56 protein-coding genes, 3 tRNA genes, 1 rRNA gene and 1 pseudogene (1 of these 61 running past the window's edge) are annotated in these 55388 nt (G+C 69.1%); 42 read left to right on the top strand and 19 right to left on the bottom strand.

Annotated features, from left to right (window positions below; all coding sequences use genetic code 11):
* The 3 genes from RA210_RS20545 to RA210_RS20535 form a co-directional block, all read left to right on the top strand.
* Positions 1 to 1235: the 3' portion of a sigma-54-dependent transcriptional regulator gene (locus RA210_RS20545; RefSeq protein WP_136490842.1), read on the top strand. It extends 115 nt beyond the left edge of the window; the window shows 1235 of its 1350 coding nt (coding positions 116-1350); its start codon lies off the left edge, out of view; its stop codon occupies positions 1233 to 1235.
* 367 nt (positions 1236 to 1602) lie between these two features.
* The gene (gene gdhA / locus RA210_RS20540; protein WP_136490843.1) at positions 1603 to 2940 is read left to right on the top strand and encodes an NADP-specific glutamate dehydrogenase; all 1338 of its coding nucleotides are present in this window, start codon (positions 1603 to 1605) and stop codon (positions 2938 to 2940) included.
* A gap of 177 nt (positions 2941 to 3117) precedes the next feature.
* Positions 3118 to 3975: a helix-turn-helix domain-containing protein gene (locus RA210_RS20535; protein ID WP_201487843.1), complete on the top strand. Its 858-nt coding sequence runs from the start codon at positions 3118 to 3120 to the stop codon at positions 3973 to 3975.
* Here RA210_RS20535 and RA210_RS20530 read toward each other — a convergent pair.
* Complete coding sequence (locus RA210_RS20530; protein WP_201487842.1) at positions 3972 to 4172, bottom strand: heavy-metal-associated domain-containing protein; 201 nt, start codon at positions 4170 to 4172, stop codon at positions 3972 to 3974. The genes RA210_RS20535 and RA210_RS20530 overlap by 4 nt on opposite strands.
* A 162-nt stretch (positions 4173 to 4334) precedes the next feature.
* Between RA210_RS20530 and cueR the strand changes: the two genes are divergently transcribed.
* Together cueR and RA210_RS20520 are read left to right on the top strand one after the other, a co-directional pair.
* On the top strand, positions 4335 to 4742 hold the full coding sequence (cueR, locus tag RA210_RS20525; RefSeq protein WP_136490846.1) for a Cu(I)-responsive transcriptional regulator: 408 nt from the start codon (positions 4335 to 4337) through the stop codon (positions 4740 to 4742).
* A 117-nt stretch (positions 4743 to 4859) separates the two neighbouring features.
* Positions 4860 to 6185 carry a lytic murein transglycosylase gene (locus RA210_RS20520; RefSeq protein WP_201487841.1) on the top strand — a complete coding sequence of 442 codons (1326 nt, stop codon included), beginning with the start codon at positions 4860 to 4862 and terminating at the stop codon, positions 6183 to 6185.
* Positions 6186 to 6245: 60 nt separating this feature from the next.
* Here RA210_RS20520 and hemH read toward each other — a convergent pair whose 3' ends face one another.
* Together hemH and RA210_RS20510 are read right to left on the bottom strand one after the other, a co-directional pair.
* On the bottom strand, positions 6246 to 7271 hold the full coding sequence (hemH, locus tag RA210_RS20515; RefSeq protein ID WP_201487840.1) for a ferrochelatase: 1026 nt from the start codon (positions 7269 to 7271) through the stop codon (positions 6246 to 6248).
* Positions 7272 to 7283: 12 nt separating this feature from the next.
* Entirely contained in the window at positions 7284 to 8186 is a 903-nt protein-coding gene (locus RA210_RS20510; protein WP_201487839.1) for a TIGR01777 family oxidoreductase, read from the bottom strand.
* A 195-nt stretch (positions 8187 to 8381) separates the two neighbouring features.
* Here RA210_RS20510 and RA210_RS20505 point away from each other — a divergent pair, with 195 nt between their 5' ends.
* The 3 genes from RA210_RS20505 (at position 8382) to phrB (ending at position 12105) form a co-directional block, all read left to right on the top strand.
* Positions 8382 to 9371, top strand: coding sequence for an NAD(P)/FAD-dependent oxidoreductase (locus tag RA210_RS20505; protein WP_136490850.1), 990 nt, complete (start codon positions 8382 to 8384; stop codon positions 9369 to 9371).
* Between the two features lie 243 nt (positions 9372 to 9614).
* Positions 9615 to 10580, top strand: coding sequence for a YbgA family protein (locus RA210_RS20500; RefSeq protein WP_136490851.1), 966 nt, complete (start codon positions 9615 to 9617; stop codon positions 10578 to 10580).
* Between the two features lie 88 nt (positions 10581 to 10668).
* Positions 10669 to 12105, top strand: coding sequence for a deoxyribodipyrimidine photo-lyase (phrB, locus tag RA210_RS20495; RefSeq protein WP_136490852.1), 1437 nt, complete (start codon positions 10669 to 10671; stop codon positions 12103 to 12105).
* Positions 12106 to 12138: 33 nt separating this feature from the next.
* Here the strand turns inward: phrB and RA210_RS20490 are convergent, their stop codons facing one another.
* The 6 genes from RA210_RS20490 to hemA all read right to left on the bottom strand — a co-directional run bounded on the left by RA210_RS20490 (position 12139) and on the right by hemA (position 17645).
* Positions 12139 to 12651: an acyloxyacyl hydrolase gene (locus RA210_RS20490; RefSeq protein ID WP_136490853.1), complete on the bottom strand. Its 513-nt coding sequence runs from the start codon at positions 12649 to 12651 to the stop codon at positions 12139 to 12141.
* Positions 12652 to 12785: 134 nt separating this feature from the next.
* Positions 12786 to 13580: a glutamate racemase gene (gene murI / locus RA210_RS20485; protein WP_201487838.1), complete on the bottom strand. Its 795-nt coding sequence runs from the start codon at positions 13578 to 13580 to the stop codon at positions 12786 to 12788.
* Positions 13570 to 14328, bottom strand: coding sequence for a molybdopterin-synthase adenylyltransferase MoeB (gene moeB, locus RA210_RS20480; RefSeq protein WP_201487837.1), 759 nt, complete (start codon positions 14326 to 14328; stop codon positions 13570 to 13572). The genes murI and moeB overlap by 11 nt, the downstream gene beginning before the upstream one ends.
* Positions 14318 to 15163: a peptide chain release factor N(5)-glutamine methyltransferase gene (gene prmC / locus RA210_RS20475; RefSeq protein ID WP_201487836.1), complete on the bottom strand. Its 846-nt coding sequence runs from the start codon at positions 15161 to 15163 to the stop codon at positions 14318 to 14320. Before prmC ends, moeB begins: the two co-directional genes overlap by 11 nt.
* Before the next feature lie 80 nt (positions 15164 to 15243).
* Positions 15244 to 16326 (bottom strand): peptide chain release factor 1, encoded by a 1083-nt coding sequence (gene prfA / locus RA210_RS20470; RefSeq protein ID WP_136490194.1) that lies wholly within the window; start codon positions 16324 to 16326, stop codon positions 15244 to 15246.
* Between the two features lie 53 nt (positions 16327 to 16379).
* Positions 16380 to 17645 (bottom strand): glutamyl-tRNA reductase, encoded by a 1266-nt coding sequence (hemA, locus tag RA210_RS20465; RefSeq protein WP_136490195.1) that lies wholly within the window; start codon positions 17643 to 17645, stop codon positions 16380 to 16382.
* Positions 17646 to 17811: 166 nt separating this feature from the next.
* On the opposite strand from hemA, the gene RA210_RS20460 reads away from it, so the two are divergent.
* The 10 genes and pseudogenes from RA210_RS20460 to RA210_RS20415 all read left to right on the top strand — a co-directional run bounded on the left by RA210_RS20460 (position 17812) and on the right by RA210_RS20415 (position 25772).
* Positions 17812 to 19539 carry a tetratricopeptide repeat protein gene (locus tag RA210_RS20460; protein ID WP_201487835.1) on the top strand — a complete coding sequence of 576 codons (1728 nt, stop codon included), beginning with the start codon at positions 17812 to 17814 and terminating at the stop codon, positions 19537 to 19539.
* Positions 19536 to 20150: a lipoprotein insertase outer membrane protein LolB gene (lolB, locus tag RA210_RS20455; protein WP_201487834.1), complete on the top strand. Its 615-nt coding sequence runs from the start codon at positions 19536 to 19538 to the stop codon at positions 20148 to 20150. The genes RA210_RS20460 and lolB overlap by 4 nt, the downstream gene beginning before the upstream one ends.
* A gap of 22 nt (positions 20151 to 20172) precedes the next feature.
* Complete coding sequence (gene ispE, locus RA210_RS20450; protein WP_201487906.1) at positions 20173 to 21030, top strand: 4-(cytidine 5'-diphospho)-2-C-methyl-D-erythritol kinase; 858 nt, start codon at positions 20173 to 20175, stop codon at positions 21028 to 21030.
* A 26-nt stretch (positions 21031 to 21056) separates the two neighbouring features.
* A tRNA-Gln gene (locus RA210_RS20445) sits at positions 21057 to 21131 on the top strand.
* A 49-nt stretch (positions 21132 to 21180) separates the two neighbouring features.
* A tRNA-Gln gene (locus tag RA210_RS20440) sits at positions 21181 to 21255 on the top strand.
* Between the two features lie 97 nt (positions 21256 to 21352).
* Positions 21353 to 22294, top strand: a complete 942-nt coding sequence (locus RA210_RS20435) for a ribose-phosphate pyrophosphokinase (RefSeq protein ID WP_136490198.1) — start codon at positions 21353 to 21355, stop codon at positions 22292 to 22294.
* Positions 22295 to 22399: 105 nt separating this feature from the next.
* A pseudogene (gene rplY / locus RA210_RS20430) lies at positions 22400 to 22687 on the top strand (50S ribosomal protein L25); the annotation flags it as partial.
* A 38-nt stretch (positions 22688 to 22725) separates the two neighbouring features.
* On the top strand, positions 22726 to 23310 hold the full coding sequence (gene pth / locus RA210_RS20425) for an aminoacyl-tRNA hydrolase (protein ID WP_136490200.1): 585 nt from the start codon (positions 22726 to 22728) through the stop codon (positions 23308 to 23310).
* 43 nt (positions 23311 to 23353) lie between these two features.
* A complete protein-coding gene (gene ychF, locus RA210_RS20420) occupies positions 23354 to 24454 on the top strand; it encodes a redox-regulated ATPase YchF (protein WP_136490201.1) in 1101 nt (366 codons plus the stop codon).
* Positions 24455 to 24725: 271 nt separating this feature from the next.
* Complete coding sequence (locus tag RA210_RS20415; RefSeq protein ID WP_136490202.1) at positions 24726 to 25772, top strand: ornithine cyclodeaminase; 1047 nt, start codon at positions 24726 to 24728, stop codon at positions 25770 to 25772.
* A gap of 157 nt (positions 25773 to 25929) precedes the next feature.
* On the opposite strand, the gene rocF is transcribed toward RA210_RS20415, so the two are convergent.
* On the bottom strand, positions 25930 to 26877 hold the full coding sequence (rocF, locus tag RA210_RS20410) for an arginase (RefSeq protein ID WP_236574827.1): 948 nt from the start codon (positions 26875 to 26877) through the stop codon (positions 25930 to 25932).
* A gap of 159 nt (positions 26878 to 27036) precedes the next feature.
* Here rocF and RA210_RS20405 point away from each other — a divergent pair, with 159 nt between their 5' ends.
* The 24 genes from RA210_RS20405 (at position 27037) to RA210_RS20290 (ending at position 46070) form a co-directional block, all read left to right on the top strand.
* Complete coding sequence (locus tag RA210_RS20405; RefSeq protein WP_136490203.1) at positions 27037 to 27468, top strand: Lrp/AsnC family transcriptional regulator; 432 nt, start codon at positions 27037 to 27039, stop codon at positions 27466 to 27468.
* A gap of 247 nt (positions 27469 to 27715) precedes the next feature.
* Positions 27716 to 28495 carry an ABC transporter substrate-binding protein gene (locus RA210_RS20400; protein WP_201487833.1) on the top strand — a complete coding sequence of 260 codons (780 nt, stop codon included), beginning with the start codon at positions 27716 to 27718 and terminating at the stop codon, positions 28493 to 28495.
* Positions 28496 to 28564: 69 nt separating this feature from the next.
* Complete coding sequence (locus RA210_RS20395; RefSeq protein WP_201487904.1) at positions 28565 to 29293, top strand: ABC transporter permease; 729 nt, start codon at positions 28565 to 28567, stop codon at positions 29291 to 29293.
* On the top strand, positions 29290 to 30003 hold the full coding sequence (locus tag RA210_RS20390) for an ABC transporter permease (RefSeq protein WP_201487832.1): 714 nt from the start codon (positions 29290 to 29292) through the stop codon (positions 30001 to 30003). The genes RA210_RS20395 and RA210_RS20390 overlap by 4 nt, the downstream gene beginning before the upstream one ends.
* Before the next feature lie 99 nt (positions 30004 to 30102).
* Entirely contained in the window at positions 30103 to 30864 is a 762-nt protein-coding gene (locus RA210_RS20385) for an ABC transporter ATP-binding protein (protein WP_201487903.1), read from the top strand.
* 4 nt (positions 30865 to 30868) lie between these two features.
* On the top strand, positions 30869 to 31360 hold the full coding sequence (locus RA210_RS20380; protein ID WP_136490207.1) for an Lrp/AsnC family transcriptional regulator: 492 nt from the start codon (positions 30869 to 30871) through the stop codon (positions 31358 to 31360).
* 139 nt (positions 31361 to 31499) lie between these two features.
* Positions 31500 to 31576: transfer RNA gene (locus RA210_RS20375), tRNA-Met, on the top strand.
* Between the two features lie 166 nt (positions 31577 to 31742).
* Positions 31743 to 32984 carry a tyrosine-type recombinase/integrase gene (locus tag RA210_RS20370; RefSeq protein WP_201487831.1) on the top strand — a complete coding sequence of 414 codons (1242 nt, stop codon included), beginning with the start codon at positions 31743 to 31745 and terminating at the stop codon, positions 32982 to 32984.
* An 885-nt stretch (positions 32985 to 33869) separates the two neighbouring features.
* Positions 33870 to 34637 (top strand): hypothetical protein, encoded by a 768-nt coding sequence (locus tag RA210_RS20365; protein WP_201487830.1) that lies wholly within the window; start codon positions 33870 to 33872, stop codon positions 34635 to 34637.
* A gap of 25 nt (positions 34638 to 34662) precedes the next feature.
* The gene (locus RA210_RS22120) at positions 34663 to 35067 is read left to right on the top strand and encodes a helix-turn-helix domain-containing protein (protein ID WP_328821126.1); all 405 of its coding nucleotides are present in this window, start codon (positions 34663 to 34665) and stop codon (positions 35065 to 35067) included.
* A gap of 95 nt (positions 35068 to 35162) precedes the next feature.
* Positions 35163 to 35429 carry a helix-turn-helix transcriptional regulator gene (locus tag RA210_RS20355; RefSeq protein WP_236574831.1) on the top strand — a complete coding sequence of 89 codons (267 nt, stop codon included), beginning with the start codon at positions 35163 to 35165 and terminating at the stop codon, positions 35427 to 35429.
* The gene (locus RA210_RS20350) at positions 35426 to 36100 is read left to right on the top strand and encodes a hypothetical protein (protein WP_201487828.1); all 675 of its coding nucleotides are present in this window, start codon (positions 35426 to 35428) and stop codon (positions 36098 to 36100) included. Before RA210_RS20355 ends, RA210_RS20350 begins: the two co-directional genes overlap by 4 nt.
* The gene (locus RA210_RS20345) at positions 36100 to 36450 is read left to right on the top strand and encodes a hypothetical protein (protein ID WP_201487901.1); all 351 of its coding nucleotides are present in this window, start codon (positions 36100 to 36102) and stop codon (positions 36448 to 36450) included. Before RA210_RS20350 ends, RA210_RS20345 begins: the two co-directional genes overlap by 1 nt.
* Before the next feature lie 385 nt (positions 36451 to 36835).
* Positions 36836 to 37153 carry a hypothetical protein gene (locus RA210_RS20340; RefSeq protein WP_201487909.1) on the top strand — a complete coding sequence of 106 codons (318 nt, stop codon included), beginning with the start codon at positions 36836 to 36838 and terminating at the stop codon, positions 37151 to 37153.
* On the top strand, positions 37150 to 37380 hold the full coding sequence (locus tag RA210_RS20335; RefSeq protein WP_201487827.1) for a hypothetical protein: 231 nt from the start codon (positions 37150 to 37152) through the stop codon (positions 37378 to 37380). The genes RA210_RS20340 and RA210_RS20335 overlap by 4 nt, the downstream gene beginning before the upstream one ends.
* Positions 37377 to 37643 (top strand): hypothetical protein, encoded by a 267-nt coding sequence (locus tag RA210_RS20330; protein ID WP_201487826.1) that lies wholly within the window; start codon positions 37377 to 37379, stop codon positions 37641 to 37643. The genes RA210_RS20335 and RA210_RS20330 overlap by 4 nt, the downstream gene beginning before the upstream one ends.
* Complete coding sequence (locus RA210_RS20325) at positions 37640 to 37978, top strand: hypothetical protein (protein WP_201487825.1); 339 nt, start codon at positions 37640 to 37642, stop codon at positions 37976 to 37978. Before RA210_RS20330 ends, RA210_RS20325 begins: the two co-directional genes overlap by 4 nt.
* A gap of 3 nt (positions 37979 to 37981) precedes the next feature.
* Entirely contained in the window at positions 37982 to 38227 is a 246-nt protein-coding gene (locus tag RA210_RS20320; protein WP_201487824.1) for a hypothetical protein, read from the top strand.
* Positions 38224 to 38643: a hypothetical protein gene (locus tag RA210_RS20315; protein ID WP_201487823.1), complete on the top strand. Its 420-nt coding sequence runs from the start codon at positions 38224 to 38226 to the stop codon at positions 38641 to 38643. Before RA210_RS20320 ends, RA210_RS20315 begins: the two co-directional genes overlap by 4 nt.
* Positions 38640 to 39149, top strand: a complete 510-nt coding sequence (locus tag RA210_RS20310; protein ID WP_201487822.1) for a hypothetical protein — start codon at positions 38640 to 38642, stop codon at positions 39147 to 39149. The genes RA210_RS20315 and RA210_RS20310 overlap by 4 nt, the downstream gene beginning before the upstream one ends.
* Positions 39146 to 42109 carry a DUF927 domain-containing protein gene (locus RA210_RS20305; RefSeq protein WP_201487821.1) on the top strand — a complete coding sequence of 988 codons (2964 nt, stop codon included), beginning with the start codon at positions 39146 to 39148 and terminating at the stop codon, positions 42107 to 42109. Before RA210_RS20310 ends, RA210_RS20305 begins: the two co-directional genes overlap by 4 nt.
* A gap of 86 nt (positions 42110 to 42195) precedes the next feature.
* Positions 42196 to 42852 carry a hypothetical protein gene (locus RA210_RS20300; RefSeq protein WP_236574825.1) on the top strand — a complete coding sequence of 219 codons (657 nt, stop codon included), beginning with the start codon at positions 42196 to 42198 and terminating at the stop codon, positions 42850 to 42852.
* A 584-nt stretch (positions 42853 to 43436) separates the two neighbouring features.
* Positions 43437 to 43994: a recombinase family protein gene (locus tag RA210_RS20295; protein WP_201487819.1), complete on the top strand. Its 558-nt coding sequence runs from the start codon at positions 43437 to 43439 to the stop codon at positions 43992 to 43994.
* 1596 nt (positions 43995 to 45590) lie between these two features.
* Positions 45591 to 46070: a hypothetical protein gene (locus tag RA210_RS20290; RefSeq protein ID WP_201487818.1), complete on the top strand. Its 480-nt coding sequence runs from the start codon at positions 45591 to 45593 to the stop codon at positions 46068 to 46070.
* Here RA210_RS20290 and RA210_RS20285 read toward each other — a convergent pair.
* The 9 genes from RA210_RS20285 to rrf form a co-directional block, all read right to left on the bottom strand.
* Positions 46052 to 46969, bottom strand: coding sequence for a DMT family transporter (locus tag RA210_RS20285; RefSeq protein WP_201487817.1), 918 nt, complete (start codon positions 46967 to 46969; stop codon positions 46052 to 46054). The genes RA210_RS20290 and RA210_RS20285 overlap by 19 nt on opposite strands.
* A 151-nt stretch (positions 46970 to 47120) precedes the next feature.
* Entirely contained in the window at positions 47121 to 48446 is a 1326-nt protein-coding gene (locus RA210_RS20280; RefSeq protein WP_201487816.1) for a flavin monoamine oxidase family protein, read from the bottom strand.
* 67 nt (positions 48447 to 48513) lie between these two features.
* Positions 48514 to 48966, bottom strand: coding sequence for a ribosomal protein S18-alanine N-acetyltransferase (rimI, locus tag RA210_RS20275; RefSeq protein WP_201487815.1), 453 nt, complete (start codon positions 48964 to 48966; stop codon positions 48514 to 48516).
* Positions 48963 to 49760 (bottom strand): hypothetical protein, encoded by a 798-nt coding sequence (locus tag RA210_RS20270; RefSeq protein ID WP_201487814.1) that lies wholly within the window; start codon positions 49758 to 49760, stop codon positions 48963 to 48965. The genes rimI and RA210_RS20270 overlap by 4 nt, the downstream gene beginning before the upstream one ends.
* Positions 49757 to 51304 (bottom strand): 2-isopropylmalate synthase, encoded by a 1548-nt coding sequence (locus RA210_RS20265; protein ID WP_201487813.1) that lies wholly within the window; start codon positions 51302 to 51304, stop codon positions 49757 to 49759. The genes RA210_RS20270 and RA210_RS20265 overlap by 4 nt, the downstream gene beginning before the upstream one ends.
* A gap of 113 nt (positions 51305 to 51417) precedes the next feature.
* Positions 51418 to 53700 (bottom strand): PqiB family protein, encoded by a 2283-nt coding sequence (locus RA210_RS20260; RefSeq protein ID WP_201487812.1) that lies wholly within the window; start codon positions 53698 to 53700, stop codon positions 51418 to 51420.
* A complete protein-coding gene (locus RA210_RS20255; RefSeq protein WP_201487811.1) occupies positions 53693 to 54313 on the bottom strand; it encodes a paraquat-inducible protein A in 621 nt (206 codons plus the stop codon). The genes RA210_RS20260 and RA210_RS20255 overlap by 8 nt, the downstream gene beginning before the upstream one ends.
* Positions 54300 to 54962, bottom strand: coding sequence for a paraquat-inducible protein A (locus RA210_RS20250; RefSeq protein ID WP_136491688.1), 663 nt, complete (start codon positions 54960 to 54962; stop codon positions 54300 to 54302). The genes RA210_RS20255 and RA210_RS20250 overlap by 14 nt, the downstream gene beginning before the upstream one ends.
* A gap of 119 nt (positions 54963 to 55081) precedes the next feature.
* Positions 55082 to 55197 (bottom strand): 5S ribosomal RNA (gene rrf, locus RA210_RS20245).
* Positions 55198 to 55388: the final 191 nt, after the last annotated feature.

Here is a 55388-nt window from a genome sequence, read left to right as displayed (position 1 = left end):
GCGAGTGGCTGGCGCGCGAGCCGTTCGACCTGTGCCTGACCGACATGCGCCTGCCCGACGGCACCGGCCAGGAACTGGTGCAGCTGATCCAGCAGCGCTACCCGCAGACGCCGGTGGCGATGATCACCGCCTACGGCAGCGTCGATACCGCGATCGACGCGCTCAAGGCCGGCGCCTTCGACTTCCTCACCAAGCCGGTCGACCTCGGCCGCCTGCGCGAGCTGGTGGCCACCGCCCTGCGCCTGCGCGCCCCGCAGTCGGCGGCGGAAGCCGGAGGCTCGGTGGACAGCCGCCTGCTCGGCGACTCGCCGCCGATGCGCGCCCTGCGCAAGCAGATCGCCAAGCTGTCGCGCAGCCAGGCGCCGGTGTACATCAGCGGCGAGTCGGGCAGCGGCAAGGAGCTGGTGGCACGGCTGATCCACGAACTCGGCCCGCGCGCCGACAAGCCGTTCGTGCCGGTCAACTGCGGCGCCATCCCCTCGGAGCTGATGGAGAGCGAGTTCTTCGGCCACCGCAAGGGCAGCTTCACCGGCGCGGTGGAGGACAAGCCCGGCCTGTTCAAGGCCGCCGACGGCGGCACCCTGTTCCTCGACGAGGTGGCCGACCTGCCGCTGCCGATGCAGGTCAAGCTGCTGCGCGCCATCCAGGAGAAGGCCGTGCGCGCGGTCGGCGGCCAGCAGGAGCTGGCGGTGGACGTGCGCATCCTCAGCGCCACCCACAAGGACCTGGCGGCCGAGGTCGCCGCCGGGCGCTTCCGCCAGGATCTCTACTACCGCCTCAACGTCATCGAACTGGGCGTGCCGCCGCTGCGCGAGCGCCGCGAGGACATCCCGCTGCTCGCCGAACGCGCCCTCGCCCGCCTGGCCGCCGACTGTGGCCTGGAACCGGCGCGTCTCTCCGCCGAGGCGCTGGAGAAGCTCAAGAGCTACCGCTTCCCCGGCAACGTGCGCGAGCTGGAGAACATGCTCGAGCGCGCCTACACCCTCTGCGAGGACGACCTGATCCAGGCCAGCGACCTGCGTCTGGGCGACGCCCCCGCCGCCAGCGCCAGCGGCGAAGCCGCCGGCCAGCTGACGCAGATCGACGACCTCGAGGACTTCCTCGAGAACATCGAGCGCCAGGCAATCATGCAGGCGCTCGAGGAAACCCGCTGGAACCGCACCGCCGCCGCCCAGCGCCTCGGCCTGTCGTTCCGCTCGATGCGCTACCGGCTGAAGAAGCTCGGCATCGACTGATCCCCGCCGCGCCCCTCGCCGGGGCGCCGGCTCCCCGCCCGCGCCTCCGCAACCCCGCACGGGGCAGGCCAGCGCCTGCTCGCACCGCGAGCCGATGGCCGCGGCGCCCCGGCGCGAACCCGCCCGCGACCGCCTGCCAGCGGTCCATCGACGCACCATTTTCGAACCCTGAAAGCCCCAATTCCGTGCACATAAGCAGCGCGCAAAACCCTTCAAAATCGGCATATGCAAGGCCGCATTTACATAAAAGCACCAAAAAGTTTCACTCAAGCGTCATTTTGCACTATCACAAAGCACGCCCGGCTGCTAAATTCCCGCCCATCCAACGACTACAGCCGATTTCGAAACAAACTATCGAGGCCTCCCCATGCCCCAGACCCTTGACGCATTCCTGGCGCAGATCAAGCGCCGCGACCCCGACCAGCCGGAATTCCACCAGGCCGTGGAAGAGGTCGTGCGCAGCCTGTGGCCGTTCCTGCAGAGCGAGCCGCGCTACCTGAAGGCCAACATCCTCGAGCGCATCGTCGAGCCCGAGCGCGTGATCATGTTCCGGGTACCGTGGATCGACGACCAGGGCAACGTGCGCGTCAACCGCGGCTTCCGCGTGCAGATGAGCAGCGCCATCGGCCCGTACAAGGGCGGCCTGCGCTTCCACCCGTCGGTGAACCTGGGCGTGCTGAAGTTCCTGGCCTTCGAGCAGGTGTTCAAGAACTCGCTGACCTCCCTGCCCATGGGCGGCGGCAAGGGCGGCTCCGACTTCGATCCGAAGGGCAAGAGCGACAACGAAGTGATGCGCTTCTGCCAGTCGTTCATGAGCGAGCTGTACCGCCACATCGGCGCCGACCTCGACGTGCCGGCCGGCGACATCGGCGTGGGCGCCCGCGAGATCGGCTTCATGTACGGCCAGTACAAGCGCCTGGCCAACGAGTTCACCTCCGTGCTGACCGGCAAGGGCATGAGCTACGGCGGCAGCCTGATCCGTCCGGAAGCCACCGGCTACGGCTGCGTGTACTTCGCCCAGGAAATGCTCAAGAGCCGTCACGAAGGCTTCGACGGCAAGCGCGTGGCCATCTCCGGCTCGGGCAACGTGGCCCAGTACGCCGCGCTGAAGGTCATGGAACTGGGCGGCAAGGTCATCTCCCTGTCCGACTCCGCCGGCACCCTGTACATCGAGGCGGGCCTGAACAAGGAGCAGTTCGACTACCTGATGGACCTGAAGAACGTCCGTCGCGGTCGCATCGAGGAAATGGCGGCCCACTTCGGCCTGCAGTACCTGGAAGGCCAGCGTCCGTGGGGCATCGCGTGCGACATCGCCCTGCCGTGCGCCACCCAGAACGAGCTGGACGCCGAGGACGCGCGCACCCTGATGAAGAACGGCTGCTTCTGCGTCGCCGAAGGCGCCAACATGCCGTCGACCCTGGAAGCGGTGGACCTGTTCATCGAGGCCGGCATCCTCTACGCCCCGGGCAAGGCCTCCAACGCCGGCGGCGTGGCCGTGTCGGGCCTGGAAATGAGCCAGAACGCCATGCGCCTGCTGTGGACCGACGGTGAAGTGGACGCCAAGCTGCACAGCATCATGCAGAACATCCACCACGCCTGCGTCAACTACGGCGAAGAGAACGGCCGCATCAACTACGTCAAGGGCGCCAACATCGCCGGCTTCGTCAAGGTCGCCGACGCCATGCTGGCCCAGGGCGTGGTCTGAGTTCCACCCCGCTCCCGCAGCACCCGAAAAGCCGGCCTCGCGCCGGCTTTTCCTTGTCTGCCGGTTTATTCCGAAAGGCTGGCAGAAGGCCATCAACCTACTTCGATTGGGTCTCATGTCCCGCGCTCGACTGATCTTCACTTGCTAGCAAAGCAAGTCAGCCGAGTAGTCACGGGAATGAGTACCAAGGCCGCGGGCAAGCCCCTTCTCCTCTGGATCGACCTGAGCTGCGACCAGGTCGCCGAGCAGTGCATCGAGCAGTTCGCCGCACAGTGCCGGATCGTCCGCACCGACGGCCTCGACAGCCTGGCGGACGCCGCGGCGCAGACGCACGCGGACATGCTCTGCTTGCAGTTCGACCGCCCCGACGACCACGGCCTGCACCTGCTGCTGGAGATCAAGCGGCGCTTTGCCGCCCTACCGATCACCATGCTCACCCTGCAGCACTCCGAGGAGCTGGCGGTGTGGGCCTTCCGTGCCGGCGTCTGGGACTACCTGGTGCTGCCGCTGTCCAGCGCCGAGCGCCTGCGCTACCTCAAGGCCCTGCATGCCCTGCACGAACTGCGCCTGCAGCCGGCCGGCCCCGCCCCGCGCCAGCGCCTCGCCCGCGTCGAGCGACTGCCCGAGTGCGTGCGCCTCAACCGCGGCGCCGAGGCCCGGCAGCCGCTGCATGCCGCCCTGGCCCACATCGACAGCCACTTCCGCGAGCGCATCGAGGAACGCGAGATGGCCGAACTGTGCCGCATGTCGGTGGTGCGCTTCAGCCGGCTGTTCAAGCAGAGCTGCGGCATCGGCTTCCAGGAATACGTGATGGGCAAGCGCATGCAGGCCGCCGAGGACCTGCTGCTCAACAGCGACACACCGATCGCCGGCATCGCCGGCAAGGTCGGCTTCAAGGATCCGTCCTACTTCGCCCGCGCCTTCCGCCAGCACTTCGGCCACAGCCCGAGCAGTTGCCGGCAGGCCCGCCAGCAGGCCGACCACCTCCCGCCCGCCATCGAGCGGGCCAGCGCCGCGGCCGCGCCGCCGGGCTAGGCCGCCCGGCAGGCCTCGTAGCCTTCCTCGCGCAGCGCCGCCAGCACCTGCTCGGCGCTCAGGCCGCTGTCGACCCGCACCTCGGCGCTCGCCAGGTCGACCTCGACCCGGGCGCTGCCGTCGAGCGCCTGGAGAGCCTGGGTGATGGCTCGGACGCAGTACGCACAGGACATGCCCTGGACCTTGAAAACCTGCATGATGCCTTCCTCGCTTAACAATGGAGGCGACCAGTCTTGACCGCTGCGCCCCGGCCAGGTCAAGCGCCTGCGGCGCTGCGCCGCGCGCGACCTTGACCTTGCCCCCATGGCAAGGTCGATCCTTGACCGCCATCGCCCTTCTCTACTCGCGGGGAGCCCGCCATGAACATCGGCCAAGCCGCCAGCCGCTCCGGCCTCAGCGCCAAGATGATCCGCCACTACGAAAGCATCGGCCTGCTGCAACCGGCCGGACGCGGCGACAACGGCTATCGCCGCTACGGCGAGCAGGACCTGCACCGCCTGACCTTCATCCGCCGCGCCCGCGACCTGGGCTTTTCTCTGGAGGAAATCGGGCGCCTGCTCGAGCTGTGGCAGGACCGCCAGCGCGCCAGCGCCGACGTCAAGGCGCTGGCCCTCGGCCATATCGCCGCCCTCGAGCGCAAGATCGCCGAACTGGCCAGCCTGCGCGACACCCTGAGCGATCTGGTCGAGCACTGCCAGGGCGACCAGCGCCCCGACTGCCCGATCCTGCACAGCCTGGAGTGCGGCACGCCGCCCGCCGGCGACTGAGGTGCGGCCGGCCCGGCGAACCGACGGGCGACCCGCCCTGCGACGACCCGGCGGAGTCAAACCGGGCGGGGGCATGGTAAGGTTGCCGCCTGTTCAGCATTGCCGTGGAAGTCCTCCATGTCCAACCCGACCGCCGGGCGAGCGTTGCGCCGCCGTCTGTTCAGCGGCAGCGCGTTGCTGCTGGCGCTGACCCAGCTCAGCGCCTGTGCCGAGCCTCCCGCCCAGGGCCCCGCCGCCAGCCTGCCGCTGGCCAGCGCAAGCGTGGTGGCGCCCGCCCTGTCCAGCGCCGCAGTGCCCGCCGCCGCGGCGCCGCAGCAGAGCTTTGCCGCCTGGCGCGACGCCTTCCGCCGCGAGGCGCTGGCCGCCGGCATCGCGCCGGCCACCTTCGCGCGCGCCTTCGCCGAGGTCACCGTCGACCCGGCGGTGATCCGCGCCGACCGCAGCCAGCCGGAGTTCAGCCGGCCGATCTGGGAATACCTCGACAGTGCCGTGTCGCCGCAACGCGTGCACCGCGGCCAGCGCCTGCTCGCCGAGCACGCCTCCACCCTGCGCGCCATCGAGCAGCGCTACGGCGTCGAGCGCAACGTGCTGGTGGCGATCTGGGGCATGGAGAGCAACTTCGGCAGCAACACCGGCAACCTGAGCGTGATCCGCTCGCTGGCCACCCTCGCCTACGAGGGCCGCCGGCCGCAGTTCGCCCACGACCAGCTGCTCGCCGCGCTGCAGATCCTCGAGCACGGCGACGTGCAGCCGCAGCGCATGCTGGGCTCCTGGGCCGGGGCCATGGGCCAGACCCAGTTCATCCCCACCACCTACCAGCGCCATGCGGTGGATTTCGACGGCGACGGCCGCCGCGACATCTGGGACTCCACCGCCGATGCGCTGGCCTCCACCGCCAACTACCTGAGCGCCTCGGGCTGGCAGAGCGGCCAGGGCTGGGGCATGGAAGTGCGCCTGCCGGCCGGCTTCGACTACGCCCTGGCCGACCCGGAGCAGCGCAAGCCGCTGGGCGAATGGCTGCGCCTGGGCGTGCGCCCGCAGCATCCCTACAACGTGGTGCGCGACGACAGCCAGCTGGCCAGCCTGGTGCTGCCGGCAGGCTACCGCGGCCCGGCCTTCCTGGTGCAGGACAACTTCCGCGCCATCCTCAAGTACAACAACTCCACCGCCTATGCCCTGGCCATCGGCCTGCTCGGCGAGCGCTTCGCCGGCGGCGGCCAGGTCGTCGCCGCCTGGCCGCGCGGCGAGCGCCCGCTGTCGCGCAGCGAGCGCATCGAACTGCAGGAGCGCCTGGCGCGCAGCGGCTTCGATCCCGGCACGGCCGACGGCATCATCGGCGCCAACACCCGCCGCGCGGTGCGCGCCACCCAGCAGCAGCTCGGCTGGCCGGCCGACGGCCACCCGAACCACCAGTTGCTGGAGCGGCTGCGCCAGCTGCCGTGAAGCGATCCCTGGCAACGCAAAAGGGCGACCCGTGGGTCGCCCTTTTGCGTTGCCGGCGTCCTACAGCGCGACCGGCATGCGCTCGCACAAGCCGACCAGCGCCTCGACCCACTGCGGATGGTCGTTCAGGCAGGGCACCAGCACCAGGTCGTCGCCGCCGGCGGCGCGGAACGCGGTGCGGCCCTCGTCGCCGATCTCCTCGAGGGTCTCGATGCAGTCGGCGACGAACGCCGGGCACATCACCAGCAGCTTCTTCACCCCCTCGCGGGCCAGCCTCTCGAGGGTCGCATCAGTGTAGGGCTCGATCCACTTGGCGCGGCCCAGCCGCGACTGGAAGGACATCGACCACTGCTCCTCGCCCAGGCCGAGCCGGGCGACCAGGCCTTCGCTGGTGCCCAGGCACTGCGCCCGGTAGCAGCTGGCCAGTACCGCGCCGCTGGCGCGCCGGCAGCAGTCGGCATCCTTCAGGCAGTGGCTGCCGGTGGGGTCGCTCTTGTGCAGGTGGCGCTCGGGCAGGCCGTGGTAGCTGAGCAGCAGGTGGTCGAAGCCCTGCTCCAGATAGGGGCGCACGCTCGCGGCCAGCGCCTCGAGGTATTCCGGCTGGTCGTAGAACGGCGGCAGCACGTCCACGGCGAAGGCATGTCCGCGCGCCGCCATCGCCCGCCGCGTCTCCTCGACCACCGTGGTCACCGTGCTGTCGGCGAACTGCGGATACAGCGGCACCAGGGTCACCCGCCGGACGCCCTGCGCAGCCAGGCGCTGCAGGCCACTGTCGATCGACGGCTCGCCGTAGCGCATCGCCAGCTCCACCGGGCCGTGCACCCAGCGCTCGGCGACCTTCGCCTGCAGGCGGCGGCTGAGCACCATCAGCGGCGAGCCCTCCGCCCACCAGATCGAGCGGTAGGCCTCGGCCGAGGCCGCCGGCCGCCTAATCAGGATCATCGCCACGATCAGCCGGCGCAGCGGCCAGGGCAGGTCGATGACGTGGGGATCCATGAGGAACTGGTTGAGGTAGCGCCGCACGTCGGCCACCTCGGTGGAGGCCGGCGAGCCCAGGTTGACCAGCAGCAGGGCGTGATCGGTCATGCAGTGTCCTTGTCAGTGTCGAGCGAGGAGGTCGGCCAGCGCCGCCTCGAGATCGGGAAAACGGAAGCGGTAGCCGGCGTCCAGGGTACGCTGCGGCTGCAGGTGCTGGCCGCCGAGCAGCAGGCCGGCCATCTCGCCCAGCGCCAGGCGCAGCACGCAGGCCGGCGCCGGCAGCAGCGCCGGGCGATGCAGCACGCGGCCGAGGGTGCGGGCGAACTCGGCGTTGCGCACCGGATTCGGCGCGCAGGCATTATAGGGACCGCGGCAATCCTCATGGTGGAGGAGAAAGTCGATCAGCCCCACCTCGTCCTCCAGATGGATCCACGGCATCCACTGCCGGCCGCTGCCCATGCGTCCGCCGAGGCCGAGGCGGAACGGCGGCAGCAGGCGCGCCAGCATGCCGCCGCGCGCCGCCAGCACCGGAGCGGTGCGCACCAGCACCACACGGATGCCCAGCTCCTCGGCGCGCAGCGCCGCCGCCTCCCAGGCGAAGCACAGCTCGCTGGCGAAGTCCTCGCTGCCGGCCGGGCTGTCCTCGTTGAGCCGCCGCTCACCGCCGTCGCCGTACCAGCCCACCGCCGAGCCGGACAGCAGCACCCCCGGCCTGAGCTGGCGCCGGGCCAGCCAGTCGACCAGTTGCCCGGTCAGGCCGATGCGGCTATCCCACAGCAGCCGGCGGCGCGCGGCGGTCCACGGCCGGTCGGCGATCGGCGCCCCGGCCAGGTTGACCACCGCATCCAGCGGCAGGTCGGGGGCCAGTTCGTCGAGCCGGGCGATGCCGCGCGCGCCGCTGCACAGGCCGGCGACCTCCTGCGGGCGGCGGCTCCACACCACCAGTTCGTGCCCCTGCCCCGCCCACAGGCGACAGAGCGCCCGGCCGATCAGGCCGGTACCGCCGGTCAGCAGAATGCGCATCGCCGTATCTCCTCGTCTGCTCGCATGCGTCAGTCCTGAGTCTGGTCCACACTGAAAACACCGGCCAGGCCGCAACACGCTGGCGGCGGACCGGGTTCAAGGCTGGACCGCAGCATATCATTCTGTACAGGAATGAGCATATTGTATAAGTAGAGTCCAAGGATTAGCCTGAATTCTCAGTGACAGAGGTGAAACATGAACACTCCCATCGCCATCATCGGCAGCGGCATGGCCGGCCTGTCGGCAGCCCAAGCGCTCACGGCGGCGGAGCTCGAGGTGCAGCTGTTCGACAAGGGACGCGGTAGCGGCGGGCGCATGTCGAGCAGGCGCTGCGATGTCGGCGACCTCGACCTGGGCGCCCAGTACTTCACCGCGCGCGACCGGCGCTTCGTCGAAGCCGTGCAGCAGTGGCAGGAGCAGGGCTGGCTGGCCGAGTGGAAGCCGGTGCTGTACCAGTCGCAGGGTGGCCAGCTGAGCCTCTCGGCGGACACCCAGCTGCGCTTCGTCGGCGTGCCGCGGATGAGCGCGCTGACCCGCAACCTGCTCGGCGAACTGCCGGCGACCTTCGCCTGCCGCATCACCGAGGTGTTCCGCGGCGAGCAGCACTGGCATCTGCTGGATGCCGACGGCCAGAGCCACGGCCCGTTCAGCAAGGTGATCATCGCCGCCCCCGCCCCGCAGGCCACCGCGCTGCTCTCCGCCGCGCCCAAGCTGGCCGCCACCGTGGCCAGCGTGGTGATGGAGCCGGTCTGGGCGGTGGCCCTGTCCTTCGGCAAGGCGCTCGACACCCCGGTCGAAGGCTGCTTCGTGCAGGACAGCCCGCTCGACTGGCTGGCGCGCAACCGCAGCAAGCCCGCCCGCAGCCAGAGCCCGGACACCTGGGTGCTGCACGCCACCAGCGCGTGGAGCCGCCAGCACCTCGACCTGCCGCGCGAGGCGGTGATCGAGCAACTGCGCTGCGCCTTCGCCGAGCTGATCGGCTGCGCCGTGCCGGAGGCCGACTTCAGCCTGGCCCATCGCTGGCTGTACGCCCGTCCGGCGCAGGCTCACCAGTGGGGCGCGCTGGCCGACCCCGACCTCGGCCTGTACGCCTGCGGCGACTGGTGCCTGTCCGGCCGCGTCGAGGGCGCCTGGCTGAGCGGCCAGGAAGCGGCTCGCCGCCTGCTCGAACACGCCGCCGCCTAGACCGGCCGCCGCCTGCGCCACGCCGGGCGCGGGCAGGCACCCGCCACTCCCCCTCGCTCAGCCTGCACCTGCCGAAAGGATGGCGGTGCAGCCGCTCGGCCGCAGGAGAACGCCAAAACCTGTACAATTGGCTTGACCTGTACAACAAAATATCCGACCCTGTAGAAGAGCTGTACAAGTCCGTTTCCCTGTACAGGCCGCAGCCGCCGGTGCCGCCTGCACCCGACCGCCAAGGTACACGCCATGATCCACGCACAGTCCCAATCCCCCCGCCTCAAGCTCGCCATCAGCGCCTGCCTGCTCGGCAACGAGGTGCGCTACAACGGCGGCCACAAGCAGTCGCTGCTGTGCCGCGAGGTGCTCGGCAAGCACTTCGACTTCCAGCCGCTGTGCCCGGAGATGGCCATCGGCCTGGGCGCCCCGCGCGAGCCGATCCGCCTGGTCGGCGACCCCGGCGCGCCGCGCGCGGTGGGCACGGTGACCCGCGAGCGCGACGTCACCGAGGCGCTGGCCGGCTACGCCGAAGGCGTCGCCGCGCGCCTGCACGACGTCAGCGGCCTGATCGTCATGCAGAAGTCGCCCTCCTGCGGCATGGAGCGGGTCAAGGTCTATCAGGACGATGGCCGCCCCGCCGAGCAGGGCGCGGGCATATTCACCGCCACCCTGGCGCGCCTGCGCCCCGAGCTGCCGATCGAGGAGGACGGCCGTCTCCACGATCCGGTGCTGCGCGAGAACTTCATCGCCCGGGTGTTCGCCTACGGCGACTGGCAGCGCCTGTGCGCCGAGGGCCTGACCCGCAAGGGCATCATCGCCTTCCACTCCCGCCACAAGTACCTGCTGATGGCCCACCACCCGCTCAAGTACCGCGAGCTGGGCCGCCTGCTGGCCGGCATCGGCGCGCACGACCCGGCCGAGTTCGGCCCGCGCTACTTCGCCGAGCTGATGGCCGCGCTGAAGCGCTGCGCCACCCGCGGCACCCACGCCAACGTCCTGCAGCACCTGTCCGGCTACCTGCGCCGCGCCCTGCCCGGCGAGGAGCGCCGCGAGATCCAGCAGCTGATCGAGCAGTACCGCGAAGGCATGGTGCCACTGGTGGTGCCGCTGACCCTGCTCAAGCACCACTTCCGCCGCCATCCGGACCGCTACGTCGCCCTGCAGGCCTACCTGCAGCCCCACCCGCAGGAGCTCGGCCTGCGCAACGCCATCTGAACGGCAAGCGGTGCTGCGCGACTGGCCGACGGCCCCGGCCGGTGCCCGCCACGACGCGGCCTGCTCGCCGCCCCCTGAGGAGATCCCGATGTCCCGTCTGGTCTGGCTGCGCAGCGACCTGCGCGTGCGCGACAACACCGCCCTGGCCGCCGCGGCAGCCCGCGGCGACGGCCCGCTGCTGGCCGTCTGGCTGCTCAGCCCGGCGCAGTGGCGCGCGCACGACGACGCTGCCTGCAAGGTCGACTTCTGGCTGCGCAACCTCGCCGAGCTGTCGAAGAGCCTCGCCGCGCTGAACATCCCGCTGCTGCTGCGCACCGCCGAGCGCTGGGACGACGCCGCCGCCGTGCTGCTGGCGCTGTGCCGCGAGCACGGCGTGCGCAGCGTCCACGTCAACGCCGAGTACGGCGTCAACGAACAGCGTCGCGACCGCGCGGTGGCCGCGACCCTGCAGGACGCCGGCATCGCCTGGCACAGCCACACCGACCAGGTGCTGTTCGCTCCCGGCAGCCTGCTGACCCGCAGCGGCGGCTACTTCCAGGTATTCAGCCAGTTCCGCAAGCTCTGCTACGCACGCCTCGGCGAAGCCCTGCCGGCGCTGCAGCCGCTGCCGTGCATCCAGCCGCCGAGCGGAATCGCCGGCGATCCGCTGCCGGTGGCGATCGACGGCTTCGCCACCCCCGGCGACGAACTGCGCCGGCTGTGGCCGGCCGGCGAGGCGGCCGCGCACCGCCAGCTGGAAGACTTCGTCGACGGCCACCTGGCCTGGTACGCCGCCGAGCGCGACTTCCCGGCCAGGCCCGGCACCAGCGCCCTGTCGCCCTGGCTGGCCGCCGGCGTGCTGTCGCCGCGCCAGTGCCTGCACGCCGCGCTGGCGGTCAACGCCGGCGAGTTCGCCGACGGCAATCCCGGGGTGGTGACCTGGATCAGCGAGCTGCTCTGGCGCGAGTTCTACAAGCACATCCTGGTCGGCTACCCGCGGGTATCCATGGGCCGCGCCTTCCGCGTCGAGACCGAGGCGCTGGCCTGGCGCGACGCACCGGCAGACCTCGAAGCCTGGCAGCAGGGCCGCACCGGCATCCCCATAGTCGACGCCGCCATGCGCCAGCTGCTTGCCACCGGCTGGATGCACAACCGCCTGCGCATGATCGTCGCCATGTTCCTGACCAAGAACCTCTTGATCGACTGGCGCCACGGCGAGCGCTGGTTCATGCAGCAACTGATCGACGGCGACCTGGCCGCCAACAACGGCGGCTGGCAGTGGAGCGCCTCCACCGGCACCGACGCGGCGCCCTACTTCCGCATCTTCAACCCGCTGACCCAGTCGGAGAAGTTCGATCCGGACGGCGCCTTCATCCGCCAGTGGGTGCCGGAACTGGCCGGCCTGAACAGGCGCGACATCCACGACCCGGCGGCGCTCGGCGGGCTGTTCGGCGCGCCCGACTATCCGCGCCCGATCGTCGACCTGGCGCGCTCGCGCGAGCGTGCGCTGGCGGCTTTCAAGGCGCTGGACAAGGCCAGCGCCTGAGGCGAGTGGGCAGCCAGGGCGACCTCGCTTCGCTCAGAACGCGGTGCGATAGTGCAGCGTATAGGTCTCGGCGCCGTCGTTGGGCTGCTTGAGGCTGGCGTTGGAGTAGTGGATGGCGCGCACGCCGATCTCCTGGCCGGCGAAGCGCAGGCCGAAGCCGAGACGGTCCTCGAACTGGAACGCGGTGCTCAGATCGTGCTGCTCGAACTCGGTGCTGGAGAACAGCGCTACGCCTATGCCGGCCTCGACATAGGGGCGCACGCGCTCGCCGGCGAACTCGTAGACGAACACCGGGGCGAACGACAGGCTGTGGTTGCTGGCGGCCTTGTCGCCGAACCAGTAGGTGTAGCCGGCATCCCAGTAGCCGGTCAGGCGCCCGCTCGAGCTCTGCCACCAGCTGCGCTCGAAGTCACGCTGCAGGGCCAGGCGCACCACCTGGGTGGACTCGCGGGTCACCCCGGCGGCCAGGGTCGCATCCCAGGCGCTGGCCGGAACGCTCGCGCCCAGGGCCGCCAGCACAGCACCGACAGTCAGCAATCGCTTCATGATGACGATTCCTTGCAATGAGCTTCCGTGGATGTCGTGGACTGCACGGCAACGACCAGCGCACCGGACAGCGCCCCGCATGACGCCCTCGTTGCAAGTATAGGAGCCGCTCGTCGCCAGGAAAGCGCGCGGGCTCAGTCCTCCAGCCGCTCGACCGCCGCGGCCTCGCCCCACAGCACCGGCAGCACCCGCGCCAGAGCGGCCGGCTCGCCGCTGGACCAGAAGCGCGCCGGCTGCGCCGGCCCGGCCGCCAGCAGCTCGCGCTCGCCGAGCAGGCGCCCGAGCTGGCGCGCCACCGCGGCGCCGGTGTCGATCAGCTGCACGTCCGCGGGCACCAGCTCGCGCAGCAGCGGCTTGAGGAAGGGATAGTGGGTGCAGCCGAGGATCAGGGTGTCGCAGCCGGCGTCGAGCAGCGGCTGCACGTAGGACGCCAGCAGCGCGCGGGTCGCCGGCGCGGCCAGCGCGCCCTGCTCGACGCACTCGACCAGCCCCGGGCAGGGCTGGGTGACCACGCTCACGTCGTGGGCGAAACGGTCGAGCAGGGCGGCGAAGCGCGCGCTCTTCAGCGTGCCGGTGGTGGCCAGCACGCCGACCGTGCCGCTGCGGCTGGCCGCCGCCGCCGGCTTGACCGCCGGCTCCATGCCGACGATGGGCAGGCCGGGATGGCGCTCGCGCAGCTCGGCCACCGCCGCCACGGTGGCGGTGTTGCAGGCCACCACCAGCGCCTTGGCGCCCTGCTCCAGCAGGAAATCGGCGATGCGCCGGCAGCGCGCGCGGATGTACTCGGGACTCTTCTCGCCGTAGGGCACGTGGCCGCTGTCGGCGACGTAGAGCAGCGACTCGTGGGGCAGCCGCGCGCGGATCTCGCCGAGCACCGACAGGCCGCCGACCCCGGAGTCGAACACGCCGACCGGCGCTTCACTGGCCATCGGGTTTCCCGCAGACCGCGCACTGCGGATCGCGCCTGACGCGCAGCTCGCGGAAGCGGCTGCCCAGCGCATCGACCAGCAGCAGGCGGCCGACCAGCGGCTCGCCGAAGCCGGCCAAGAGCTTGAGCGTCTCCAGCGCCTGCAGGCTGCCGACCAGGCCGACCAGCGGGCCGAGCACGCCGGCCTCGCTGCAGGTCAGCTCGTCCTCGCTGCCCGCGCCGTACAGGCAGTGGTAGCAGGGGCTTTCCGCGCGGCGCGGATCGAACACCGACAGCTGGCCTTCCAGGCGGATCGCCGCGCCGGACACCAGCGGTCGGCCGGCGGCGGCGCAGGCGGCGTTGACCGCGGCGCGGGTGGTGAAGTTGTCGCAGCAGTCGACCACCACGTCGACCGCCGCCACCGCGGCGGACAGCGTATCGGCATCCAGCGCCTGGCGCAGCGGCAGCAGCCGCACATGGGGGTTGATGGCCGCCAGGCGCGCCATCGCCGAGTCGACCTTGGCCTGGCCGACGCTGGCCGTGTCGTGGATCACCTGGCGCTGCAGGTTGGTCAGGTCGACCGTGTCGAAGTCGGCCAGGTGCAGCTCGCCGACCCCGGCCGCGGCCAGGTACAGCGCCACCGGCGAGCCGAGGCCGCCGAGGCCGACCACCAGCACCTTGCCGGCGCGGATCTTCAGCTGGCCGTCGATGTCGACCTGCCTGAGCAGGATCTGCCGGCTGTAGCGCAGCAGCTCGTCGTCACTCAGCATGGGCGTCTTCCTCCCATTGGCCGAGGGTGATGCGCTGGTGACCGCCGAGATCGCGGCGGCTCTCGACGGCAGTGAAGCCGCGGGCGGCGAACAGCGCGCGCACTGCCGCGGCCTGGTCATAGCCGTGCTCGAGCAGCAGCCAGCCGCCGGCTTCGAGGTGCTCCGGCGCCTCATGGACGATCTGGCGGATGTCGTCGAGTCCGTCGGCACCTGCGACCAGCGCGCTGGCCGGCTCGAAGCGCACGTCGCCCTCGCTCAGATGGCGGTCGTCCGCGGCGATGTACGGCGGATTGCCGACGATCATCGCGAAGCGTTCGCCGGCCAGCGCGGAAAACCAGCGGCTTTCGACGAAGCGGGCGTTGGCCAGCCCGAGCCGCGCGCCGTTGCGCTCGGCCAGCAGCACCGCCTCGGCCACCCGGTCGACGCCGAGCACCTGCCAGGCCGGGCGCTCGCAGGCCAGGGCCAGGGCGATGGCGCCGCTGCCGGTGCCGAGATCGAGCACCCGCGCCGGTCCGCCCGGGCCCAGCGCCAGCGCGGTCTCCACCAGCAGCTCGGTGTCCGGACGGGGAATCAGGGTGTGCGGCGCCACCTCCAGCTCCAGGCTCCAGAAGCCCTGGCGGCCGAGCAGGTAGGCCACCGGCTCGCCTTTGCTGCGGCGCGCCAGCAGCGCGGCGAAGGCGGCGCACTGCGCGGCGTCGGGCTCGCGCTCCGGCCAGGTGCGCAGGTAGCTGCGCGGCTTGCCGAGCGCATGGGCGAGCAGCAGCTCGGCGTCCAGGCGGGCGCTCGGCGAGTCGGGCAGCTCGGCGCCGTTCAGCAGGGATTCGATGGTGGGCATGGCCGCTCTCCGGGCGTAGGGTGCGCCGTGCGCACCATGGCATTTGCGCGGTGCGCGCGGCGCACCCTACGGACGTTGGATCAGTCGCCCAGCGCCGCCAGCTGGTCGGCCTGGTATTCCTGCAGCAGCGGCTCGATCACCTGCTCCACCGAACCGCCCAGCACCTCGCCCAGCGAGTACAGGGTCAGGTTGATGCGGTGGTCGGTGACCCGGCCCTGCGGGAAGTTGTAGGTGCGGATGCGCTCGGAGCGGTCGCCCGAGCCGACCAGCAGCTTGCGCGTCTCGGACATCTCCCTGTGCGCGGCGGCGTCCTGCTGGTCCTGCAGCTTGGCCGCCAGCCAGGCCATGGCCCGCGCGCGGTTCTTGTGCTGCGAGCGCTCTTCCTGGCACTCGACCACCATCCCGGTCGGCAGGTGGGTGATGCGCACCGCCGAGTCGGTCTTGTTGATGTGCTGGCCGCCGGCGCCGGAAGCGCGGTAGGTGTCGATGCGCAGGTCGGCCGGGTTGATCTCGATGGCCGCCTGCTCGTCCGGCTCCGGCAGCACCGCCACGGTGCAGGCCGAGGTGTGGATGCGGCCCTGGGATTCGGTTTCCGGCACGCGCTGCACGCGGTGGGCGCCGGACTCGAACTTGAGCTTGGCGTAGACGTTGTCGCCCTCGACGCGGGCGATCACCTCCTTGTAGCCGCCGTGCTCGCCCTCGCTCTCGGAGAGGATCTCGACGCGCCAGCCCTGCTTCTCGGCGTAGCGCGAGTACATGCGGAACAGGTCGCCGGAGAAGATCGCCGCCTCGTCGCCGCCGGTGCCGGCGCGGATCTCGAGGAACACGTTGCGGCCGTCGTTGGGGTCTTTCGGCAGCAGCATGCGCTGCAGGCTGGCCTCGAGCACCTCGAGCTGCGCGCGGGCCGCGGCGACCTCCTCCTCGGCCATCTCGCGCAGGTCCGGGTCGCTGTCCTTGAGCAGCGCCTGGGCGCCCTCGAGGTCGCCCTGCACCTTGCGGAAGGCGCGGAAGGCTTCGATCACCGGCTCGATCTCGGCGTATTCGCGGGAGTAGGCGCGGAACTTGGTCTGATCGCCGATCACCTCGGCGTCGCCGAGCAGCGCGGTCAGCTCCTCGAAGCGGTCCTGCAGGGTATCGAGCTTGTTCAGCAGCGAGGCTTTCATCGGGGCGTGTTCACCATGGCTGGCGCCGCGCCGCTCGGCGGGCGCGCAGGGCGTTAGCGATGCTGCTCGCCGGAAAGGTCGAGCAGTTCCTGGGCCACGGCCAGCGCATCGTGGCGGCCGGCGGCGGAAAACTTCTTCAGCTGCACGCTGGGCGCATGCAGCAGCTTGTTGGTCAGGCCCCGCGCCAGCTGGGCCAGCACTTCCTCGGCCGGGCTGCCGTTGCCGAGCAGGCGCAGGGCCTTGGCCAGCTCCTCGTCGCGCAGCTGCTCGGCGCGGGAGCGGTAGGCGCGCAGCAGGTCGACGCTGTCGCGCTCGCGCAGGCGCTCAATGAAGGCGCCGACCCCGGCCACCACCAGCTCCTCGGCGGCGCGCGCGGCGTCCTGGCGGTTGCGCAGGTTCTCGGCGATCACCTCGTGCAGGTCGTCGACGGTGTACAGGTAGACGTCGTCCAGCTCGCCGACCTCCGGCTCGATGTCGCGCGGCACGGCGATGTCGACCATGAACACCGGGCGGTGCTTGCGCTTCTTCAGCGCGCGCTCGACGGCGCCCTTGCCGAGGATCGGCAGCGGGCTGGCGGTGGAGCTGATGACGATGTCGCTGCCCACCAGCTGCTCGGGAATGTCGGCGAGCAGCACGGCCTGGCCGCCGACCTCGCCGGCCAGCGCACTGGCGCGCTCGAGGGTGCGGTTGGCCACCACGATGCGCTTGACCCCCTGCTCGTGCAGGTGGCGGGCGACCAGGGCGATGGTCTCGCCGGCGCCGATCAGCAGCGCCTGGCTGCGGCCGAGGTCACTGAAGATCTGCTTGGCCAGGCTCACCGCGGCGAAGGCCACCGACACCGGGTTCTCGCCGATGCGGGTGTCGGTGCGCACCGTCTTGGCGGTGCTGAAGGTGGCCTGGAACAGCCGGCCGAGCAGCGGGCCGAGGGTGCCGGCCTGCTGCGCGCTGGCGTAGGCGTCCTTCATCTGGCCGAGGATCTGCGGCTCGCCGAGGATCATCGAGTCCAGGCCGCAGGCCACGCGCATCATGTGGCGCACCGCCTCGTTGCCCTGGTGGATGTAGGCGCAGGCGCGCAGCTCGTCGAGGCTGAGGCCGTGGTAGCCGGCCAGCCAGGCGAGGATTTCCTCCGCACGCGCCTCGTCCAGCGCCAGGTACAGCTCGCTGCGGTTGCAGGTGGAGAGGATCGCCGCCTCGCGGCACGGCGTCACCCGGCACAGCTGCTGCAGGGCGTCGACCAGCTGCTCGGGGCCGAAGGCCACGCGCTCGCGGACCGCCACCGATGCGGTTTTGTGGTTGATGCCGAGGGCGAGAAAAGCCATGCGGGGACGCTGAGGTGACCTGGAAAGCCGACAATTGTCCTACTTGGCGCGATACAGGACAACTGCCTAGCCGCCGCAGGCGACGATGGCCACCTGCAGCCATGGGATTGCCCCCCCGCTTGTGTCATGATTGCCCGACCTGCCGGTGAGCCCGCGTATGCCTGCCATGAACAAATCCCTCGCGCTGCTGACTGCCCTGGCGTTGCTGGGCGGTTGCCAGTTCCTGCCCTCCACTAGCCCCGACGGCAACCCGCCTGCGTCCGAGTCGACCGCGGCGCCGGCCAAGCCCGCCGCGCCCAGCGCCTCATTCAGCCAGGACACCCTGTACAGCCTGCTGGTGGCCGAGCTGGCCGGCCAGCGCGACCGCTTCGACATCGCCCTGGCCAACTACATGGAGCAGGCCCGCGCCACCGGCGATCCGGCGGTGGCCGAGCGCGCCTTCCGCATCGCCGAATACCTGGGCGCCGACGAGGCCGCCCTGGAGACCGCCCTGCTGTGGGCCGACAGCGCCCCGGACAACCTCGACGCCCAGCGCATCGCCGCCATCCAGCTGGCCCGCGCCGGCCGCCACGACGAGGCCATGGGCTACATGGAGCAGGTGCTCAAGGCCAAGGGCGACACCCACTTCGACTTCCTCGCCCTCAGCGCCGCCCAGCTCGACCCCGAGGCCCGCGCCGGCCTGCGGCAGAGCTTCGAGCGCCTGCTCGAGCGCCATCCGGACAACGCCCAGCTGCTGTTCGGCCGCGCCGTGCTGCTGCAGCAGGACGGCCGCAGCGAGGAGGCGCTGGCCAGCCTGGAGGCGCACCCAGCCGGCAGCCGCGAGGTCGCCCCGCTACTGCTGCGCGCCCGCCTGCTGCGCTCGCTCGGCCGCGGCGACGAGGCCCTCAGGGTGCTCGAGGGCGGCATCCGCCTGCACCCCGACGACAAGCGCCTGCGCCTGACCTACGCCCGCCAGTTGCTCGAGGACGAGCGCCTGGAGGATGCCCACCTGCAGTTCCGCGAACTGCTCAGGCGCTTCCCCGAGGACGACGACCTGCGCCTGTCGCTGGCCCTGGTCAGCCTCGAGGCCGAGGCCTGGGACGAGGCCCGCCCGCTGCTGCAGGAGCTGATCGAGCGCGACGCCCACGTCGACGCCGCCCACCTCAACCTCGGCCGCATCGCCGAGCAGGACGGCGATCGCGCCACCGCGCTGCGCGAATACGCCGCGGTCGGCCCGGGCAACGACTACCTGGCGGCGCAGGTGCGTCGCACCGAGCTGCTGGTCAAGAACGGGCGCGTCGCCGAGGCCCAGCGCCTGCTGGCCGGCGCCCGCGACAGCCAGCCGGACTACGCCCTGCAGCTGTACCTGATCGAGATCGAGAGCCTGACCAACCAGGATCGCCTCGACGACGCCTGGCAGCGCACTGCCGAAGCGCTCGAGCAGTTCCCCGAGGATCTCAACCTGCTCTACACCCGCGCCATGCTGGCCGAGAAGCGCGGCGACCTGGCCGGGCTGGAGCGCGACCTGCGCTTCATCATCGGGCGCGAGCCGGAAAACGCCATGGCCCTCAACGCCCTCGGCTACACCCTGGCCGACCGCACCACCCGCTACGCCGAGGCCCACGCACTGATCGAGAAGGCCTACGCGCTGAACCCGGACGACCCGGCGATCCTCGACAGCCTCGGCTGGGTCAACTACCGCCTGGGCAATCTGGCCGAAGCCGAAAAGCTGCTGCGCCAGGCCCTGGCGCGCATGCCCGACCATGAGGTCGCCGCCCACCTCGGCGAGGTGCTGTGGGCCAGCGGCAAGCAGGCCGAGGCCCGCGAAGTCTGGCGCAAGGCCCTGGCCGACACGCCGGACAGCGATATCCTGCGCGACACCCTCAAGCGCCTGACCGGCAAGGTGAAGCCGTGAGACTGCACCACCTGCTGCTCGCCGGCCTGCTGCTGCTCGCCGGTTGCGCCGGCATCGGCCCGCGCGAGGATGTCGGCGGCCAGGGCAGCCCCGCCGCCTGGCGCAGCCACAAGACCCAGGTCGCCGCCATCGACGGCTGGCAGATCAGCGGCAAGGTCGGCATCCGCGCGCCGCAGGACTCCGGCAGCGGCGTGCTGTTCTGGCTGCAGCGCCGCGACTATTACGACATCCGCCTGTCCGGCCCGCTCGGCCGCGGCGCCACCCGCCTGACCGGCCGCGAGGGCGACATCCTCCTCGAGGTGGCCAACCAGGGGCGCTACCAGGCCGCATCACCCGAGGCGCTGCTCGAGGAGCAGATCGGCTGGCGCCTGCCGGTGTCGCACCTGCTGTGGTGGATCCGCGGCCTGCCGGCGCCGGACAGCAAGAGCCGGCTGACCCTCGACGCCGACAGCCGCCTGGCGCGCCTGGAGCAGGACGGCTGGCGGATCGAATACGCCGACTACCGCGAGCAGAACGGCTTCTGGCTGCCGCAACGCCTCAAGCTGCTGGGCGAGAACCTCGACATCACCCTGGTGATCAAGGACTGGCAGCCGCGCCGCCTCGGTCTGTGACCGCCCACCGCCCATGACCGACATGCACGACGCCACCCTGATCCTGCCGGCCCCGGCCAAGCTCAACCTGTTCCTGCACATCCTCGGCCGCCGCGCCGACGGCTATCACGAGCTGCAGACGGTGTTCCAGTTCCTCGACCACGGCGACGAACTGGGCTTCCGCCTGCGCGAGGACGGCGAGATCCGCCTGCACAGCGAGATCGCCGGGGTGCCCCACGACAGCAACCTGATCGTGCGCGCCGCGCGCCTGCTCCAGCAGGCATCCGGCACGCCGCTGGGCGCCGACATCTGGCTGGACAAGCGCCTGCCGATGGGCGGCGGCATCGGCGGCGGCAGCTCGGATGCCGCCACCACCCTGCTCGGCCTCGACCACCTGTGGCGGACCGGCCTCGGCCTCGACCGCCTGGCCGAGCTCGGCCTGTCGCTGGGCGCCGACGTCCCGGTGTTCGTCCGCGGCCGCGCCGCCTTCGCCGGCGGCGTCGGCGAGCAGCTGGTGCCGGTCGAGCTGGAAGAGCCCTGGTTTCTCGTTGCGGTGCCGCAAGTGTCTGTCAGTACAGCAGAAATTTTCTCCGCGCCGGAGTTGACACGCGACACCCCGGCCATTAGAGTTTGCGGCCTTCCCGCAGGGGGCGGTCGTAACGACTGCCAGCCGGTGGTCGAGCAGCGTTACCCAGAAGTACGTAACGCCTTGAACTTGCTGAACAATTTTGTTCCCGCAAGAATGACCGGCACCGGAGCTTGTGTGTTTGGGAGCTTCCCAAACCGCGACGATGCTGATAAAGTCTCGCGCCAGCTTCCGGGCACTCTGCCAAGCTTCGTGGCACGGGGTAGCAACATCTCGATGTTGCACCGCAGTCTCGAGGCAGTGCGCGGGAAGTGAATGCAAGGCATTCGGTTATACGATACAGGGGCGTCGCCAAGCGGTAAGGCAGCAGGTTTTGATCCTGCCATGCGTTGGTTCGAATCCAGCCGCCCCTGCCATAACCTCTCCGAGGGTCGTGTTTCCGGTTCCACATTCGATTTACGCCACAGGGGCGTCGCCAAGCGGTAAGGCAGCAGGTTTTGATCCTGCCATGCGTTGGTTCGAATCCAGCCGCCCCTGCCATATTCCTGAAAAACCTTTGTGGTTTTGCGGTCATGACCGCGAGGTCACAAAGGTTTTTTGTTCATCCAGGCCCACCCTCAGCCGGCAGGTACTGCGCGTGTCCAAGATGATGGTCTTCACGGGGAACGCCAACCCCGATCTCGCCCGCCGTGTCGTGCGTCAGCTGCACATCCCCCTCGGTGACGTTTCCGTAGGCAAGTTCTCCGACGGCGAAAGCAGTGTCGAAATCAACGAGAACGTGCGCGGCAAGGATGTGTTCCTGATCCAGCCGACCTGCGCGCCGACCAACGACAACCTGATGGAACTGATCGTGATGGCCGACGCCTTCCGTCGTTCCTCGGCCAGCCGCATCACCGCGGTCATCCCCTACTTCGGCTATGCCCGCCAGGACCGCCGCCCGCGCTCCGCCCGCGTGGCGATCAGCGCCAAGGTGGTGGCCGACATGCTGACCGTGGTCGGCATCGACCGCGTGCTCACCGTCGACCTGCACGCCGACCAGATCCAGGGCTTCTTCGACGTGCCGGTGGACAACATCTACGGCTCGCCGACCCTGGTCGACGACATCCAGGCCCAGCGCTTCGAGAACCTGATGATCGTCTCCCCGGACATCGGCGGCGTGGTGCGTGCCCGCGCCGTGGCCAAGAGCCTGGGCGTCGACCTGGCGATCATCGACAAGCGCCGTCCGAAGGCCAACGTCTCCGAGGTGATGCACATCATCGGCGACGTCGAGGGCCGCACCTGCGTGCTGGTCGACGACATGGTCGACACCGCCGGCACCCTGTGCCATGCCGCCACCGCGCTGAAGAAGCACGGTGCCGCCAAGGTCTACGCCTACTGCACCCACCCGGTGCTGTCCGGCCGCGCCATCGAGAACATCGAGAATTCGACGCTGGACGAGCTGGTGGTGACCAACACCATCCCGCTGTCCGCCGCTGCCCAGGCCTGCGAGCGCATCCGCCAGCTGGACATCGGTCCGGTGGTCGCCGAGGCCGTGCGCCGCATCAGCAACGAGGAATCCATCAGCGCCATGTTCCGCTGAGGAACGGGCGCCGATATAACCGCCCCGCCTTGCGGGGCCTACAAGCAACCGCCCGAACGCTGGTCGCAAGCGTGTCGGGCGTTGTTGTCATTCTGGAGAACTGCAATGACCAACTTCACCCTGAATGCCCAAGCGCGTTCCGACCTGGGGAAAGGTGCGAGCCGCCGCCTGCGTCGTAACGCCAACCTGGTTCCGGCCGTCGTCTACGGCGGCGAGCAGGCTCCGCAGTCCATCTGCATGGAAGCCCGCGAAGTCGTCAAGCTGCTGGAAGACCAGGCCGTGTTCGCCAACACCGTCGCCCTGAACATCGACGGCGTCGTGCAGAACGTGGTGATCAAGGCCATCCAGCGTCATCCGTCCAAGGGCTTCGCCCTGCACATGGACTTCGTGCGCGCCTGATAATCGCCTGCACGTCTGAGAGAGCCCCTGTCGTGACTGCCATCCAACTGATCGTCGGCCTCGGTAACCCCGGTCCGGAATACGAACAGACCCGGCACAACGCAGGGGCTCTTTTCGTCGAGGAACTGGCCCGCAAGCTGGGCGTCAACCTCGGCGTGGACAAGAAGTACTTCGGCCTGATCGGCAAGTTCAGCCATCAGGGCCGCGACGTTCGTCTGCTCATTCCCACCACCTACATGAACCGCAGCGGCCAGTCCGTGGCGGCGCTGGCGAACTTCTTCCGCATTCCGCCGGCGGCCATCCTGGTGGCCCACGACGAACTCGACATGCCCCCCGGCACCGCCAAGCTCAAGCAGGGCGGCGGCCACGGCGGGCACAACGGGCTCAGGGACATCATCGCCCAGCTCGGCAACCAGAATTCCTTCTATCGCCTGCGGCTCGGCATTGGCCATCCCGGCGACAAGAATCTCGTCTCCGGCTTCGTCCTCGGCCGGGCCCCGCGCAGCGAACAGGAAAAGCTCGAGGCGAGCATCGACTTCGCCCTCGGCGTGCTGCCGGACATGCTCGCCGGCGACTGGACCAAGGCCATGCAGCAGCTGCACAGCCAGAAAGCCTGACGCCCCCCTTTTCGACCGAATTCATCTCCGCGAGGGATACACCATGGGATTCAACTGCGGCATCGTCGGCCTGCCCAACGTCGGCAAGTCCACCCTGTTCAACGCCCTGACCAAGTCCGGCATCGCCGCGGAGAACTTCCCGTTCTGCACCATCGAGCCGAACAGCGGCATCGTGCCGATGCCCGACCCGCGCCTCGACGCCCTGGCCGAGATCGTCAAGCCCGAGCGCGTGCTGCCGACCACCATGGAATTCGTCGACATCGCCGGCCTGGTCGCCGGCGCCTCCAAGGGTGAGGGCCTGGGCAACAAGTTCCTCGCCAACATCCGCGAGACCGACGCCATCGCCCACGTGGTGCGCTGCTTCGAGGACGACAACGTGATCCACGTGTCCAACTCGGTCGATCCCCGGCGCGACATCGAGATCATCGACCTCGAGCTGATCTTCGCCGACCTCGACAGCTGCGAGAAACAGCTGCAGAAGGTGCAGCGCAACGCCAAGGGCGGCGACAAGGAAGCCCTGGCGCAGAAGGCCATCCTCGAGCAGCTGATCCCGCACTTCACCGAAGGCAAGCCGGCGCGCTCGCTGATGAAGCACATGGACGAGGAACAGAAGCGCGTCATCCGCGGCTTCCACCTGCTGACCAGCAAGCCGGTGATGTACATCGCCAACGTCGCCGAGGACGGCTTCGACGCCAACCCCCACCTCGACGTGGTGCGCGCCATCGCCGAGGAAGAAGGCGCCATCGTGGTGCCGGTGTGCAACAAGATCGAGGCGGAGATCGCCGAGCTCGACGACGACGAGGAAAAGCAGATGTTCCTCGAGTCGATGGGCATGGAAGAGCCGGGCCTCAACCGGGTGATCCGCGCCGGCTACCAGCTGCTCGGCCTGCAGACCTACTTCACCGCCGGGGTGAAGGAAGTGCGCGCCTGGACCGTGAAGATCGGCGCCACCGCGCCGCAGGCCGCCGCGGTGATCCACACCGACTTCGAGAAGGGCTTCATCCGCGCCGAGGTCATCGCCTACGACGACTTCATCCAGTACCGCGGCGAAGCCGGCGCCAAGGAAGCCGGCAAGTGGCGCCTGGAAGGCAAGGACTACATCGTCAAGGACGGCGACGTGATGCACTTCCGCTTCAACGTCTGAGCCTCCCCGCCTGCCGACAAGCCCCGCCCCGTGCGGGGCTTGTGCTTTCTGCCCTTCCTCTTCCTTCAGGCGCTCGCCAGCGCAGCCGAATCGGCTGCCTCGCCTTGCCTTTCAGCTTTCCAGGCTGGGCGGCGACAGCAGATCAGCCGGGATTGTCGGCTCTGCCGGCCGACAATAGCTGCATCGCCAGACGCGTACCGCGGACTGGCCGCAGCCAGGAGCGGCCCCGCGCCGCTGGCCGCCCGAGCCGATAGCCAAGAGGAACAACAAGATGACCCGCTATATCGACGTCAACGACCTGAGCCGTCTGGTGGCCCGCCAGGGCCTGACCACCTGCCTGGCCGAGATGACCGAGTACCTGCGCCAGGACTACCTGCGCTGGCCGGAGTTCGAGAAGTGCGCCCGGGTGGCCAACCACTCGGCCGACGGCGTGATCGAGCTGATGCCGGTGTCCGACGCCGCGCTGTACGCGTTCAAGTACGTCAACGGCCATCCGAAGAACACCCGCGACGGCATGCTCACCGTGATGGCCTTCGGCGCCCTCGGCGACGTCGCCACCGGCAAGCCGGTGCTGCTCAGCGAGCTGACCCTGACCACCGCTCTGCGCACCGCCGCCACCTCGGTGCTGGCCGCCAGCGTGCTGGCACGCAAGAACGCGCGCAGCATGGCGCTGATCGGCAACGGCTCGCAGAGCGAGTTCCAGGCCATCGCCTTCCACCACATCCTTGGCATCGACGAGATCCGCCTGTACGACGTCGATCCGCAGGCCACCCGCAAGCTGGCACGCAACCTGGCCGGCTTCCCGGGCATCAAGGTGATCATCGCCGAGTCCACCGCTGCGGCGGTACGCGGCGCCGACATCGTCACCACGGTGACCGCCGACAAGACCAACGCCACCATCCTCACCCCGGAGATGATCGAGCCGGGCATGCACCTCAACGGCGTGGGCGGCGACTGCCCGGGCAAGACCGAGCTGCACCGCAGCATCGTCGAGGCGGCCAGCGTGTTCGTCGAGTACGAACCGCAGAGCCGCATCGAGGGCGAGATCCAGCAGCTGCCGGCCGGCTCGCCGACCACCGAGCTGTGGCAGGTGCTGAGCGGCGCCGCCGCCGGCCGGCGCAGCGAAGCAGAAGTCACCCTGTTCGACTCGGTGGGCTTCGCCCTCGAGGACTACTCGGCCCTGCGCTACGTGCGCGACGTCGCCGAGCGCCTGGACATCGGCAGCCTGATCGAGCTGGTGCCCAGCCCGCGCGACCCGAAGAACCTGTTCGCCCTGCTCGGCGAGGGCGTCGAGCAGCCGCTGCTCAAGCGCGCCTGATCGGCCAACGCGCAACACCGGACGCCCCGCGCCGCCAGGCCCGGGGCGTTTTGCCGTCTCCGTGGTCAGGGCGCTGGCCGCAGACCGAGACTGCAAAGCAAACGAGCGGGGCCGCCCTGCGGCGGCCCCGCTCGTCATGCCGTGGGGAAGGATCGCGTCAGCGCGCGGCGCGCATCAGCGTCGACTTGCCGAACAGGCTCTCGGTCAGCTCCACCGCCACCCGGGCGGTGCGGTTGCACTGGTCCAGCGCCGGATTCAGCTCGACGATGTCCAGCGAGCGCAACAGGCCGGTGTCGGCGATCATCTCCATGCACAGCTGCGCCTCGCGGTAGCTCGGCCCGCCCGGCACCGTGGTGCCGACGCCGGGGGCGATCTCCGGGTCGAGGAAGTCGACGTCGAAGCTGACGTGCAGGTGGGTGTCGTCGTCGAGGTCGGCCAGCGCCTGCTGCATGGCGGTGCGCATGCCCACCTCGTCGAGGTAGCGCATGTCCATCACCTCGAGGCCGGCCTCGTGGACGCGCACGCGCTCGCCCTCGTCGACGCTGCGGATGCCGATCTGGCGGATCCACTGCGGCTGGATCGCCGGCACCGCGCCGGCCATCTCGACCAGCTCGCGCGGGCCGTCGCCGCACAGGCAGGCCACCGGCATGCCGTGGAGGTTGCCCGAGGGGGTGAGCTGCGAGGTGTTGAAGTCGGCGTGGGCGTCCAGCCAGATGATCCTCAGCTTCCTGCCGGTATCGCGGCAGTGGCGGGCCACCGCGCTGATCGAGCCGACGCCCAGGCAGTGGTCGCCGCCGAGCAGGATCGGTAGGCGCTCCTCGCGCAGCTCGGCGTAGATGGCGTCGTGCACCGCCTGGTTCCAGGCGATCACTTCCGCCAGATGGCGGTAGCCCTGCCGCGGCGGCAGCCAGGGATTGGCCGGGCCGCTCAGGTTGCCGCGGTCGAGCACGTGGAAGCCGCGCTCGCGCAGCGCGCCCTCCAGGCCGGCGACGCGCAGGGCCTCCGGCCCCATGGAGGCACCGCGGGCGCCGGCGCCGACATCGGTGGGCGCCCCGACCAGGCTGACGGTCTTGGGCAGGGGGGACGGGGCATGAAGGGCAGACACGATGGCGGCTCCGGTTGAGTGAAATGGTGGGAAAATTCTAGGAAAGTGGCCGCCTAGCAGATAGATAGATAAATTACATTTTTCGTACAATGACAAAGCAAAAAGTCAGGATGCGCTGACATTTTGTCAAAACCCTTCCCGCCCAGCCCGGTGACGCCCATGCATGACCAACCTGACGACCTCGACCGCCGCCTGCTCGCCCTGCTGCGCGAGGACGGTCGCGCCTCCACCGCCGCCCTGGCCGAACGCCTCAAGGTGTCGCGCGGCACGGTGCAGAACCGCATCGACCGCCTGCAGCGCTCGGGCCTGCTGGTCGGCTTCACCATCAAGCTGCGCAACGAGCTGGAAAGCAGCGGCGTGCGCGCCATCACCCTGATCGAGCTGCGCGGCGGCGCCAGCGACGCGGTGATCGCCGCCCTGCGGCAGATCCCCGAGGTGGTGCAGGTGCATACCACCAATGGCCGCTGGGATCTGGTGGCGGAGATCCATACCGGCACCCTGGTCGAATTCGACCGGGTGCTGCGCGAGCTGCGCGCGATCAAGGGCGTCGCCAACTCGGAGAGCAACCTGCTGCTGGCGGCCTACAAGTGAGTGCGCGCTCGTACAGATTTGCGACACCGCCGGCGCCCCCGGAACATAAAAGCAGCAGGCGACAGCCGATTCTGCTGTTTTCGGTTGTTTAACAACGATTTCTTGCCCGGCGGACAGCCCCTTACGACACCAATGGCGGCACGCCACAGGTCATTCTCTGTGCCCAGCCGAAGCCGGCCCGGCGGTCCGCACCGCCCGGTCCAGGCCCGTGGCACAACAAGAACAAGACCTACAGTGGAACACCTCCATGAAAAAATTCTGCACGCTGGTAGCCGCAGTCGTCCTCCCCCTGTCCGCCGGACTGGCCCAGGCCAAGGAGTGGAAGGAAATCCGCTTCGGGGTGTTCCCCGACTATCCGCCCTTCGAGTCGGTGGCCGCCGACGGCAGCCTCAAGGGCTTCGACATCGAGCTGGGCAACGCCATCTGCGCCAAGCTGGAGGTCAAGTGCACCTGGGTGACCAATGACTTCGACGGCCTGATCCCCGCCCTGCGCGCCCGCAAGTTCGACGGCATCATGTCGTCGATGGCCGTCACCCCGGCCCGCGAGAAGCAGATCGACTTCTCCGACAAGCTGTTCCTCAGCCCCACCTCGGTGGTCACCCGCAAGGACGCCGGCTTCGGCGAAACCCCGGAATCGCTGGCGGGCAAGCAGGTCGGCGTGCTGCAGGGTTCCATCCAGGAAGTCTACGCCCGCGCCAAGCTGGCCCCGGCCGGCGCGCAGATCAAGGCCTACCAGTCGATGGACCAGAACTACGCCGACCTGGCCAACGGCCGCCTCGACGCCATCGTCACCGACAAGCTGGAAGCCGAGCTGAACTTCCTCTCCCTGCCCAAGGGCCAGGCCTTCCACAGCGGCCCGGCGATCCTCGATCCGGGCCTGCCCTCGGTGATCGCCATCGGCCTGCGCAAGAACGACGCCGAGCTGAAGGCGCTGCTCAACAAGGGCATCGCCGCCCTGCACGCCGACGGCACCTACAAGGCCATCGAGCGCAAGTACTTCGGTCCGCAGGACATCTACCACGAGTAAGCGCGCCACCGCCCGGCCCGCCTGCCCAGGCGGCCGGGCCCCGCCCTCGCCATTCCGAACAGGTATTCCATCGTGAATGACCTCCTGCTCTCCCTCGGCCTGCCGGTCCTCGACCTGCACGGCTTCGGCCCCCTGCTGCTGCAGGGCACCTGGATGACGCTGAAACTGGCCGCGCTGTCGCTGCTGCTCAGCGTGGCCCTCGGCCTGCTCGGCGCCAGCGCCAAGCTCGCCCCGCTGCGCTGGCTGCGCCTGCTGGCCACCGGCTACACCACGCTGATCCGCGGCGTGCCCGACCTGGTGCTGATCCTGCTGATCTTCTACAGCCTGCAGACCTGGCTCAACGAGCTGACCGACGCGCTGGGCTGGGACTACATCGAGATCGACCCGTTCAGCGCCGGCGTGGCCACCCTCGGCTTCATCTACGGCGCCTACTTCACCGAGACCTTCCGCGGCGCCATCCTCAGCGTGCCGCGCGGCCAGCTGGAGGCGGCCACCGCCTACGGCCTCGGCGCGCTCAAGCGCTTCCGCCTGGTGCTGTTCCCGCAGATGATGCGCTTCGCCCTGCCGGGCCTCGGGAACAACTGGCTGGTGCTGCTCAAGGCCACCGCGCTGGTGTCGATCATCGGCCTCTCCGATCTGGTCAAGGCGGTGCAGAACGCCGGCAAGAGTAGCGGCGAGCCGTTCCAGTTCCTGCTCATCGCCGGCCTGGTCTACCTGCTGATCACCAGCCTGTCCAACCTGGTGTTCCGCCGCCTGGAGCGCCACTACAACACCGGCATCAAGGAGCTGGCGCCATGATCGAGCTGCTGCAACAGTACGGCCTGGCCTTCCTGTGGAACGACGGCTACAACCGCTCCGGCCTGGCCATGACCCTCTGGCTGCTGGTCGCCTCCATCGGCCTGGGCTTCGTCCTCGCCCTGCCGCTGGCCATCGCCCGCGTGTCGCGCAACCGCCTGCTGCGCTGGCCGGTGCAGTTCTACACCTGGCTGTTCCGCGGCACGCCGCTGTATATCCAGCTGCTGATCTGCTACACGGGCCTGTACAGCCTGGAGGCGGTGCGCGCCCAGCCGCTGCTCGACGCCTTCTTCCGCGAGGCGATCAACTGCACCATCCTCGCCTTCGCGCTGAACACCTGCGCCTACACGGTGGAGATCTTCGCCGGGGCGATCCGCAACATTCCCCACGGCGAGATAGAAGCCGCGCGCGCCTACGGCCTCACCGGCTGGCGCCTGTACCTGCACCTGATCATCCCCTCGGCGCTGCGCCGCGCCCTGCCCTACTACGGCAACGAGGTGATCCTCATGCTGCACGCCACCTCGCTGGCGTTCACCGCCACCGTGCCGGACATCCTCAAGGTCGCCCGCGACGCCAACGCCGCCACCTTCATGACCTTCCAGGCCTTCGGCATCGCCGCCCTGCTCTACATGCTGCTGTCCTTCCTGCTGGTCGGCCTGTTCCGTCTCGCCGAACGCCGCTGGATGACCTTTCTCGGCCCAACCCGGGGGTAACTCGTGATGAACCAGACCGCCTACGCCATGCCCGCCAGCCCGGCCGGCCTCCTCTCCGCCCGCCCCGCCACCCAGCCCCACAGCGTCGCCGGCACCACCCTGCACAAGCTGCAGGTGGCCGACCTGCACAAGCGCTACGGCGACAACGAGGTGCTCAAGGGCGTGTCGCTCGACGCCCGCAGCGGCGACGTGATCAGCCTGATCGGCACCAGCGGCTCGGGCAAGAGCACCATGCTGCGCTGCATCAACTTCCTCGAGCAGCCCGATGCGGGCAGCATCACCCTCGACGGCCAGACCATCGCCATGCGCCAGGGGCGCAACGGCAACAGCGTCGCCGACAAGGCCCAGCTGCAGAGCCTGCGCACCCGCCTGGCCATGGTGTTCCAGCACTTCAACCTGTGGAGCCACCTGAGCGTGCTGGACAACATCACCATGGCGCCGCGCCAGGTGCTCGGCGTCCCGGCCCGCGAAGCCGAGGAGCGCGCCCGCGCCTACCTGGACAAGGTCGGCCTGCCGGCGCGGGTCGCCGGGCAGTACCCGGCGTTCCTCTCCGGCGGCCAGCAGCAGCGCGTGGCCATCGCCCGCGCCCTGGCCATGGAGCCGGAGATCATCCTGTTCGACGAGCCGACCTCGGCCCTCGACCCGGAACTGGTTGGCGAAGTGCTCAAGGTGATCCAGACTCTCGCCGAGGAGGGTCGCACCATGATCATGGTCACCCACGAGATGGGCTTCGCCCGCCAGGTCTCCAGCCAGGTGCTGTTCCTCCACCAGGGCCGCGTCGAGGAGCAGGGCACGGCGCAGATCCTCGACCATCCGTCCAGCGAACGCCTGCAACAGTTTCTCTCCAACCGCCTGAAGTGATGCCATGTCCGACGCCAGCCCCGACCACAACCTGCCCCTCGACCGCATCGACCAGGCGATCATCGAGGTGCTGCGCCACAACGGGCGGATCACCTACCAGAAGCTCTCCGAGCTGGTGCACCTGACCCCGCGGCCGTGCCTCGAGCGGGTGCGCAAGCTGGAGCGCATGGGCGTGATCCTCGGCTACGGCGCCATCGTCGACCTGCAGCAGGTCTCCCCCGGCCTGTCGCTGCTGGTGCTGGTGGCGCTGTCCAACCAGAGCGGGCGTGCCGCGCAGAAGGCCTTCGAGGCCTGCATGCGCGCCTGCCCGCAGGTGCTCGAGTGCCGCCTGATCAGCGGCACCTTCGACTACAGCCTGCGCATGCGCTGCCGCGACATGGAGCACTACCGGGTACTGACCGAGGCCTGGCTGGACAATCCCGAGCTGCACATCGACAAGCTGGTCGCCCACCCCGAGCTGGCCACGGTGAAGAACCCCGCGCCCATGCCGGGCTGAGGAGCGGCACTGCGGCCGTCATGCCGGACGGCTGCTCACCGGCAACCATGGGACGGCGGCAAGCGTTTGATCGGACTGGAATTTTTTCTGCATCGAGGGGTTGACAGGCGCCCCGCCGGAGAGAATAATGCGCGCCGTTGGCTACGTAGCTCAGCTGGTTAGAGCACGGCATTCATAATGCTGGGGTCCGGGGTTCAAGTCCCTGCGTAGCCACCAAATACTAGTTTCAGGTTGTCTCATGATGTATCTGAAACGCCCCAAGAAGCCCGCCCCGTGCGGGCTTTCTTGTTTCTGCTTGTCTCGTTTTGTCTCGCTATAGCACTGGGCGCGGTGTATGCCCCTGTGTATGCTTCGTGATTACTTGAACCCGAGGCGTACACGGATGAAGCGAGCAGACATCAAGCGCCGCCCGCTGGCGGATACCACCCTGGCCAGCCTCGAACCCGAAGCCAGCACCTACCGGGAGCTGGATGGCGCCGGCCTGTACTTCCGGGTAAAGCCCAACGGGCAGAAGTCCTGGGAACTCCGCTACAAGAAACCGGACGGTAAGTGGTCCTGGCTGGGGCTGGGCGGGTATCCCGAGGTTGGCGGCGCCCTCGCCCGCCAGAAGGCCGCCGAGCTGCGCGCCGATCAGGCTGCAGGCAAGAACCCCATGGTGAGCAGGCAGGCCCGCAAGACCGCCGAGCTGGCCGCCACCAACAGCACGTTCGAGGCCCTGGCGAGGGAGTGGCACAGCTCCCGCCTGGCCAGTTGGGATCCCGGCACGGCAAAGCGCATCCTCGGTGCCCTGGAGCTGCACGTGTTCCCCACCTTCGGGAAGCGGGCCTTCGCCGAGATCACCACCATGGAATGGCTGGAACTGCTGCGAGGGATGGAGCGCAAAGGCATCCTCGAACAGCTGAGCAGGGTCCGGGCCTACTGCAAGGATGCCTACGACCTGGCCCGAGTGACCGGCCGCGCCAGCTACAACCCGCTGGAAGGGCTGCACAAGTTCATCCAAGCCCCGACCGCCGACAACTACGCCCACGTCTCCCTCGATGAGCTGCCGGCCCTGCTGCGCGCCATCCGGGCCTATCCCCATGCCCATGACGTGCGCCTCGGGCTTCACCTGCTGTCCCTGCTGGCCGTCCGCCCTTCCGAGCTGCGCGAAGCCGAGTGGTCGGAATTCGACTTCGAGCGCCAGCTATGGACCATCCCCGAGCAGCGCAAGGGCCGCAAGGGTGGCCGCGAACACCTGGTGCCGCTCCCCCGCCAAGCCATCGAGGCACTGGAGGAGCTGCGCACCATCACCGGGGCCTATCCCCTGCTGTTCCCCGGGCGCAGCGACCGCACCAAGCCGCGCAGCGACACCGTATTCCTGATGGCCCTGCGCCGCCTCGGCTACGAAGGCCGGCAGACCGGCCACGGCTTCCGCCACCTGGCCAGCACCATCCTCAACGAACACGGCTTCGACGCCGACCACATCGAAGCCCAGTTGAGCCACAAGGCCCCCGGCGTGCGCGGCATCTACAACAAGGCCAAGTACCTGGAGCAGCGCCGCACCATGGTCCAGTGGTACGCCGACCACCTGGACAAACTCGCCGCCGGCAACGTGGTGCACGGCCAGTTCGGCAGGGTGGTTTGAGCATGCGTTATCCGTACCCCCTGTTTTTTGCGTGTTCCACGTGTTCCGGTGTTCCGCCTTTTCGCAAGTCATTGATTTATAAGGACTTTACGAACTGCGCCAGCTGGAACACCGATTCTGTTCCGGCGTGTTCCAAGGTGTTCCACGTGTTCCGCTTTCGGCGCATCCACCGGGCCGGCGCACAGGCCGCAAACCCGCGCCAGCCGTGGCCTGCAGCCGATTCATGGTGCTCAACGTCGGCGCCGGCGGCTGGCGCCCGGCTCAACGCACCAGCCCGCCGAAAGGCACCACAGCGCCGGCCTGGCCGACCTCGATTCGGCACGACAACGGGCCGCCCTTCGCCTGCTGGCCCATGGTCGCCCTGGCGATCCGCCGCACCTGCGCCAGCCACCGAACAGGCCCGAGCAACTGGGGCTCGCCGCCGGGCGCAGCCCGCCAGCATCGAGCGCCGCGCCGCCCTGGTGCTGCTCGGGCTGGCGCTGGAATCGGCGACGATCCGCACCACCTGGGCCAACAGCAGGGGGACCGCTGGCCTCGATGCCCGCCCGCACCTGGTGCAACGGCTCGGCATCCCTCCCGCCGGGGCGGACGTTCGCCCCGAACAGCTGGCACCCAACGCCGCCCAGCCTGCGCCGAGCGAGCACCACGCGGTTAACCCGAGCAGTGCCGGCCAGCGGTTAACCACCCGGCAGCAGCCCGCCCGCTGCGCCGCTCACGATCACCAGCACGACACCGACACCCGGCACGACCGCCAGAAAGCCGGCACCCGAGACGGCAAAGCCCCTGCCCTTGCCTGCTGGCCAGCCGTTCGCCGGCCAGCGCCAGCGAATGGCAACACTTGGGCGCGCGAAAGGCGCGGCGCAGTAACGGGGCGAGGGGGAGAACATGCTTCACAAGATTGAGGCCGTTGCATTGGTTGGTGGCCGCTATTTTCGAATTGCCGAAGAAGAAACCCCAATTTACATAATTGAGCTATTCACTGGCATAACCCCGCGAATTGACGAAGACTCCCGCACATTTCGCATATTCGGGTGGCCGCTTGAGTGCTTCGAGCATGGGCTCCGTATGCCGGTGCGTGTGCCTGCAACCCGCATAGATGATGGGCTCACTCTGTGGTGGCGAACCCCTCGCTGCTGGTATGAGCACAGGTTGGATGGCTGGGGGAGCTGGTTAGATACCATGGAGGCGAATGGAATGCCTCGCACCACGGTTACAACAGCGCGTGACACGGATGCACTGTCATGGATGCTTCGCTTCAGGCATTGGGCTTTGCAGCGCGCTGCAGAACAAGTCATCCAAGTTCTTGAGGATGGAGAGCTGGGGCTTGATGGACTGTTGGAGCGAATGCCAGAGCTTGAGCATGTTGAAGCTTTCCGTGACTACGTAGCCAAAAAGGCACTGACCGGAAAATTGCCAAAGCGTGGAGTTGGCAAGCGAGGTAGGGATCAGAAGACGCGGCGCGCAGTAATTGAGCTGTACACCTGTGCGCGCGCTCTGCGTGAAGGCACTCCGGGCTTGAGCTGGGATGCTGCCTACGAAATGGCCTGCAACATGTATCCCGAATGGATTCCAAAGACCTGGAAAAGTGATGATCCGGCCGGGCAATTGAAGAAAATGTCCGCTTGGATAAAGGGTTCGCGCTGGGCTCTCTAAACATAAAAGGTGAAAAAGTCAATCCATGGAAAATTGCGCATTTTCCATGGATACCACGAACTACTACCAAGCACGACCATGCCCCCGGAGATACCACCAGCCACCGGAGGCATTCATGCAACACCACCCGTCCCCCATGGCCGAGGCTAGAGCACACCGCCAGCCTCTGCCCTCGCCCGCAACAGCTCCGCTCCCCGAGCAGAGCCGCACGGGCGCCCCCCTAAGCCCCGCCGAGCTGATGACAGACGCACAGGTTGCGCAACTGCTCGACGTGTCAACCAAGACGTTGGCGTCTTGGCGCAGCACAGGGCGCTACGGGCTTGCGTTTTTGCGGATTGGCGCTCGCATCCGCTACCGTAAAAGCGACGTGCTCGCCTGGCTGGAATCCCGCCGCCATGGCGCCCCTGAAACCGCGCAGGGGGTGGCCTGATGCACCAGACCAAGACCACCCGCGCCAAAGCCCCCAGCGCGTCCCCTGCGGGCCTTCCTGCCGATCCGGCAGCACAGGCCGCCAACGTCCACCCGCTGCGTGCTGCTGGCGCCAGCAAGGCCGTTGCCGGGGCGCTCCCGTTCGATCCGGCCACCACGCTTATCAGAATTCCCGAACTGCTCGCCATGACTGGCCTTGGTGGCCGCGCGACTGTGTACCGGATGTTGAAGGACGACCCGACATTTCCCCGGCCGGTGCCACTGAGCGCCAGCACCGCCCGAAGCGCCCCGGTGGCTTGGGTTCTGGGGGAAGTTCAAGAATGGATTCGGGCGCGCATCGCCGCCCGTGGGAGCGCCGCGTGAGCAAGAACCGCTACCAACCCGCCCCATTCCGTGACCGCTACGGTATTGGCTTCCACTTTGCGTTCGGTTACGGCAGCTCTGGCCACCTTCTGCGCAACAGAACCATTGTTGCCGTGTGCTCGGACGGGGACGAAGCGCAATTCATCAACGCTGCCGGCCTGGTTGTGCCCTGCGTGGCAATGGACGGCCTACCCGAGCTTCTGCGCCACGCCATCCGCCGGGAGTACGGCCAGATAATCGGGGATGGCCAGTTCGCCAAGCCCGCGCATGTGCTCAAGGCCATGGAAGGCGCCGGCACACTGCGCAAGTGGGTGACGTGCTACTTCGGCCTAGCAGAGTTCTGCTTTTACTTCGACGATGACACCGCATGGGATGCCCACGAGCAGGCCGAAATCGCCGGCCTGACCCCCGCTTACATTCTGGAGATGGCCGAGCTTGAGCGCCGGCACCAGAGGCGCCAGCGGCTGGCCAGCGAGATTGCCGACAGCCCGCAAGGCCTGCCCGACCTGCCCACGCCTGCGGAACTGGAGGAGCGCCGCCAGAAGGCTATCGCCGAGCGCCTGGCCGAGCTGCGGGAACAGCGCCGCCAAGCCCTGGAGCAAGACCGCCAGTTGGGCGCCTGGCTGCGTGGCGAGCTGCCCGCGCCGCCCCTGCTACGGAGTGTCGCGTGATGCTGCCGGTATTCCTGCCCCACGCCTGCCTCGACCTGCCGCACGGCAACGCACCCGGCCAACTGCTGCCGCTGACCCCCAGAGAAGCCAAGGCACGCGCCCAGTTGCGCGCCCTGCGCGACCGCGCGCTGGCCGAGGGCGCACAGGTGTTGATCCTGCTGTGGCCCGGTGCGACCTGGACGCTGCTCGCCGTGGAGCCGCCCGCCGATGTGGCCGTGTGCGACGCCCTGGAACTGGTCCCTAACCTGCAGGCCAATCCCGAGGCCTTGGAGCAGATGCACCAGCGGGCAGCTGCTGGCGATCACCTGGTGTGGCTGGTCCTGCAACGGCCTGCCGCCACCCTGCACTGAAACGAAAACGCCCCCGGCTGCAACCTGGGGGCGTGGAGGTACTTCTGCTGTGCAAACGCAACTTACCCCGTGCCCGGTGCTCACGCAAGCATCGAGGGCACCGCGCCGGCTTGCGCCGGCCATTCGTCCGCGCTATCGTTCGCCCGTCACGGTCAATCCCGTGGCCGGGTTTAGCAGCTCGAACAACTCTAGGCGCACAGGCGCCCACCATCCGACAGCAGGCGCTTTTTTTGTGCCTGCCGTTCCGTGTTATGGCGGCCGTGCGTGGGAGACCGAAAGGTCTGCCGGGTTCCTAGAGTCCCGGTCTGCTAACCCGCGCACGGCTGCCACCCAAAACCGATTAGCAGCGGTTCGTGGCAGCTCCTCAACTCTAGGAGCACCACCCATGAAGCACGACCCCGCCCGCAATCCGTCCGCACTCTGCGCACGCGCCAGCGCCCACCGCGCCATGGCCGTCGCCGCCCTGCACTCCGACTCCTCCCTGTCCAACCGGCTGCGCCGCTACAACCACCACATGAGCATCGCCCGCGCGCTGGAAGGCGAGGCCGCGCAGCAGCAGACCACCAGCACCCGCGACCCACGCACCGCCCTGGCCTGGCTCAAGGCCGGCAAGGCGCTGCGTATCGACTCGCTCAATCTGCGCGACCACCTGCGCCACGTGCGCGCCCTGGCTGCTCTGGAAGCCCGTGGGGGTGTGCAATGAGTCGCCCGGCCCTGCCCCCTGCCCAGATCATCGAAGCCGCTCGCACGCGACTGGCGAAGGCCAAGACCGCCGAGAGCATCCGTTTCGAGGAGTGCACCGCCGTCGGCATGCTCGGCGCCCTGGAAGACCTGCGCCTGATCGACATGGACACCTGGCGCACCCTGCGCAACGAGTTCGACGCCCTGGCCGACAGCCGCCGCGCGCTGCTGGAAGGGGGTGCGCAATGAACCTCCCAGCCATTACCACCGCTCGTGTTCTGGAGGGCGCCGCCCGAGAGCATGCCGATAGCCTGGTGTGCGTCGGGCTGGGCTTGGAGGCCCTTGCTGAGCTGCTGATGGAGGGCGGCGAGGACCGGATGACCACCGATCAGGTCAACGGGCTGCATCACGCCATCATCGCCCTGGGCCGCCTGGCAAAAGCCGCTGGTCACGACTTGGCCAGCATCACGGAAAGGAGTGCCTTCGAGCGCAACGGGGAGTGCCACGCATGAAACAGCCCGCCCCTTACCTGCTGGCCCAACTGGGCGCCGAGCTGCCGGAGCTGTGCGCCGGCCTGCAGAACATCGTGACCGAGGCGAAGGAGCGCGACCCGGCCACCGGCCTGCGCCGCCCTGTCGAGCCCTACACCTTGGACTATCTGGCGTCCGACCTGCTGCGCATCGCCTGCGCCAGCCGTGACCGGGTAGCCGCTGCCGCCGGGCGCCTGGAGCAGCACGGCGAGGCGCTGGCGCAACTGCGCGCCGCCCTGCCGCATGCCGAGCGCATCGGCGCCAGCTGTATCGACGCCGTCCCCATCCACCTGCTGCGCGACCTGCTGGGGGAATAACCCATGACCGAACAACAACGCTGCCAGAAGGCGGCGACGGCCCCGGCTTGCCCGAAGAAAGCCACCGTCCTGCATCTGATCCCGTACCACCTGGAGCTGATCCGTGCCGCCAACGAAGCCCATCGCCGCGTGCTGAACACGCGCGCCATCGGCCCGGACTGGCAGGCCGCGCACAGCGCATGGCTCAACGCTGCCGAATCGCTGGCGGTCGCCATCATCCATCAAGCCGAGCGGGAGGCCCGCCAATGACTGCCCTTCATTCCTGCCGGTCCACCGCCACCGTCCACCACCTGCGCCAGCCCGGCGCCTTCGAGCGGCCCAAGGAGGAGCACGCCATGCCACAGGCCTACTACATCGCCGAGCTGCTGGGGGTGCTCCCCGAACCGCTGCCGCTTGAGCTGGCGCAACTGCTGGCCGTCACCCTGGCCGTGGGCGTGGATGCCATCGGCACCTGTCAGATGCTCGACAGCAGCGGCGCCAGCTGCTGGGGCGTGTTCCGCGTGCACATGATCGTGCGCAACAGGGCACGGGCGGAAGTCGCAGCCCTTGGCCTGGCTCATGAGCTGGGCGACGCCGCCCGCGCCTGCATCCTCGGTGACTGGCAAGAGCCTATCGGTGGGCAGGCGTCGGCCGCTGGCGCCCGCTGTGCTGGGGGTGTCGCATGACCATCCACATTCCGCTCGAACGCACCCCGGACGGCTGGCTGGTGAGCTACGCCGTGCAGAGCGCCAGCAGCTGCACGGAAGTATCCGGCCCCTACACCACCCGCGCACAGGCTGAGCGCGCCCGCGCCATGCTCGCCGAGGGCATGCCGGATGCCCGCGTGGTCCGCCGTGGAACCCAAGCCCTCGATGCTGGCGACGATCCCGCCCAGCGCCTGGCCGATGCCTGCGCCAGCTGGGCGCGCATGCTGCCGAAGGGCAACGCCAGCGCACCGGAGCCGGCCGCCAGCCACCACGACACCGCCAGCGACTCGGACGCCTACGACACGGCAACCCTGCACCTGGAGAAAGCGGAAACGCTGGTCGCCCTGCTGGTGGCCCTCGATGGGACCGGGGCGCAGCAGAACCTTTCCGCCAAGGCACTGGGCTGCACCTTCGTCGCCCTCTCCGAAGAACTGGCCAGCGTGCGCGCTGCCCTGCGGCAGTACCACCAGCGAGGTGACGCATGACCGAACAACGCAAATCAGAGTTCCCCACCTTCGCCGAGGTGAAGGCCGCCGCCCTGCGCTCGATTGACCGCGTGCTGGCGCACTGGCTGCCCGGCGGCAAGCTGGTGGACGCCAACAAGGAGTACACCGCGCCCAACCCCACGCGGGCCGACAAGCACACCGGCTCGCTCAAGGTGAACATGCGCCGGGGCACCTGGTCCGACTTCGCCACCGGGGACAAGGGCGGCGACCTGATAGACCTGGTGCAGTACCTCGACCGCTGCAGCCATGTGGACGCCTGCAACAAGCTGGCCGACTTCCTGGGCGTGACCGCTGGCGCCAGCCCGGCGCCGGCCACCAGCAGCACCAGCAGGCCCGCCGCGCCCGAGTGGGCGCCTGTGCTGCCGATCCCTGCCGAGGCCATGGCCAAGGTCCACAAGGCCCACCGCCAGCACGGCAAGCCGTCCAAGGTGTGGGTCTACAAGGACGCGCAGGGCCTGCCGCTGATGGTGCTCTACCGCTTCGACAAGGCCCCTGACGCTGACGGCAAGCGGGAAAAGGTCTTTGCCCCGCTGACCTGGTGCCGCAACGCCAGCGGCGCCGGGCAATGGCGCTGGGCGAGCCTGCCCGAGCCGCGCCCGCTGCTGCGCCTCGATGAACTGGCGCAGCGCCCCGAGGCGCCCGTGGTGCTCTGCGAGGGCGAGAAGTCCGCCGACGCTGCCGCCCAACTGCTGCCCGACCACGTGGCCACCTGCTGGCCCAATGGCGCACAGTCTTGGCAGAAGGCCGACTTCGCACCGCTGACCGGGCGCAACGTGCTGCTGTGGCCGGATCACGACAAGCCCGGCTTGGTCTGCATGCGGGCGATTGGCGAGCACCTGCGCCAGCTGGGCGCCGCGTCCGTTCGTACCGTGGCGCTCGACGTGTTCACCCGGCGCCCGGTAGTGGTGGACGCCGCCGCCACCTTCGAGGCCGGCGGCGAGTGGGCAGACGGCGACGATGCCGCCGACGCGCTGGCCAAGGGCTGGACACCCGAGCACCTGGCCGCGCTGGCGCAGGCCGGCGAGCTGTACGCCGCCCCAGCGGCGCCGGCAGAGGCCGCCGAAGCGGCGCCCGAGGCTGGCGCCAGCGATGCCCCCACGAAGGCCGCCAGCAAGCCCAGCAGCCGCGCCAAGCGCCAGCCGGCCCGGTCCCAAGGGGTGAGCGCCAGCAGCGACAGCGGCGAGCAGCTGGCGGGCTTCCGGGTGACGGATGCCGGGGTGTTCTACTACAGCGACGAAGGCGAACGCCCGGTGTGTTCGCGGCTCGACATTCTGGCGCGCACCCGCGACGACAAGGGCCACAACTGGGGGCTGCTGGTGGAGTTCGACGACCCAGACGGGGCAAAGAAGCGCCTCAACATCCCCTCGCAAGCTATGGCCGGCGAGTTCGGCAAGGAAGTGGTAGGGCCACTGGTGAGCATGGGCCTACGCCTGGCCATCGGCCGCAACGCCCGCAACTGCCGCAACGATCTGCAGAGCTACCTGCAGTCCTACGACAGCGCCGAGCGTGCGCGCCTGGTCAACCGCCTGGGCTGGCACGATGACGCCTATCTGCTGCCCGGCGAGCAACTGGGCAACAGCGCCGAACACCTGCACTTCTACGAAGGCGGCGCCGCGCTCCCGCCCATTGAGCAGGCCGGCACCCTAGAGGAGTGGCAACAGGGCGTCGCCCGCTACTGTGTCGGCAACAACCGCCTGGCCTTCGTGGTGAGCACGGCCTTTGCCGGCCCGCTGCTGCACCTGCTGGGCGCCGAGTCGGGCGGCTTCCACCTCTACGGCGACAGCTCGGGCGGCAAGACCACCCACCTGAAGGCCGCCGCCTCGGTCTACGGCGGGCCGCGCATGCTGCGCACCTGGCGCAGTACGGACAACGCCCTGGAAGGCACCGCAGCCGCCCACTCGGACGGGCTGCTGGTGCTCGATGAAATCCACCAGTGCGACGCCCGCGTGATTGGCGACACCGTGTACATGCTCGGCAACGGCACCGGCAAGACCCGTGCGAACGACCGGGGAGCCGTTGCCAAACAGGCCTACAGCTGGCGCCTGCTGTTCCTGTCCACTGGGGAAAAGACCCTCGCCCAGCACATGGCCGAAGGCGGCAAGGAGCTGAAAGCAGGGATGGAGGTACGCATGGTCGGCATTCCCGCCGATGCCGGCAAAGGCCTGGGGCTGTTCGAGGAGCTGCACGGCTTCGCCGAGGCCGGCGAGCTGGCCGATACCCTGACCAGCAACGCCGGCAAGCACCACGGAACGGCCCTGGTCGCATACCTGCGGGCCATGCTCGAATCCAAGCCACTGCCCAAGGTATCCGAGGAGCTGGCGCGGGTGACGGATCACTTCGCCGGCAAGCTGCTGCCTGCTGACGCTGCCGGGCAGGTTCGCCGGGTGGCTGCGCGCTTCGCCCTGGTCGCCACGGCCGGCGAGCTGGCCACCCGCCTGGGCGTCACCGGCTGGCCCGAACTCACGGCCTACAACGCCGCGCGCACCTGCTTCAGCGCCTGGCTCGACGCCCGAGGCGGCGCCGGCAACCTCGAAGAGCAGGCCATCGTCACCCACCTGCGGACGATCATTGAACGCTTCGGGGAAGGCCGCTTCACCCGCTGGGATAACGTGGCAGTGCGTACCGACGAGCACGGGCCGCGCACTACCGACCGCCTGGGCTTCCGTCGCACCGTGGAGCACGGCGTGGGCGATGAGCTGTACACCACGACGGATTACTACGTGCTGTCCGCCGTGTGGGCCTCGGAAGTCTGGAAGGGCTACAACGTGGCCAACGTCAACAAGGTGCTGCTGGCGCGGGGCATCCTCACGCCCGGCACGGACGGCAAGGCCGCCCGCTCCGAACGCCTGCCGGGGATGGGCAAGACGCGCTGTTACCTGGTGAGTGCTGCCGCGCTGAACGCCGACAGCCCCGCCGACCAACTGGCCGAAGCGGCCTGACACCCGACCGGCCACCGGCCTGGCCGGTGGCTGCTGCGCCAACTGCTGGCGCCGACACTGCGAGGAACCCCACCATGACACCGGACATGCTCAGAGCCTTTAGCGCCATCGAGCAGAAACCCACCACCACGGCACGCACGCGGCTGCTGATAACCCGCCGCGTCTGCCGCCACCTCTGCACCCTGCTCCAGAGCATCCGCGCCGAGCGCCGCGCCCTGCGCCGGCAAGCGGCCTGCCTGCGTGGCGGGCTGCCATTCACCAAGACCGCCATCGAGCGACTGGAGCAACTGGCCGCCGAACACCGTGCCGACCACCTGGCAACCGGCCGCCATGTGCTGACGATGTACGGCGTGTTGTTGCTCCGCGACCCGGCCGGCGACGCTGGCGCCCTGAGCTTCGACGAGCTGTGCGACCTGCTCAACGTCAACACCGTGGAGCGCGAACAGGCCCGCCGGGACGGGGCCACCAGCTTCCGCGACGTGGCATTCATCCATGCCCTGGAAGACAGCGCCAGCCGCCGGGGTGAAGACTGCAAGGGCGGCCCGCTGTTCGAGGCGTACCGGGCCGCCATGATGGAGTTCATCCGTACCGCACCAGCCGAACAGCTGCCCGATCCGTTCGCACCTGGTGGCCCGCTGTACGGTTGCCCGGTGCAGGTGCTCAACCCTGACGGCTCCGTGACCGTCAAGCGCCCAGACCTGACGGTACACGACAGCAACGGCGCCAGAGTGGTGAAGCGGTAGCCCTCCCAGCCTACCGCTGGCCCTGGCCGGCGGCGCCCCTTTACCTTCCCTCATCCACTGGCAACAACGCGGCAACAGCCCGGCAACGGGAAAGCGACAGGCGGGCAACAGTCGGGCAACGGGAGAAGGACAGGCAGGCAACAGAAGGGCAACAACCTGGCAACAGTCCTGCCGCGCTGCGCTTGCCTCCCAGCCATCGCCAGCGCAACAAGTTGCCCTGGCGCCGGCCGGGTCTGTTGACTAGTGCAGGATAGGTTTCGTGGCGCCACTTGTGGCACAACGCCGAGTGCAGGATAGGTCTGGTGGTGCCATTTGTAATACAGTGCCGCACCTTTCAGCCCCAGCCGTTCACCTGCCTTTGCTTTGGTCGCGACCAAAGCAAACGGCCATCCCGTGCCAGCCGATCCCATACCCCACCCTCACAACCTGGCATCGCCTCTGACGCTGGCGCCGGTATCAACAAACGACCGTTTTTCGATACCGAAAAAATCAGGCCCGAAAAGGTATCAACAAATACGGGTTTACAGGTTGTTGATACCAATGCACAATGATCCCACCTTAGTTGATACCAGCAGGCGGCAACCATGAATCGAGTCTTCGCATACGGGCGCGTTTCCACCCTGGAGCAGTCCACGGACAACCAGCTGGTTGCCCTGCAACAGAAGGGCTTCGATATTCAGCCGCACCGCTGGTTCGCCGAGCAGGTGTCGGGCGGGGTTCCGGCTCTGCAGCGCCCGGAGTTCTCCCGCATGGCCGACCGGATGGAAGCCGGCGACGTGCTCGTGGTGCTCAAGCTCGACCGCCTGGGCCGCGACGTGCAAGACGTGCTGGCCACCATCGAGGAACTGGCCGCGCGCAAGATCCACGTCCGCAGCCTCGACCTCGATGGCGTGGACCTGACCAGCGCCGCCGGCAAGCTGCAGCTCACGGTGCTGGCTGCCGTGGCCGCCTTCGAGCGTGACCGGATCAGGGAGCGCACCAAAGAAGGCTTGGCCCGCACCTCGAAGAAAGGCGGACGCCCCGAGGCGCTGGAAACCACCAAGGCGGTGCAGGCCTGCAGGGCCAAGGGCCTGACCCAGAGCCAAGCCGCCGCCGAGCTGGGCATGAGCCTGCCCACCATCAAGCGCCACTGGAACAAGTAGGCGACCAGCGCCAGCCCCGCCGCCGGGCTGGCGCCTGACCAGACCAGCAGCCGCCCGCCGTCACACTCCCCGCCGCCCCTCGGCTCAACACAGCAGCGCCCCGCCTTTCGCCTGCTGGCCTGGGGTTGTCGTGGGCGTTCCTGCTGCTGGCGCCAGCCCGACCAGCTGGCGCGCGCCCCGAGGCTAGCCCGCGCACCGGTTGCCCGGCCTGGGCACCCTGCGCCTGCTCCCCGTTGCCGCCCTGGCGATCTGCTGAGCCTGGCCAGCAGGCGGACCAGCTGGCGCCCGGCCTGCTCGATGCCGGCCAGCACCTGGAGCGCCAGCCCCGAGCAACGGCACCAGCGGGCCAGCGCCTGCCCTTGCCTGACGGCCTGGGGCTGCCTGGGCGCTCCTGCTGCTGATGCCAGCCCGACCTGTTGGCGCGCGCCCCCGAGGCCAGCCCGCGCCGATTGCCCGGCCTGGACGCCTGCGCCTGGCCAGCAGGCGGAACAGCTGGCGCCGCTACTCGATACCTGCCGCCAGTGCTGGGCATCATGCCTGCCGCCTGCGAGCACGCGCACAGCCAAACACGCTGTATCCCACGGCTGGCGCGGGTTTGCGGCCTGTTCGCCGATCCGTTGAGCCCCCCGAAAGCGGAACACCTGGAACACCTTGGAACACGCAGGAACAGAATCGGTGTTCCAGCTGGCGCCTGCCGTTAAACCCTTATAAATCAATGACTTATGGAAAGTCGGAACACCGGAACACGTGGAACACGCAAAAACCAGCCGGTACGGATAAGGACACCCCAGCACCCCGGCAGGGGGCAGGCCGACAGCGAACTGATTCCATTCCGTGCGATGCCGCGCCCAAGCCATGAGCAGCGGCCTGTGATTGGCTGCCAGCAGGTAGGGGGGGTGTAAAACCTCGGGCCGTTGGAGGTCCCGAACGACGTAGGGAGCCATGCACCCCCACGCGACGAAATTTCATATAGGGGGGGGTCGAAAGTGCACCGGGGACCCTGGGAACTTGGCACCTGCACGGGTAATTCGAGCCCCGCCCGCGCGGCAGCGGCTGAACCTGGAAGTTAGTGAACTGGTGAAGTCGGTTAACTGGTGAAATCCAGACGCCTGTCATGAACCCAGCTCATGCACCAAGGCGGGTCCTCCCGGCTACCCCCACCCCTACACGGGTAATTCGAGCCTCGTTTTTCCTCTAGCTGTGGTGGCGCCTGGCATGTCCGTCTTTCCATCCGGCCAGCAGCCCGCCCAGTTGCCCACCTGCCGGCCCGCCTGGTACGGGTCCTTCCCGGCTTGGCTGGCACCTACGGCGACGTGGACCGCAAAATTTTTGCAGACGCGCCAGCACATAGGGGGTTCCGCTTCCGGCCTGCCCTCGGGCATGTATGCCTCTGTGTATGCCTGCAGCACATGACCAAGCCGAACCCCTTGCAACAGCTGGCCCACAGAGACAGGTTCAAACGACTGCGTACCACCAAATTCCGAAAAGGGCCTGCAGCGATGCAGGCCCTTTTTTCGTTTGTCTGCGCCATGCCCTGCCGGCTACGCTGGGCGGACCCCGAAGGACCCGGGGGTACCGCACAGGCCAGGAGGCCGCATGCACACTGACCGCACCCCACCGTTCACCGTCCGCTGCAGGCACAGCCTGGGGCCTCTGCTCGCCCTGCTCCTCATCGCCGGGCCGGCGGCGGCTGGAGCCACGACGCCCGCCGGCGAAGCCCCGCCGCGCCAGACCGAGTTCAACGAGAACAACTACCGCCCGCGGGAAATCGTCAACCGCCTGCCACCGCCGCCGTCCATCGCAAAGCCCAAGCGCAGCCCTGCCCCGGCCAAGGCGGTCACCCGCTCGGCCAAGTGGACCTGGAAGAGCCGGCAGACCGTCGAGCGCGGCACCTTCAAGTGGCGCGAGCGCAACGGGCGCATCGACAACGCCAGCGTGTGCATGAACGAGAAGCCCGGCTCGCTGCGCTACCGCGACTGCCGGCGCGGGGCCAAGGTGGCCTTCGCCAGGCTGTGCCGGGAGCGCCGCGATCCGGCCGCCTGCCACGCGCAGAACAACTACTCGCCGCTGCGCTGAACGCTCGGCGCCGGGCGGGTGGCCAGCAGCAGCCCGGCGAAGATCAGCGCCCCGCCCAGCCAGTGATAGAACGCCAGCCGCTCGTCGAGCAGCAGCCAGGCCAGCAGCGCGGCGAACAGCGGCATCAGGTAGCTGAACAGCGAGGCGCGCGCTGCACCGAGCACCTTGAGGCCGTGGTTCCAGGTCAGGTAGGCGAGCAGCGAGGCGAACAGCGCGGTGTAGCCGATGGCGCCGAGGGTCGCCGGCGTCGGCGCGAAGCCGCCGACGCGGACCAGCTCGGCCAGGTAGAACGGCAGCATCAGCGCCAGACCGAACAGGATCATCACCCCGAGCAGCGGCAGCGGCGCCAGCCCCAGGCGTGCGCCCCACAGACGCATCAGCAGCGAATACAGCGCCCAGGCCGCCACCGCCAGCAGCATGATCAGGTCGCCGCGGTAGAAGTCGAGGGCTAGGAAGGTCGCCAGCTCGCCGCGGCCGATCAGCAGCAGCAGGCCGCCGGCGGCCACCGCCATGCCGAACCAGGCGCGCCGCGCCGGCCATTCGCCGAGCAGCAGGCCGGCACCGAGGAAGGTGGCCAGCGGCAGGCAGGTGTTGAGCAGGGTGATGTTGATCGCCGAGGTGCTGTGCGCGGCGTGGTAGAGCAGCGAGTTGTAGCTGGCGATGCCCAGCCCGGCCACCAGCCACAGCCGCCAGCCGGCCGCACGCACCACCGCCCGCTGCCGCCACAGCGTGCGGCCGACGAAGGGCAGCAGGATGGCCAGCGCCAGCGACCAGCGCCAGAACGCCAGCGCCATCGGCGGGATGCTGTCGGCCACCGCGCGCGCCACCAGCGCATTGCCGGCCCAGCACAGGCAGGACAGCACCAGCCCGCCGGCCGCCCAGCCGTGACGCAGGTTCATCGCCGGCCCTTCCCGCAGGAAAACGGCGACGCGATGGGCGAACGGGCGATGGACATGGGCAACTCCTTGCAGGCCAGCCCGGCACCATACGTAGCCCCGGCCCCGCTTGGCAAGCCTGTGCCAGAGCGACACCGGACCATCGCCGGCGAGATCAGCCCAGGGCGAGGACCTCCTCGGCGGCCCGTTCGCCGGCTTCCACCGCCCCCTCGAGACTGCCGGGCCAGCGCGCGGCAAGATCGGCACCAGCGAAGTGCACCCGCCCCAGCGGACGCCGCAGCAGGGCGGCCTGCAGGCTCCAGCCGCCGGCGGGCCAGTTCGCTGCGGCACTGCGCAGGAAAGGCTCCGCGCCCCAGTCCTGCAGCAGGCACTCCAGAGGCGTGCGGGCCGCCTCGCCAAGCAGCCCGGCCAGGCCCTCCAGCAGGCGTACGCCGCGCGCCGGCTCTGCCAGGGCGGCCAGTCGCCGCGCCCACTCGCCGCTCAGGTGCACCCGCAGGGCGCCCTCGCCTTCGCGCACGGGCGGCATCTCGACGATCAGCCATCCGGCGTGACGGGCAGGCAACTCGATCCGCGGCAGACGCTCGCGCCAGAACGGCCGCTCATAGCGCAGGCGGACCTCCAGCGTCGCCTGCGGCAGCAGGTGGCGCAGGGCATGGTCGTGTCGGCCGGCCAGGGCCGGAAAGAAGTCGAGGCGCGCCAGCTGCAGCGCCGGCAGCGCCAGCACCACCCGCCGCGCGCGGTAGCTACCGCCGGAGGTGAACAGCTCGACCCCGCGGGCATCCTGGCGCAACGCCAGCAGCGGCGCGTCGAGGATCAGGTCGTCGCCCAGTCGTGCGGTCAGCCCCTGACAGATCGCCTGCATGCCGGCCGCCGGGCGCCAGTGGTTCAGGCCGAGACGCAGCTCGAGCAGTCCCGCGCGGCCACCATGGCGGCGCAGCTGCAGCAGCGCCTGCAGCAGGGACAGCTGTTGCGGCTCGGCGCCGAACATCTGCTCGGCCATCGCGGCGAAGCACTGCCGGGCCGCCAGGCCCAGCCAGGGTTGGCGCAGGGCATCGGCCAGGCTGCACTGATCCAGCTCCCGCGCCAGCGCATGCTGGGCGGCCGGCTCGGGCGGCAACTGGGCGGCCTGCCGCTCCAGCTGGCGCCAGAGGCGCTGCAGCTGCCAGCGACGCTGCCAGGGCAAGGCGTCCAGCGCCGCGTCGTGCAACGCTGCGCTGCAGGCGGCGGGATCGGGCGCCTGCAGCACCAGGCCCAGCTCGTCGACCAACTGGCGCAGGCGTGCCTGCCCCGGGGCGATACCGCCGGCGCCCAGCTCGACGAGCCGGCCCGCGGCGAAAACGCCGGTCAGGATGCGCCCGCCGATGCGCGGCGCCGCCTCCAGCACGCGCACGTCCTTGCCGGCCCAGCCCAGACGCCAGGCAGCCGTCAGCCCAGACAGGCCGGCACCGACCACGATCACCTCGGCACATGGCTGGGGCATGGGAATACTTTCCGGAAAACAGCACAGCGGCCCCGCCGCTGTGGCGCGGCGGGCTCGCTGCGCGGGATCAGTCGAACAACGGGCAGGCCATCACCAGCGCATCCTCGCGGCCACCGACGGCCGGGTAGTAGTCGCGCCGCCGGCCGATCTCGTTGAAGCCGAAGCGCTCGTACAGCCGATAGGCCGACTGGTTGGAGGCGCGCACCTCGAGGAAACACTCGTTGCCGCCGCGCTCGCGGGCGCGCTGCATCAGGTGGGTGAGCAGGCGCAGGCCGAGGCCGCGGCCCTGGCTCTCCGGCTTGACGGTGATGTTGAGCAGGTGGGCCTCGTCGGCGATCAGCTGGATCACCCCGTGGCCGACCTGCTGGCTACCCTCGAACATCAGCCAGCATTCGTAGGAGTTGAGGGCATCGGTGAAGATGCCGCGGGTCCAGGGATGGCTGAAGGCGGCGTATTCGATCTTGAGTACCGCATCCAGGTCGTCGGCGATCATGCGCCGGAAACTTACCGCATCAGTCATGCTTCGTTCGTCCAGCGACGCTTCGCGCGCCGCATGCTTTGCCACAGCTCGGCCTTCAGCGGCGGAGCTTCCATCAGTTGCTCGAGTCCCGGCAGGGTCCAGGCCACGCCCAGCCCGGCCAGCTCGATCTCCTGGCAGGCCTCGGGCGTCTCCGCCTCGCCGGCGAAGCGCATCGCCGGCACGCCGACCAGCCAGGTGCAGGCTGCCGGCTCCTGCTCCAGCTGGCCCTGCAGCACGGTGCGCACGTAGTCGCGCGCCGCCGCCGGGCCCTGGTCGAACTCGGGGTTGTTGCGGATCAGCGGCCAGCGGATCGGCTCGCCGAGCGGCCGCGGGCTGTCCGGCAGGCCGGCGGCGCGCAGCAGATCCTTGAGCAGGCGGTAGGCCGGATCGCGGCTGGCGAACGGCTCGCCGCTCGGCAGTTCGGTCAGCAGCAGGCAGTTGCCGGCACGCAGCAGCTGCAGGGCGAAACGCGGCGGCGGCTCGCGCCGCGGCGCAGGCGGCGGGGCGACCTCGGCCGGCGCTGCAGCCGCCTTGTCGGCCGTCGGCCGGAGCGGCAGCACCGTGGCCTTGCGCGGCATGACCGGCGGCTTGGCGGCCGGCACCTCCGTCTGCGGACGGGCGATCGGGGCCGGACGAACGCCCGGCGCTGCCTGCGGACGCGGCGGTTCGGCCTGCGGCGTCACCACCAGCAGTTCGGGGCGCGAGGGCGCGGCGAACGGCAGCGCCATGCGCGGCAACCAGCTGGTCACCTGCATGGCGCCGAGGTAGGCGCGGCGGCGCTGTTCGTCGATCAAACGCCGTCCGCCTGCGGGTGGGTGCGATGGACGCCGGCCTGCATCAGGTTCAGCGCGTTGAGGTAGGCCTTGGCCGAGGCGGCGAGGATGTCGGTGTCGGCGCCGTTGCCGTTGACGATGCGCCCGCCCTTCTCCAGGCGCACTGTCACCTCGCCCTGGGAGTCGGTGCCCTGGGTGATGGCGTTGACCGAATACAGCTGCAGGCTGGCCTGCGACTGGGCGATCGCCTCGATGGCCTGGAAGGTGGCGTCCACCGGGCCGGCACCGGAGGCCGCGACCTTGTGCTCGACGCCGTCGACGCTGAGCACCAGCTCGGCGTGCGGCACCTCGCCGGTGCGGCTGGTGACGCCGAGGCAGACCAGCTTGAAGTGCTCCGGCGCCTCCTCGGCCAGGCTGTCGGTCACCAGCGCCTGCAGGTCCTCGTCGAAGATCTCGTGCTTCTTGTCGGCCAGCTCCTTGAAGCGGGCGAAGGCGGCGTTCAGCTCGGCCTCGCCGGGCAGGACGATACCCAGCTCCTCGAGACGCGCACGGAAGGCGTTGCGCCCGGAGTGCTTGCCCATGACCATCTTGTTGGCGTTCCAGCCGACGTCTTGGGCGCGCATGATCTCGTAGGTCTCGCGGTGCTTGAGCACGCCGTCCTGGTGGATGCCGGACTCGTGGGCGAAGGCGTTGGCGCCGACGATAGCCTTGTTCGGCTGCACCGGGAAGCCGGTGATGCCGGAGACCAGCCGCGAGGTGCTGAGAATGTGCTCGGTCTCGATGCTGGTGTAGACGTCGAGCAGGTCCTTGCGGGTCTTGATCGCCATCACGATCTCTTCCAGCGCGGCGTTGCCGGCGCGCTCGCCGAGACCGTTGATGGTGCACTCCACCTGGCGGGCACCGGCGACCACCGCGGCCAGCGAGTTGGCCACGGCCAGGCCGAGGTCGTTGTGGCAGTGCACCGAGAACACCGCCTTGTCGGCGTTGGGGATGCGCTCGAGCAACTGGCGGATGGTGTCGGCGTACTGGTGCGGGATCGCGTAGCCGACGGTGTCCGGGATGTTGATGGTGCGCGCGCCGGCGTCGATGGCCGCCTCGATGATCCGGCAGAGGAAGTCGATCTCCGAGCGGCCGGCATCCTCGCAGGAGAACTCCACGTCGCCGCACAGGCTGCGCGCCTTCTTCACCGCGCGCACCGCCTGCTCGACCACCTGATCCGGCTGCATGCGCAGCTTGTACTGCATGTGGATCGGGCTGGTGGCGATGAAGGTGTGGATGCGTCCGGAGTTGGCGTTCTTCAGCGCCTCGGCGGCGCGCTCGATGTCGGCGTCGAGCGCGCGCGCCAGGCTGCACACGGTGCTGTCCTTGACCGCCTCGGCGACCGCCTTGACCGACTCGAAGTCGCCCGGGCTGGCGATGGCGAAGCCCGCTTCGATCACGTCGACGCGCATGCGCTCCAGCGCCTTGGCGATGCGCAGCTTCTCTTCCCTGGTCATGGACGCGCCGGGGCTCTGCTCGCCGTCGCGCAGCGTGGTGTCGAATATGATGACGCGGTCGTTGCTCATGTCGGTCTCCTGGCGATCCCGTCGCCGGCGCGGGCGTGGCACTGCACGCCGTTCTGGTTATCGGCAGATTGTGGCGCGAATCCCGCGGCCGGGAAAGCGCCTCGCCCGAGAGGTCACTGGCGCAGCGGGATCTTCGGTGCCCACTGCAGCCATTCTGCCTGCGGTTCGTCGAACAGCACGAAGGTCTGTCCCGGTTGCACCGGACGCTGCTCGTCGGGGGTGGCAAAGGCGATGCCTCCGGCGACGATCGCCTCGACCGACTCGGTGCGTACCTGCATGCCCTTGAGCAGGCCGAAGTCGACATCGACGCCGCTGGCGTTCCAGAACCGGCTGCCGCCGCGCACCAGCGGCGCATAGCGCGGCTCGATGAGGATGTGGATCAGCACGCGGTCGGCGGTCGGCCCCAGCTCCAGGCGGGCGACCTGGCCCACCGGCACCTGCCGGTAGGTCACCGGATCGCCGGCCTCGACCGAGCCGCTGCGCTCCGCACTCAGGACCAGTGCCAGGCCGTCGGCATCGACGGCCGCCTGCGGCGCCTGGGCCAGCAGTTCGAAGCTGCGCCGCGGCGCGCCGTCACCCGGCGACGGCTGCACTTCCAGATAGGGACCGCTGACCAGGGTATCGAGGTTGGCGGTGCGCGCCAGGCCCAGCTCGGGGCGCACCACCCAGAAGCGGCTGCCGGCGCGGGCGATGCGCTCCTCGGCCTGGCTGACACGCACATCGACCAGCACTGCGGCCAGGTCGTCGCTGAGGCGAACCTGCTCCACCCGGCCGACCTGCAGGCCGCGATAGCGCAGTGGGGTTCCCTCGCTCAGGCCATCGGCGCGCGCGCTGCGCAGCTCGATCAGGCGGCCGCGCTCGCGCGCCTGCCCCTCGTCGGCGAACAGCGCAAAACGCCGCGAGCGGGGTACCGGCGGCGCCTGTAGATCGGGGGTGTCGAAGGCGATGCCCCCCAGCACCAGGGTCTGCAGCGACTCGCTCTTCACCTCGACGCCGGACAGGCCACCCTTGAGGGTGATGCCGCTGGCGTTCCAGAAACGCGTCGAGGCATTCACCAGTCCGGCATAGTCGGGCTCGATGTGCACGTCCAGCAGCACGGTGCGACGGTCGGGGGCGAGCTGGTAGTTCTGCACGCTGCCCACGCGCATCTGCCGATAGAGCAGCGGGCTGCCGACGTCCAGCGAGCCGAGACGATCGGTGCTCAGTACCAGGTGCAGGCCCGGGGCGTTCACGTCCAGTGGCGGCGCCTTGGGCCGGATGCTGAACTCGCGGGCCATGCTGCCTTCCCTGCCGAAGCGCACGGCGATGAAGTTACCCTGTACCAGCGCCTCGAGGCCGGTGATCCCGGCCAGCGAGATCGACGGCTTGACCACCCAGAACTCGCTGCTGCCGAGCAGCAGCTCCTCGGTGCGCGGGTCCATGGTCAGCTCGGCGATCGGCCGGGAAAAGTCGCGGCCCATGTCGATCTTGCGCAGCGTGCCGACCTGTACGCCATTGAAGATCACCGGCGTGCGTCCGGGCTGCAGGCCGCTGACGTCGTCCAGTTGCAGCTGGACCCGGAAACCGGCCTCGGCAGTCTCGAAGTCCTCGTACAGGCGGAAGGGGAAGGCCGGATCGGTCGGCGGGCTGTCCTGACGATGTTCCGGGGTGGCGAAGGCGATGCCACCGGTGGCCAGGCTGACCAGCGACTCGGTGCGCAGCTTGAAGCCGGACAGGCCGCCGCTGAAGCTGATGCCACTGGCGTTCCAGAAACGGGTGTGCTTGCGCACCAGGTGGGCATAGGCCGGCTGGATGAAGATCTGGATCTCGACGGTGCGCTGGTCCTCGCCGAGGCGGTAGCTCTTGACCTGACCGACCTGGATCTGCCGGTAGAACACCGGGCTGCCCTGATCCAGCGAGCCGAGGCGATCGGCCTTGAGGGTGATGTGCAGACCGGGCAGCGCATCGGATAGCGCCGGCGGTTCGCTCAGCGCCTTGAAGGTGCGAGCCGGCTCGCCCTTCACCGGCTCGATGGCGATGTAGATGCCGGACACCAGGGTTTCCAGCCCGGTCACCCCGGCCAGCGATACCCGTGGCCGCACCAGCCAGAAGCGGGTGTTCTCGCTCAGGTAGTCCTCGGCCTCGCGATTGATCTCGATGGTCGCATCGACGCCCTGCATGTCCGGGCTGACCTGCAGGTCGACGACCTTGCCGACCGGGATGCCCTTGTAGATGACCTGGGTCTTGCTGACCTGGATACCGTCACCGTCGGCGAAGTGCACGCGGATCTCGATGCCGGCTTCGCTGAAGGCACGCCACAGCAGCCACAGGCCGATGGCCAGGGCGAGCAGCGGCAGCACCCAGATGGCGGACCAGCTGCTGGTCCTGCGGATTTCGGGTTGGGCGAGTTCACTCATGGGGAAGGTCTGCGTCGGTGTTGTCCCAGATCAGCCGGGGATCGAAGGTGATCGCCGCCAGCATGGTGAGTATCACCACCGCGGCGAAGGCCATGGCGCCGGCGCCGGCCTCGATGCTGGCCAGGTTGCCGAAGCTGACCAGGGCAACCAGGATGGCGATGACGAAGATGTCCAGCATCGACCAGCGGCCGATCCACTCGATGAAGCGGAACATGAAGATGCGCTGGCGCGGCGACAGCGGCAGGTGGCGCTGCACCGAGTAAAGCAGCAGCGCGATGCCGACCAGCTTGAAGGTCGGCACCAGGATGCTGGCGACGAACACCACCAGGGCGATGGGCAGCATGCCGGCATGGATCAGCTCCAGCACGCCTTCCATGATGGTCGCCGGGCTGCCCTGGCCGAACAGGTTGACGGTCATGATCGGCAGCAGGTTGGCCGGAATGTAGAGCAGCGCGGCCGCCAGCAGCAGCGCCCAGGTACGCGCAATGCTGTTGGGGCGACGGGCATGCAGGGGCGCCCCGCAGCGGCAGCAGCGCTGCAGCTCGCCGGGCACATGGTGGCTGAGCTGGTGGCACTCGTCACAGACCAGGATACCGGCATCAAGCGCGCGCATCGTTCTCCGCCTCCAGAGCGTCCCAGATCTGCTGGGGCGACATGGTCACCTCCAGCCAGACCTGCGCAAGCAGCAGACCGACGAAGCAGAACAGTCCCGTGCCGAGGCTGAGATCGGCCATGTCGACCAGCTTGACGATGGAAACCAGGATGCCGATCAGATAGACCTCGAGCATCCCCCACTCGCGCAGGTGATGATAGGAACGATAGACGCCACGCCCCAGCCGCAGCCCCTTCCGCCAGCGGATGCACAGCAGCACCAGCAGCTGGCAGAGCAGCTTGAGCAGGGGCACCACCATGCTGCACAGGAACACCACCAGCGCCACCGCGACCATCCCGCTGCGGTAAAGGCTGACCACGCCGCTCCAGATGGTGTCCTGGGTGGTTTGGCCGAGCAGGTTGAGCTGCATGATCGGCAGGAAATTGGCCGGCAGGAACAGCGCCAGAGCGGTCAGTACCAGCGCCAGGCTGCGCCGCTCGACCTGCGCGCGACGTGCGAACAGTTCATAGCCACAGCGCGGGCAGGAGGCTTTCTGCTCCAGGGTCAGGTCAGGCTTGCGCATCAGCAGATCGCACTCGTGGCAGGCCACGAGCTGCTCCAGCGGCAGCTGCTGCAGGGGAACGGGGGATGGGGGCGCCGGATCGGGCATGCGCGTCACTCACGAGGCAATCAGGGCCATCTTATCCGAGCTGATCCTTCGGGCATCGAAGTTTTCAAGGCAAAAGCGAAACCCCGACCAGCGTGGCTGATCGGGGTTTCTGTATAGGTGCTTGACGATGACCTACTCTCACATGGGGAAGCCCCACACTACCATCGGCGATGCGTCGTTTCACTGCTGAGTTCGGGATGGGATCAGGTGGTTCCAACGCTCTATGGTCGTCAAGCAATTCGGTTGGGGCATCGCCATGGCGCTACCCCGAATTGGGCAAGTGATAGTGTATCAGATTCGGTAATTTGCGGTTCTGCAAGCTTTCGGCCTGTCGCACCCACTGTGATCCTGGGATCGCAGATTGTTTGGGTGTTATATGGTCAAGCCTCACGGGCAATTAGTACTGGTTAGCTCAACGCCTCACAA

The sequence above is a fragment of the Pseudomonas sp. OF001 genome (assembly GCF_904426495.1).
In the GTDB taxonomy this organism is placed as follows: domain Bacteria; phylum Pseudomonadota; class Gammaproteobacteria; order Pseudomonadales; family Pseudomonadaceae; genus Geopseudomonas.
Note: the sequence above shows the minus strand (reverse complement) of the source record. Positions and strands in the feature narration are given on the sequence as shown.

Coding starts and splice junctions, on each gene's coding strand:
- gdhA (WP_136490843.1), top strand. CDS start 1,603: ATGCCCCAGACCCTTGACGCATTCCTGGCGCAGATCAAGCGCCGCGAC.
- RA210_RS20535 (WP_201487843.1), top strand. CDS start 3,118: ATGAGTACCAAGGCCGCGGGCAAGCCCCTTCTCCTCTGGATCGACCTG.
- RA210_RS20530 (WP_201487842.1), bottom strand. CDS start 4,172: ATGCAGGTTTTCAAGGTCCAGGGCATGTCCTGTGCGTACTGCGTCCGA.
- cueR (WP_136490846.1), top strand. CDS start 4,335: ATGAACATCGGCCAAGCCGCCAGCCGCTCCGGCCTCAGCGCCAAGATG.
- RA210_RS20520 (WP_201487841.1), top strand. CDS start 4,860: ATGTCCAACCCGACCGCCGGGCGAGCGTTGCGCCGCCGTCTGTTCAGC.
- hemH (WP_201487840.1), bottom strand. CDS start 7,271: ATGACCGATCACGCCCTGCTGCTGGTCAACCTGGGCTCGCCGGCCTCC.
- RA210_RS20510 (WP_201487839.1), bottom strand. CDS start 8,186: ATGCGCATTCTGCTGACCGGCGGTACCGGCCTGATCGGCCGGGCGCTC.
- RA210_RS20505 (WP_136490850.1), top strand. CDS start 8,382: ATGAACACTCCCATCGCCATCATCGGCAGCGGCATGGCCGGCCTGTCG.
- RA210_RS20500 (WP_136490851.1), top strand. CDS start 9,615: ATGATCCACGCACAGTCCCAATCCCCCCGCCTCAAGCTCGCCATCAGC.
- phrB (WP_136490852.1), top strand. CDS start 10,669: ATGTCCCGTCTGGTCTGGCTGCGCAGCGACCTGCGCGTGCGCGACAAC.
- RA210_RS20490 (WP_136490853.1), bottom strand. CDS start 12,651: ATGAAGCGATTGCTGACTGTCGGTGCTGTGCTGGCGGCCCTGGGCGCG.
- murI (WP_201487838.1), bottom strand. CDS start 13,580: ATGGCCAGTGAAGCGCCGGTCGGCGTGTTCGACTCCGGGGTCGGCGGC.
- moeB (WP_201487837.1), bottom strand. CDS start 14,328: ATGCTGAGTGACGACGAGCTGCTGCGCTACAGCCGGCAGATCCTGCTC.
- prmC (WP_201487836.1), bottom strand. CDS start 15,163: ATGCCCACCATCGAATCCCTGCTGAACGGCGCCGAGCTGCCCGACTCG.
- prfA (WP_136490194.1), bottom strand. CDS start 16,326: ATGAAAGCCTCGCTGCTGAACAAGCTCGATACCCTGCAGGACCGCTTC.
- hemA (WP_136490195.1), bottom strand. CDS start 17,645: ATGGCTTTTCTCGCCCTCGGCATCAACCACAAAACCGCATCGGTGGCG.
- RA210_RS20460 (WP_201487835.1), top strand. CDS start 17,812: ATGAACAAATCCCTCGCGCTGCTGACTGCCCTGGCGTTGCTGGGCGGT.
- ispE (WP_201487906.1), top strand. CDS start 20,173: ATGCACGACGCCACCCTGATCCTGCCGGCCCCGGCCAAGCTCAACCTG.
- ychF (WP_136490201.1), top strand. CDS start 23,354: ATGGGATTCAACTGCGGCATCGTCGGCCTGCCCAACGTCGGCAAGTCC.
- RA210_RS20415 (WP_136490202.1), top strand. CDS start 24,726: ATGACCCGCTATATCGACGTCAACGACCTGAGCCGTCTGGTGGCCCGC.
- RA210_RS20405 (WP_136490203.1), top strand. CDS start 27,037: ATGCATGACCAACCTGACGACCTCGACCGCCGCCTGCTCGCCCTGCTG.
- RA210_RS20400 (WP_201487833.1), top strand. CDS start 27,716: ATGAAAAAATTCTGCACGCTGGTAGCCGCAGTCGTCCTCCCCCTGTCC.
- RA210_RS20390 (WP_201487832.1), top strand. CDS start 29,290: ATGATCGAGCTGCTGCAACAGTACGGCCTGGCCTTCCTGTGGAACGAC.
- RA210_RS20380 (WP_136490207.1), top strand. CDS start 30,869: ATGTCCGACGCCAGCCCCGACCACAACCTGCCCCTCGACCGCATCGAC.
- RA210_RS20370 (WP_201487831.1), top strand. CDS start 31,743: ATGAAGCGAGCAGACATCAAGCGCCGCCCGCTGGCGGATACCACCCTG.
- RA210_RS20365 (WP_201487830.1), top strand. CDS start 33,870: ATGCTTCACAAGATTGAGGCCGTTGCATTGGTTGGTGGCCGCTATTTT.
- RA210_RS22120 (WP_328821126.1), top strand. CDS start 34,663: ATGGAAAATTGCGCATTTTCCATGGATACCACGAACTACTACCAAGCA.
- RA210_RS20345 (WP_201487901.1), top strand. CDS start 36,100: ATGCTGCCGGTATTCCTGCCCCACGCCTGCCTCGACCTGCCGCACGGC.
- RA210_RS20340 (WP_201487909.1), top strand. CDS start 36,836: ATGAAGCACGACCCCGCCCGCAATCCGTCCGCACTCTGCGCACGCGCC.
- RA210_RS20335 (WP_201487827.1), top strand. CDS start 37,150: ATGAGTCGCCCGGCCCTGCCCCCTGCCCAGATCATCGAAGCCGCTCGC.
- RA210_RS20330 (WP_201487826.1), top strand. CDS start 37,377: ATGAACCTCCCAGCCATTACCACCGCTCGTGTTCTGGAGGGCGCCGCC.
- RA210_RS20325 (WP_201487825.1), top strand. CDS start 37,640: ATGAAACAGCCCGCCCCTTACCTGCTGGCCCAACTGGGCGCCGAGCTG.
- RA210_RS20320 (WP_201487824.1), top strand. CDS start 37,982: ATGACCGAACAACAACGCTGCCAGAAGGCGGCGACGGCCCCGGCTTGC.
- RA210_RS20315 (WP_201487823.1), top strand. CDS start 38,224: ATGACTGCCCTTCATTCCTGCCGGTCCACCGCCACCGTCCACCACCTG.
- RA210_RS20310 (WP_201487822.1), top strand. CDS start 38,640: ATGACCATCCACATTCCGCTCGAACGCACCCCGGACGGCTGGCTGGTG.
- RA210_RS20305 (WP_201487821.1), top strand. CDS start 39,146: ATGACCGAACAACGCAAATCAGAGTTCCCCACCTTCGCCGAGGTGAAG.
- RA210_RS20300 (WP_236574825.1), top strand. CDS start 42,196: ATGCTCAGAGCCTTTAGCGCCATCGAGCAGAAACCCACCACCACGGCA.
- RA210_RS20295 (WP_201487819.1), top strand. CDS start 43,437: ATGAATCGAGTCTTCGCATACGGGCGCGTTTCCACCCTGGAGCAGTCC.
- RA210_RS20290 (WP_201487818.1), top strand. CDS start 45,591: ATGCACACTGACCGCACCCCACCGTTCACCGTCCGCTGCAGGCACAGC.
- RA210_RS20285 (WP_201487817.1), bottom strand. CDS start 46,969: ATGAACCTGCGTCACGGCTGGGCGGCCGGCGGGCTGGTGCTGTCCTGC.
- RA210_RS20280 (WP_201487816.1), bottom strand. CDS start 48,446: ATGCCCCAGCCATGTGCCGAGGTGATCGTGGTCGGTGCCGGCCTGTCT.
- rimI (WP_201487815.1), bottom strand. CDS start 48,966: ATGACTGATGCGGTAAGTTTCCGGCGCATGATCGCCGACGACCTGGAT.
- RA210_RS20265 (WP_201487813.1), bottom strand. CDS start 51,304: ATGAGCAACGACCGCGTCATCATATTCGACACCACGCTGCGCGACGGC.
- RA210_RS20260 (WP_201487812.1), bottom strand. CDS start 53,700: ATGAGTGAACTCGCCCAACCCGAAATCCGCAGGACCAGCAGCTGGTCC.
- RA210_RS20255 (WP_201487811.1), bottom strand. CDS start 54,313: ATGCGCGCGCTTGATGCCGGTATCCTGGTCTGTGACGAGTGCCACCAG.
- RA210_RS20250 (WP_136491688.1), bottom strand. CDS start 54,962: ATGCCCGATCCGGCGCCCCCATCCCCCGTTCCCCTGCAGCAGCTGCCG.